General features: G+C 55.6%; 40 protein-coding genes (1 of these 40 running past the window's edge). 5 read left to right on the forward strand and 35 right to left on the reverse strand.

Annotated features, from left to right (window positions below):
* The 6 genes from ICT70_RS10980 to dmeF all read right to left on the reverse strand — a co-directional run.
* Window positions 1-338 carry the 5' portion of a CvfB family protein gene (locus ICT70_RS10980; RefSeq protein ID WP_191156538.1) on the reverse strand. It extends 484 nt beyond the left edge of the window, so the window shows 338 of its 822 coding nt (coding positions 1-338); the start codon lies at window positions 336-338; the stop codon falls past the left edge of the window.
* 3 nt (window positions 339-341) lie between these two features.
* Entirely contained in the window at window positions 342-1523 is a 1182-nt protein-coding gene (locus tag ICT70_RS10985) for an MFS transporter (RefSeq protein WP_191156539.1), read from the reverse strand.
* A gap of 79 nt (window positions 1524-1602) precedes the next feature.
* Entirely contained in the window at window positions 1603-2991 is a 1389-nt protein-coding gene (locus tag ICT70_RS10990; protein ID WP_224746988.1) for an efflux transporter outer membrane subunit, read from the reverse strand.
* A gap of 11 nt (window positions 2992-3002) precedes the next feature.
* Entirely contained in the window at window positions 3003-4943 is a 1941-nt protein-coding gene (locus tag ICT70_RS10995) for a MacB family efflux pump subunit (protein WP_191156542.1), read from the reverse strand.
* On the reverse strand, window positions 4943-6145 hold the full coding sequence (locus ICT70_RS11000; RefSeq protein WP_191156544.1) for an efflux RND transporter periplasmic adaptor subunit: 1203 nt from the start codon (window positions 6143-6145) through the stop codon (window positions 4943-4945). Before ICT70_RS11000 ends, ICT70_RS10995 begins: the two co-directional genes overlap by 1 nt.
* A 75-nt stretch (window positions 6146-6220) precedes the next feature.
* Window positions 6221-7228 carry a CDF family Co(II)/Ni(II) efflux transporter DmeF gene (dmeF, locus tag ICT70_RS11005; RefSeq protein ID WP_191156553.1) on the reverse strand — a complete coding sequence of 336 codons (1008 nt, stop codon included), beginning with the start codon at window positions 7226-7228 and terminating at the stop codon, window positions 6221-6223.
* Window positions 7229-7271: 43 nt separating this feature from the next.
* Between dmeF and ICT70_RS15190 the strand changes: the two genes are divergently transcribed.
* The 3 genes from ICT70_RS15190 to ICT70_RS11020 all read left to right on the forward strand — a co-directional run bounded on the left by ICT70_RS15190 (window position 7272) and on the right by ICT70_RS11020 (window position 8423).
* Window positions 7272-7412 (forward strand): FeoB small GTPase domain-containing protein, encoded by a 141-nt coding sequence (locus ICT70_RS15190; RefSeq protein ID WP_191156555.1) that lies wholly within the window; start codon window positions 7272-7274, stop codon window positions 7410-7412.
* A 287-nt stretch (window positions 7413-7699) separates the two neighbouring features.
* A complete protein-coding gene (locus ICT70_RS11015) occupies window positions 7700-7942 on the forward strand; it encodes a cyclic nucleotide-binding domain-containing protein (RefSeq protein ID WP_191156557.1) in 243 nt (80 codons plus the stop codon).
* The gene (locus ICT70_RS11020) at window positions 7917-8423 is read left to right on the forward strand and encodes a flavodoxin (RefSeq protein ID WP_191156558.1); all 507 of its coding nucleotides are present in this window, start codon (window positions 7917-7919) and stop codon (window positions 8421-8423) included. Before ICT70_RS11015 ends, ICT70_RS11020 begins: the two co-directional genes overlap by 26 nt.
* Before the next feature lie 175 nt (window positions 8424-8598).
* Here ICT70_RS11020 and ICT70_RS11025 read toward each other — a convergent pair whose 3' ends face one another.
* From ICT70_RS11025 to ICT70_RS11065, 9 genes are all read right to left on the reverse strand, one after another.
* The gene (locus tag ICT70_RS11025; protein WP_191156560.1) at window positions 8599-8967 is read right to left on the reverse strand and encodes a PilZ domain-containing protein; all 369 of its coding nucleotides are present in this window, start codon (window positions 8965-8967) and stop codon (window positions 8599-8601) included.
* Window positions 8964-10676: a diguanylate cyclase domain-containing protein gene (locus ICT70_RS11030; RefSeq protein WP_191156568.1), complete on the reverse strand. Its 1713-nt coding sequence runs from the start codon at window positions 10674-10676 to the stop codon at window positions 8964-8966. The genes ICT70_RS11025 and ICT70_RS11030 overlap by 4 nt, the downstream gene beginning before the upstream one ends.
* Window positions 10677-10708: 32 nt before the next feature.
* Window positions 10709-11149, reverse strand: coding sequence for a response regulator (locus ICT70_RS11035; RefSeq protein ID WP_191156570.1), 441 nt, complete (start codon window positions 11147-11149; stop codon window positions 10709-10711).
* Window positions 11146-13176 (reverse strand): PAS domain-containing sensor histidine kinase, encoded by a 2031-nt coding sequence (locus tag ICT70_RS11040; RefSeq protein ID WP_191156572.1) that lies wholly within the window; start codon window positions 13174-13176, stop codon window positions 11146-11148. The genes ICT70_RS11035 and ICT70_RS11040 overlap by 4 nt, the downstream gene beginning before the upstream one ends.
* Complete coding sequence (locus ICT70_RS11045; RefSeq protein WP_191156573.1) at window positions 13173-15461, reverse strand: PAS domain S-box protein; 2289 nt, start codon at window positions 15459-15461, stop codon at window positions 13173-13175. The genes ICT70_RS11040 and ICT70_RS11045 overlap by 4 nt, the downstream gene beginning before the upstream one ends.
* Window positions 15462-15606: 145 nt before the next feature.
* Window positions 15607-16713, reverse strand: coding sequence for an aldo/keto reductase (locus ICT70_RS11050; RefSeq protein WP_191156575.1), 1107 nt, complete (start codon window positions 16711-16713; stop codon window positions 15607-15609).
* A gap of 9 nt (window positions 16714-16722) precedes the next feature.
* The gene (locus ICT70_RS11055) at window positions 16723-17787 is read right to left on the reverse strand and encodes an AI-2E family transporter (RefSeq protein WP_191156577.1); all 1065 of its coding nucleotides are present in this window, start codon (window positions 17785-17787) and stop codon (window positions 16723-16725) included.
* Between the two features lie 2 nt (window positions 17788-17789).
* Entirely contained in the window at window positions 17790-18212 is a 423-nt protein-coding gene (locus ICT70_RS11060) for a hypothetical protein (protein WP_191156579.1), read from the reverse strand.
* Between the two features lie 87 nt (window positions 18213-18299).
* Window positions 18300-19511: an EAL and HDOD domain-containing protein gene (locus ICT70_RS11065; protein WP_191156581.1), complete on the reverse strand. Its 1212-nt coding sequence runs from the start codon at window positions 19509-19511 to the stop codon at window positions 18300-18302.
* Window positions 19512-19719: 208 nt separating this feature from the next.
* On the opposite strand from ICT70_RS11065, the gene ICT70_RS11070 reads away from it, so the two are divergent.
* On the forward strand, window positions 19720-20034 hold the full coding sequence (locus ICT70_RS11070; protein WP_191156583.1) for a cytochrome c3 family protein: 315 nt from the start codon (window positions 19720-19722) through the stop codon (window positions 20032-20034).
* 149 nt (window positions 20035-20183) lie between these two features.
* Here ICT70_RS11070 and ICT70_RS11075 read toward each other — a convergent pair whose 3' ends face one another.
* From ICT70_RS11075 to gltB, 10 genes are all read right to left on the reverse strand, one after another.
* Window positions 20184-21893, reverse strand: a complete 1710-nt coding sequence (locus tag ICT70_RS11075) for a complex I subunit 5 family protein (RefSeq protein ID WP_191156585.1) — start codon at window positions 21891-21893, stop codon at window positions 20184-20186.
* Window positions 21890-23380: a proton-conducting transporter transmembrane domain-containing protein gene (locus tag ICT70_RS11080; protein ID WP_191156587.1), complete on the reverse strand. Its 1491-nt coding sequence runs from the start codon at window positions 23378-23380 to the stop codon at window positions 21890-21892. The genes ICT70_RS11075 and ICT70_RS11080 overlap by 4 nt, the downstream gene beginning before the upstream one ends.
* On the reverse strand, window positions 23377-24864 hold the full coding sequence (locus ICT70_RS11085; protein ID WP_224746989.1) for a complex I subunit 5 family protein: 1488 nt from the start codon (window positions 24862-24864) through the stop codon (window positions 23377-23379). The genes ICT70_RS11080 and ICT70_RS11085 overlap by 4 nt, the downstream gene beginning before the upstream one ends.
* Window positions 24857-25174 carry an NADH-quinone oxidoreductase subunit K gene (locus ICT70_RS11090; RefSeq protein ID WP_191156589.1) on the reverse strand — a complete coding sequence of 106 codons (318 nt, stop codon included), beginning with the start codon at window positions 25172-25174 and terminating at the stop codon, window positions 24857-24859. The genes ICT70_RS11085 and ICT70_RS11090 overlap by 8 nt, the downstream gene beginning before the upstream one ends.
* On the reverse strand, window positions 25171-26154 hold the full coding sequence (locus ICT70_RS11095) for a hydrogenase subunit MbhD domain-containing protein (protein WP_191156591.1): 984 nt from the start codon (window positions 26152-26154) through the stop codon (window positions 25171-25173). The genes ICT70_RS11090 and ICT70_RS11095 overlap by 4 nt, the downstream gene beginning before the upstream one ends.
* Before the next feature lie 2 nt (window positions 26155-26156).
* Entirely contained in the window at window positions 26157-26456 is a 300-nt protein-coding gene (gene mnhG / locus ICT70_RS11100) for a monovalent cation/H(+) antiporter subunit G (protein WP_191156593.1), read from the reverse strand.
* A complete protein-coding gene (locus ICT70_RS11105) occupies window positions 26443-26733 on the reverse strand; it encodes an MrpF/PhaF family protein (RefSeq protein ID WP_191156595.1) in 291 nt (96 codons plus the stop codon). The genes mnhG and ICT70_RS11105 overlap by 14 nt, the downstream gene beginning before the upstream one ends.
* Window positions 26730-27224, reverse strand: coding sequence for a Na+/H+ antiporter subunit E (locus ICT70_RS11110; RefSeq protein WP_191156597.1), 495 nt, complete (start codon window positions 27222-27224; stop codon window positions 26730-26732). Before ICT70_RS11110 ends, ICT70_RS11105 begins: the two co-directional genes overlap by 4 nt.
* 192 nt (window positions 27225-27416) lie before the next feature.
* Complete coding sequence (locus ICT70_RS11115; RefSeq protein WP_191156599.1) at window positions 27417-28802, reverse strand: glutamate synthase subunit beta; 1386 nt, start codon at window positions 28800-28802, stop codon at window positions 27417-27419.
* Window positions 28803-28805: 3 nt separating this feature from the next.
* Complete coding sequence (gene gltB, locus ICT70_RS11120; protein ID WP_191156601.1) at window positions 28806-33227, reverse strand: glutamate synthase large subunit; 4422 nt, start codon at window positions 33225-33227, stop codon at window positions 28806-28808.
* A 442-nt stretch (window positions 33228-33669) separates the two neighbouring features.
* Here gltB and ICT70_RS11125 point away from each other — a divergent pair, with 442 nt between their 5' ends.
* Complete coding sequence (locus tag ICT70_RS11125) at window positions 33670-36276, forward strand: PEP/pyruvate-binding domain-containing protein (RefSeq protein WP_224746991.1); 2607 nt, start codon at window positions 33670-33672, stop codon at window positions 36274-36276.
* 113 nt (window positions 36277-36389) lie between these two features.
* Here ICT70_RS11125 and gdhA read toward each other — a convergent pair whose 3' ends face one another.
* The 10 genes from gdhA to ICT70_RS11170 form a co-directional block, all read right to left on the reverse strand.
* Window positions 36390-37739 (reverse strand): NADP-specific glutamate dehydrogenase, encoded by a 1350-nt coding sequence (gene gdhA, locus ICT70_RS11130; protein ID WP_191156603.1) that lies wholly within the window; start codon window positions 37737-37739, stop codon window positions 36390-36392.
* 368 nt (window positions 37740-38107) lie between these two features.
* Complete coding sequence (locus ICT70_RS11135) at window positions 38108-39535, reverse strand: sigma-54-dependent transcriptional regulator (protein ID WP_191156605.1); 1428 nt, start codon at window positions 39533-39535, stop codon at window positions 38108-38110.
* Complete coding sequence (locus ICT70_RS11140) at window positions 39525-41102, reverse strand: hybrid sensor histidine kinase/response regulator (RefSeq protein WP_191156607.1); 1578 nt, start codon at window positions 41100-41102, stop codon at window positions 39525-39527. Before ICT70_RS11140 ends, ICT70_RS11135 begins: the two co-directional genes overlap by 11 nt.
* Window positions 41103-41320: 218 nt before the next feature.
* Window positions 41321-42640, reverse strand: coding sequence for a response regulator c-di-GMP phosphodiesterase, NosR family (gene nosR, locus ICT70_RS11145; protein ID WP_191156609.1), 1320 nt, complete (start codon window positions 42638-42640; stop codon window positions 41321-41323).
* 11 nt (window positions 42641-42651) lie between these two features.
* On the reverse strand, window positions 42652-43530 hold the full coding sequence (locus tag ICT70_RS11150) for a response regulator (RefSeq protein WP_191156611.1): 879 nt from the start codon (window positions 43528-43530) through the stop codon (window positions 42652-42654).
* 14 nt (window positions 43531-43544) lie between these two features.
* Window positions 43545-44384: an HDOD domain-containing protein gene (locus ICT70_RS11155; protein WP_191156613.1), complete on the reverse strand. Its 840-nt coding sequence runs from the start codon at window positions 44382-44384 to the stop codon at window positions 43545-43547.
* A 38-nt stretch (window positions 44385-44422) separates the two neighbouring features.
* A complete protein-coding gene (locus ICT70_RS11160; protein ID WP_191156615.1) occupies window positions 44423-46501 on the reverse strand; it encodes an ATP-binding protein in 2079 nt (692 codons plus the stop codon).
* A gap of 132 nt (window positions 46502-46633) precedes the next feature.
* Window positions 46634-46756, reverse strand: a complete 123-nt coding sequence (locus ICT70_RS15115; RefSeq protein WP_272977239.1) for a hypothetical protein — start codon at window positions 46754-46756, stop codon at window positions 46634-46636.
* Between the two features lie 18 nt (window positions 46757-46774).
* Window positions 46775-48886, reverse strand: coding sequence for an EAL domain-containing protein (locus ICT70_RS11165; protein ID WP_191156617.1), 2112 nt, complete (start codon window positions 48884-48886; stop codon window positions 46775-46777).
* Window positions 48886-50394 (reverse strand): sensor histidine kinase, encoded by a 1509-nt coding sequence (locus tag ICT70_RS11170; protein WP_191156619.1) that lies wholly within the window; start codon window positions 50392-50394, stop codon window positions 48886-48888. Before ICT70_RS11170 ends, ICT70_RS11165 begins: the two co-directional genes overlap by 1 nt.
* Between the last annotated feature and the right edge of the window lie 344 nt (window positions 50395-50738).

Here is a 50738-nt window from a genome sequence, read left to right on the forward strand (position 1 = left end):
AGATAGCGTCGGCCGACCTGCATCGGCTCTAGCTGTTCCGCGCAGGGTAGCAGGAGATCTTTGGCGAGACCCCAGTCGAGGAAGGCCCCTTGAAGGGTGGTGTTTTTTACTGTCAACAGGGCAAATTCTCCGACCTGCGCCGACGGTTTGTCCCTTGTGGCACACAGCTTCTGGTGGCGATCCAGATAGAGGAATACGGTCAGCTTCTCACCGTCCCCGATATTCACCGGGCATTCCTTCAGCGGCAGGAGGATTTCTGTTCCTGCGGCATCCAGCCAGGCCCCTTGATGGGTCTTCCGGATAACAGTCAGTTGGTAATAATAGCCGGGTAGCAACATGGGTCACTGATCTCCTGGGTGCGAGGCTGTCGTTGCGGGAAGCGAGATCTGTCGACCACAGCCATAACCGATGAGACAGATCAGTGTCAGCAGCAGCAGAAAAATATTCCAGCCGAATTGTTGGTAAACAATGCCCGGAGCAAAAGATCCGATGCTGCCCCCGGCGTAGTAAAAGGCGACATAGAGCCCGTTGGTGAGGCCCCGATGCTGACTTCCCGCCATCTGATTGACCAGGCCGGAAGCGGTGGTATGCACCAGAAACATGACGCCACAGAAGAGGAACATGGCAGCAAACAGAACGCCGACGTAAGGGGTGGCAAGGGTGACCAGAATGCCGCCCATGACCAGCATCCCGGTGCGGATTGTCCGGACTTCACCACCCAGATGACGGATAAACCAGGGCGCACCTAAAGAGGTGACGATACCCATCATATAGCCGGAATACATCAGGCCGATGCGCATGGAATCAGCCTTTTCGTTGAGTTCCGTCAGGCGGAAAGGGATAAAGTTCATGACTGCCGAAAAGACCAGAAACAGGCAGAAGACTCCCAGATAGAGGGGGAGAAAGTCAGGCTTACGCAGAATCTCCAGCATGGCCTGCGGATGCGGGCGAACAAACCTGGTGCCGCTGGCCGGTCTGAGTCTGGTCAACAGGGCAAAGGCAATAAACAGACTCAAAGCCAGGACCACAAAGCTGAAACGCCAGCCAAAAATATTGGCAATCAATCCCGACATTGCGCGTCCGGCGAAACCACCAAAGATGGTGGCAGCGATATACAGCGCCATGGTGCGCTGCAGGTCTTCGGCGCTGGACCGGGCCGACAACCAGGTCATCAGGGAGGTCAGCAGGGCCGGAATCAGCACGCCTTGAAACAACCGGATAGCAAGCAGTTGGGGGTAGCTGGTGGCAATGGCAAAGAGCAGGGCAGAAAGGGCGAGTAACGGCACCGCCAGCTTGAGAATGCGGATGGGCGAAACGGTTTCCAGCAGATAACCGTAGACCAGAGGTGCCAGAGCCAGGGGAATAAAGGTGACGGTGGTCAGCGCCGCTGCTGCTTCGCGACTGACCCCGAACTCCAGTTGCAGGGCCGGCAGCAGGGGTTGATGGGCATACAGGGCGGATAACGCCAGCACGGAGGTCAGGATAATGGGAACAAGTTCGAGATAACGACGTTGGGGCATCATGTTTCTGCTTCATTGAAGATGGGTTGATCAGTGTCTGCCTCTTGCTCTAGCAGAAAAGGGTGAGGAAAGTACAGGGAATTCAGCGTTCGAGATGCCAGCCGCCGCCCAGGGCTTTATACAGATCGACCGTGGCGTTCAGGCGTGAGAGCTTCTGCTGAATCAGCTGATCTTCAACCGCAAACAAACTGCGCTGGGCATCAAGCAAGGTGGTCAGGCCGTCACTGCCTTCTTTATAGCGCAGCTCCGATAACTCCAGAGAACGGGCAGTTTCGTCCCGGATGGCGCGCTGCGTCTGCTCCTGGATCTGACTGCGGTGGACGAGGGCCAGGGCATCATCAACCTCTTTGAGGGAATTAAGTACTACCTTGCGCCAGTTTTCAACCAGCACCCGTTGTTCTGATTCCCGCGTGGCAACCTGACTACGCAGACGGCCGCCGTCAAACAGGGCGCGGGTCAGGGACACAAGCGCATCCGCTGAATGCAGCGGGCTGCCCAGCCCCATAAAGGCAAATTCGCTGCTCGACAGCAGGCTCGATAAACCAAGGTTGAGCTTGAGGGGGAACAGGGCGGCACGGGCGACATAAATATTGGCACTGGCAGTAACCAGCCGTTCCTCAGCGACGGCAATGTCAGGGCGCCGAACCAACAGTTCAGCGGGCAATGCGCTGGTCACCGTTGGCACCACCACCTCATCAAGGCCGTTGCCTGCTACGTTAAACCCTTGCGGCGTCATCCCCACCAGCAGGGCCAGCGCCCGCAAGCTCTGGCGTTCCTGTATCTCCAATGGTAACAGGGCGTCGCGCTGTACCATCACTGCCGTGCGCTGACGGCTCAGATCGAGAGCGCTGGCAGCACCGTAGCGCCGGCGCGCTTCGACAATGGTAAAAAGACGTTCGGCGATTTCCAGATTCCGGTGGGCGATGGCGAGCCGGTCGCGGATCGCCAGGATCTGCCAATAGGCATTGGCAACGCCGGCAATCAGCGACAGACGGGTCGCTTCATAATCGTGGCGACTGGCGGCATAAGCGGCCTGCCCACCCTGCCAGGTGGCGATGTTGCTGCCCCAGACATCGATTTCATAATTGATCGCCAGTCCGGCGCGGGAGCTTTCCGTGCGTACCGAAGTGTCGCTGGTTTCACTGCGCCCGACCCCTGTTGACGCATTGAAGCCGAGGGTAGGAAACAGCGGTGCCCGACTATTGCGCAGGGCGATTTCTGCCTGTACTACCCGCTCCGTCGCAATGCGGATATCGGGGCTGGCGCTGAGGGTCTCGGTGATCAGTCGTTCCAGTTCGGCCGAGTTAAACCCTTGCCACCAGTCTTTTTCCAGAGGGAGCGTGACGTGCGCGGTGGCTTCGTCCCAAGTCGGTGGCGGGGTAAATTCCGGTGCCTGGTGCTTGACCGGTAGCGCGCAAGCGCTGAGCAGTGTCGCCAGGATGACCATGATCAGGGGAGGTAAGCATTTCATCAACATTTCACCTAGTCCGACGCCAGCGCTACCACCGGGTCGAGACGGGCAGCTTTGCGCGCGGGAAAATAACCGAATACCAGGCCGGTAACAAAAGCGCAGCCAAAAGCCAGAAAGACCGGAGTCGGCGAGTATTGAATCGGTGTGTCAAAAGTCGCAATAACAGCTGCGGTGGCGAGACCGACGATGACGCCGATGGCACCTCCCAGCGCTGTGACGACCAGCGCCTCAATCAGAAACTGTTGTTGAATGTTACGCATCCGGGCACCGGTGGCCATGCGGATGCCGATCTCCCTGGTCCGTTCGGTGACACTGACGAGCATGATATTCATCACCCCGATGCCGCCGACTAAGAGTGAAATGGCAGCAATAGAGCCGAGCAGGATGGTCAGGGTGTTCTGGGTTTCGGTGATGCTGTCGATGATCGAGGCCATGTTGCGGATCTGGAAATCCTCAATGCCCCCATGGCGCAACAGCAGCAGTTGTTGCAGTTGCTCCTGGGTTTCATCGACCCGATTCACATCCTTGACGGCAACCGTGATGTTACGCAGGTGGCGCTGACCGATCAGGCGCAGGCTGCCGGTGGTATAGGGAACAAAGACCACGTCATCCTGATCGCTACCACCCATACCGGCCCCCATGGGAGCCATGGTGCCGATGATCTGAAAAGGGATATTGTTGATCAGCAGGTATTTCCCCAAAGGCTCGCTGTCGGGAAACAGGGCGCGGGCGACGGTCTGGCCGAGTACCGCAACGGTGGCGTAGTTGCGCTCATCCGCTTCAGTAAAAAAGGTGCCGCTGGCCGGCCTCCAGTTACGGGCAATAACGAAATCGCTGGAAGTGCTGTTGAGGCTGGTACGGTGATCAAATTCTCCGGCCCGCACGGTGATGGCGCTGCTTTGCTCCGGAATGGCGGCCAGCACATTGGGGATCTCGCGGACCGCCACAGCATCTTCCGGCACCAGGGTAGCGACGCCGCTGAACCCGCGCAGGTTGGGGGCGCCGGGTCTGACCATCAAAAGATTACTGCCCAGCACGCTGATTCGCTCCACCACCGCCTGTTTGGCCCCGTCACCAATGGCGAGCATGGTGATGACCGAGGCCACGCCGATGACGATGCCGAGCAGAGTCAGAATCGTGCGAAAAATATTGCTGCGTAGTGAACGAACCGCAGTCCGGGTGGCTTCGAACAATTCTGCCGGATAGGAATGAGCCACTGCAGGTCTTTCCAACTCAAGGGACGTGGGGACTGGCGGGGTTGGGTTGTTATCTGCGATGATCAGGCCGTCGCGGATCTCGATAATGCGGTCGGCATGGTTGGCTACCTCCTGCTCATGGGTAATCAGAATCACCGTGTGACCACGTTGCGCCAGATCGCTCAGCAGCTTCATCACTTCGGCCCCACTGTGGCTGTCCAGCGCCCCGGTCGGCTCATCGGCCAGGATGATGCGGCCGCCATTCATCAGCGCCCGGGCGATCGATACCCGCTGTTGCTGTCCGCCCGAGAGCTGGGTCGGTCGGTAGGTGAGGCGCTCCTCTAGTCCCAGTTCAGTCAGCAGCTGGATGGCTCGGCTGCGTCGCTGCGCTCGGGGTACGCCGGCATACACCGAGGGTACCTCGACATTCTCAACAGCGGTAGCGGTCGCAATCAGGTGGTAACTCTGGAACACAAAACCGAATTCTTCACGGCGCAACCGCGCCAGTTCATCCCTGGACAGGGTCGCGACTTTCTTCCCCATGAACAGATAGTCGCCGCTGGTTGGTTGGTCGAGGCAGCCGAGCAGGTTCATCAGGGTGGTTTTACCGGAGCCGGAGGTCCCCATGATGGCGATAAACTCCCCCGGAAAAATTTGCAGATCGATCCCGTGCAGCACCCTGGTTGCCAGATCGCCGCGGTAGTAGGTTTTGGTGACCTGCCGCAGTTCAATCAGGGCTTGAGACATGGTCGTCATCAGCGCATCCGCATGCCCATGGGTGGGCGGGCCGGGTTGGTGCGCTGGCCACTACCATCAGCCATTGAGGTGACGACCTGATCGCCCTCATTGAGCCCTTCTAATATCTGAACCTGGATGCGATTGCTGATGCCGACCCTGATCCGGCGTTCTACCGGATTAGCATTTTGATCAGGTACCATCACTGTTGCCGGCGTGCCGTTGTCGGGTGCGGGAGATTGAGGTGGGCGCTGATCCGTCAGGGCCGATACCGGCAGCAGCAGGGTATCTTCGGCGGCAGCGATGACAAAAAATACCTGGGCGGTCATCTGTGGCAACAGCTTGCGGTCGCGGTTGTCGACGTCAAAGAGGGCGCTGTAAAGGACCACATTATTTTCTACTGTCGGGGTTGGTTCAATCCGGTAAAGGGTGCCGTACCAGCGTTGGTTACGCCCACCCAAGGTGGTGAAATAGGCTTCCATCCCGATTTGCAATCGGCTGATATCGGCCTCGGAGACCCGGGTTTTGACTGTCATGGTTGCCAGATCAGCAATCTGCATCAACACCGGGGCCTGCTGCGTGGCATTGATCGTCTGCCCCTGGCGGGCGCTGATAGAGACCACCGTACCGTCCATCGGCGCATAAATCTGCGCGTAGCTTAAGTTGGCCTCATCAGCCCGCAGGCTGGATTCATTCTGCTCGATCTGGGCCATCAGCATCTCGATTTGGGCTTTAGCCGACTGATAGGCGGCCGCTGTGTTCTGGGCATTTTCTTCGGTCGTGGCTTGCGCGGCGAGGAGGTTCTGCTGGCGCTGGTGCTGAATCCGTGCCAGCTCCAGTTGTGTCTGCCGATCAGCCAGGAGCGCACGCTGATAACGCAACTGGGCGCGGCCGGCATCCACCTTGGCCATGAACAGGGTCGGATCAATCTCGGCCAGCAGATCCCCTCTGTTTATCTGATCACCGACCTCAACGTGGATCCGGTGCAACTGCCCGGACACCTGGGCTCCGACATCGACATAATCCCGTGGCTGGAGGACGCCGGTGGCGGTGACCAGATCTTCGATGGAGCCGCGTTGGACGGTGGCAAAGGTGGGCAGAGCAGGTTTGTCTTTCTGCGTCGCCAGATAGTACCAGCCACCAGCGACGGCGCTGATCAGCAGCAGGACGATGACGACAGGCAGCAGAAATCTGCCGTGCTGATTGGAACCGGGAATGCGCATGAAGGTAAAAAATCCTTGTTGCAGTGAAAAAACTCTACACATTTTTGTCAGCATAGCGCCAATAACAACTTCACACTATAGCGCATTCCCGGGTTGATGTGTGTGCATTTGTGCAGGATCACATTCGCGGCAGAGCAGCACTTCGATGACCGGATGGTGGATCTGGGGCATATCGTCGAGATTGTTCTTATAGTCTTCCGGTGTCGCATCGCCGTGGCAAACCACACCTGCCACCAGAATCCAGCTGTTTTGCCCGACCGACCAGAGATGCAGATCCACGACCCGGCTTGCGGGTACTGATTCCAGCCGCTTACGCACCTGATCGCGCATGGCTTCGGGAGCCTCCGCATCGAGCAGGATCGCTCCGGTCTGGCGCAGCAGTTCAAGCGCCCAGCGTAGAATCACCACCGAGGCAACCAGGGCGATGACCGGATCCAGCCAGTTCCAGCCCCAGGCCCAGGCGGCAATCAGGCCAAGGATGGCAGCGACCGAGGTGACCGCATCGGCAATCACGTGGACCAGTGCGGCGCGCAGATTGTGATCCTGATGGGCGTGGCTGTGACTATCGGCATGATCGTGGTCATGATGATGGTCATGATGATGGTCGCCGCTTCCCGCCAGCAGCCAGGCACAGAGCAGGTTGATGATCAGACCGATGACCGCTACCAACAAGGCTTCGCGGGCATGGAGAACGGTGGGGTTGAGCAGGCGCTGGATCGACTCATACACCAGCCAGATGACCGACAGTCCCAACAGCAGCGCGCTGGTATAGGCTGCCAGGTCGCCGATCTTGCCGCTGCCAAGGCTTAAGCGACGGTTGGTAGCGTGATGACGGGTCAGATAGTACGCTCCTGCCGCCAATCCCAGGGCAACGGTGTGGCCGCCCATGTGCACCCCGTCAGCCAGTAAAGCCATAGAACCTGTCAGCCAGCCGCCGATGATTTCAGCGATCATGGTCGCCAGGGTCAGCACCGTGGCGATCAAGGTGCGGCTCTCCGCTTTACTCTTTTTACCGTGACCAAAATCATGGTGATAGCAGAGTTGCCCGACAATGCAGTTGTTGTTGGTAGGTGGTGCCGTCATGGTCAAGATCTCGCGGGTTAAATGCTGAAATGAGAATCTCAGCGTGGCACATGGGTTTGCTTCTGGTCAACCAGAAAGCCCGTATCACCGCAATTACGCTGCAACTTGCCTGGAACGGCACATCTACCTGGCGGTGCAGTTTCTTGAGATCGGTAAGCCGGTTGTGCTGGCGCTCAATGGTTAAGGAGGTTGTAACATGATAAATGTTGATGCTCTGGTGGTGCTGGGTAGCGTGGCGGGGCTTCCGGCACCGTTTGTAGCAAAGCGATGGACGTTGATTGTCTACCGAAAATCTTTGCAATAATCATCCCTTTGCGGTACTTTTGAAAGTGAAAATCAAAAGTTAATATTGTTGACCGGTTCAAAGGTCAGGCTGGTCCAGTGGGTGGCAAGGGATGAAAACAGGGGTTTCTGTATGGATCCATTGAAAATGAACATCAAAAGCGTTCAAGGGGGTGTTGCCGGTTCTATGTGCCCAGTGTCGGTTTGCAGCACGCAGGCAAGATCGTGCTGCGCCCCATCGGCCTGACCGCCCAGGCGCTGGGGATGGCGCGTGAAACCCTGTCGCGTAGCCTGCAGCGTCTGGTGTGGATGGATGGAATCAGTTACCAGCGTGGTCAGGTGCATATAACCGACCCTGGTTGGTTGGAACAGCTAAAGCAAGACCCTGAAAAAAAGGAGTATAACAATGAAAATAGGCATTTTTTATGGTAGTACCACCGGCAAAACGGCAGCCGTGGCCCGGCAGCTGGGGCAATTGATCAGCACGGCAAAACTGTATCCGGTGGCCGAGGCCACCCGGGCCGACTTTGAAGCTTGTGATCTGTTGATTCTGGGCTCGTCAAGCTGGTGTGATGAGCAGGATCGCCTGCAGGATGACTGGAATGATGCCTTTGAGTGTCTGCGTGAAGCCAATCTTGGCGGCAAAAAGGTGGCCTTGTTCGGTATCGGTGATCAGGTCGGTTATCCTGATGCCTTTGTCGATGCGATCAGGGTCCTGCATGATGCGGCACAAGCTGCCGGGGCCGAGATGATCGGCAAATGGCCCGACGAGGGTTATAACTATCATCAATCAGCAGCTAGCGAAGGGGATTTCTTTCTTGGCTTGCCCCTTGATGTCACCAACCAGCCGAACCTGACGGACTCACGACTGGCAAGCTGGGTAGCGCAATTAGTGCGTGAAACGAACGAATAGGACTATTTTAGGTAACTATTCAGCTCTATCCCGGCGCCGGGTCTTTGGATCCTGTGGCAAGGCTTTTTGTCGCCATGGACGGCGACAAAAAGCGGTCATGGATGACGAAAAGCGTCCCTTGACATAGGATTCAAAGGCCCGGTGCTGAACAGCTACTATTTTAGAAGGTTGCCTGCTAGTGATCGGGGTGTTGGAGCCAATGGACAAACTCACGATCAACCTGCTCGCCATCGCCGAGGTTCAGCTCCAACAGGCGGCGCAGGTGGGCTAATGACTCGTCGTCGGCGTCGATAAAAAGGAAACCGTACTGATTCTGTTCACGGTGAATCAGCTCGACCCCAAAGGTCAGTTTCACTTCCGAGTTGGCTAGATCAATGTCCACCCGGGCGCGGGCGCCAATCTCTATCGGCACCTCATGATGGGTCTGCAGCAGGGCGCCGCGCAGGGCGAGATCAATCAGCTCGCAGGGGACTTGTTCCTGGGCCCAAACGATCGTTGCAGTGGTATGGAACGGAATACGCCGGTAATTGCGTAATTCGGTCATGGGTCCGACTCCTTTACCGGGGGCTGAAGGGGAAGATTCCTGGCGGACGAGTAAAAAGAAAAACAACCTTTTTTCTTTTTGGCCTGATACATGGCGATATCAGCGAAGCGGATGAGGTTGTCGCTGTCGCCGGCGTCCTGTGGACAGAGGCTGATGCCGATACTGGCCGACAGAGAAAGGTCCAGCCCGGCAAGATGGAAGGGGTTGTTCAGACAGGTGAGAATTTTCTCGGCGATCACTGCAACCCATTCAAGGTTGGTAAATTCAGTCAACAGCACAACGAATTCATCTCCACCCAGGCGCGCGACCGTATCTGTTTCGCGCACAGCTTTCGTCAGTCGCGCTGCCGCTTCACAGAGGAGTTCGTCACCGACGCCGTGGCCAAGGGTGTCGTTGATGGCCTTGAATCCATCCAGATCAAGCAGCAGTACTGCCGCCGCTTTGTTGTTGCGCTGCGCCTGATGGGCCGCCTGGGTGATGCGATCCTTAAGCAATGAACGGTTAACCAGGCCGGTCAGGGCATCGTGGGTGGCTTGATGTTGCAGTTGCTGTTCGTACTCCTTGTGCGCGCTGATGTCTTCTCGGATACTGATATAGTTGCAGATGTCTCCCTGTCTGTCGCGCAGGGGGGAGATCAGAACGCGTTCCCAATAGTTGCTGCCATTTTTGCGTTGATTGTGTACTTCTCCGTGCCAGTCTTCTCCCGCTTCAAGCTGTCGCCAGAGTTTTTGGTACTCTTCAGCCGTCATCCCATTAAGCTGAAAGGTTTGAAAAGCGGTGCCGATGACGTCGGCGGCGGCGTAACCGGTTACCTTTGAAAAAAACGGGTTAACATACTCGATCACCCCGTTCAGGTCGGTAATGATGACCATGGTGGGGCTCTGTTCAACCACCTGGCTGAGCTTATTGAGTTGGACCTCGCTTTTTTTACGCTCGGTGATGTCGATGTCGATGCAGTAAAATTCCGCTGCGCGACCCGGTTCAGCAAGAACCGCATGGCTGGTATAAACCATCACCTCAGAGCCGTCCTTGCGTTTGAGTCGGTATTCCTGCGATGGCGCAGGTTCACCGCTTTGACTCATTTCATCAATGTTGCGGAGCACTTCAGTGGTCATTTCGGCGGGAATGATCAGCTCACACAGCTTCCGGCCCAAAGCTTCAGCTGCCGAGTAGCCGTAAAGATCCTCGGAGGCACGATTCCAGTAGTTTACCGTGCCATCGACACTGTAACCCTGAACCGCTACCGAACGAATGTCCTGCAGTAAGGTGCGAAAACGTCGCTCGCTTTCCCGCAGGGCATGAATGGCGTGCTGATGTTCCTGCTGCAGGCGCCACTCGCGCAGGCAGCGTTCGATGGTCCGGGGCATGTCTGCAAAGGCTTGCGAACTTTTTACCAGATAGTCGATGGCACCGGTTTTGAGGGCTTCAACCGCGAGGGTCTCGCTACCGGAGGACGTCATCATTAACACCGGGAAGGTGTTTGTGGTGGCGATCTGTTCAAGAAAGGCCAGCGAGGAGCCATCCGGCAGGTTCAGGTCAAGGAGCACGATATCAGGACGGCGGCGGGCAATTTCTTCACGGCAGGCCTGCAGATTGGTCGCAATCGCTACGCTTACCGCAGCGCAGGTGCCGAGCAGGGATCGTTGGATCAATGCGACATGGGACGGTTCATCATCAACAATCAGGATGTGGGTGGTGTGGTTTACCATAAGCCCCGGAACTTGATGCGATCAGTGCGCTTTTAAGGATTACGGTTCCATATCAGCCAGTAATAGCCGATAGTTTCCATCATGCTGGTGAATTTGTCAAAATCAACCGGCTTGACCAGATAGCTGTTGGCATGGGCATCGTAGGCCTTGGCCATGTCGGTTTCGGCGGCGGAAGTTGTCAGAATGACCGTCGGGATCCGCGCCAGGTCGGGATCGCCTTTGATCCGGCGCAGCACATCAAGGCCATCAATGCGGGGCATGCGCAGATCAAGCAGGATCAATCCCGGCCGTGGGGCAATATCAGGGTCGGTGAAAGGCTCACGGCGGTAGAGATAATCCAGCGCCTGCTGGCCATCAACAACATGCTCCATGCGATTGGCAATGCGCGAGGACTTGAGGGTGCGGCGGATGATCTCGGCGTGGGCCGGATCGTCCTCGGCCAGCAGAATAACGATCGGTTCACCTTTATTCATGGTTTTTCCTCGTGGGGTTTGAGGGCCTTCGGGAGGGTGAAATAAAAGCAACTGCCTTGATCTTTTCCCTCTGACTCAAACCATACCCTACCCTGATAGAGTTCAACAATCTTTTTTACCATCGGCAGTCCAATGCCAGAGCCTGGACTTTGGGGATCGAGTTGGGCAAACAAGGCAAAGATCCGCTGTGCATGCTGTTGATCAATGCCGATTCCGTTGTCACGGATAAAAAAGGTGGTCACCCCGTTCTTTTCTTCCACCCCGATGTCGATCTGCGGTTGCGGCTGATCCCCGACATATTTGCCGGCATTCTCGATCAGGTTCTGCCAGATCTGTCCGAGCCGCATCGGGTCACCATAGAGCTGGTGAGGGATGTCATCGACCCGCACCTTGATCTCTTTTTCCTGCAGTAGACCGGACAGGGAAACCAGTGTCTCTGCGACCAGCCTGGCCACATCGACAGCGTGCGGCTGCCCCTCGAGCCGGCCGATACGGGACAGTTGGAGCAACCCGGCCAGGAGATTATCCATCCGCTCGGCGGCCCCGTTGATATAGCGCAGATCCTCATCAATCTGCTCCTGATTCTGCTCCTGAAGGTCCTGCTGCAGCATTCTCAGAAACGACTTGATGGTCACCAGCGGGCTTTTCAGATCATGGGAAACACTGTAGACAAAATTCTCCATCTCCTGATTTTTGCTCTGTAGCGCTGCTTGTTGGGCTTTGCGCTCACTGATATCCAGAAAGGTGACAACCGCGCCGATCGTATCACCGTTGCGGCGCATCGGATATGACCAGAATTCCGTTGGGATGATGCTGCCATCGGCACACCAGAGCAGTTCTTCCTCCCGATGAAGCTGTTCATCGATACGTACCAACAGGGTGCATTCCTCTGCTGGGAACCGGGTGCCATCGGCATGGCTGTGGTGGATCCTGTCATGGATATTATGACCGACCAGCTCCTCCCGGTGCCGATAGCCCAGCAGTTTCAATGCGGCGCTGTTGCAGAAGGTGCAGATCCCGCGGCGGTCGATCCCGTAAATCCCCTCCGCGGTGGAATCAAGGAGGAGCTCGGTCATTTCAAAGTTTTCCTGCAGCTTGGCCTTGCTCGTTTTCAGGGCGGCTTCGGCATCTTTACTGCGCCGTACAGCATAATAAAGCAGGGCAACAATACCGAGCAGAACAATAACGATGGCGACCGCAAGGCGATTGAAAAAGGCTGTACGGGAGGATAGCCTGCGCATGGCTTCCTGGGTATCGGTGATGTCATGAAGAATCCCGAAAACCTGATTTTCCCGGGCATTGTAAACCCCCTGGGAGTTCAGATCGATGATCAGGCCATCGGGGCGCTCAAAACGGAAGTGAACATTATAGGGGATGCCTTGCCGTACCAGACGCTCGTGGGCGGCGATCATATGGGCCCGTTGATCCGGTAGAATCATCTGCCGCAGGGATGGCACCGGTTGAACCGGATGATCAAGCCCCAGCAATTCCATCGCCCCTTCGGAGAACCGGTAGCTGTTGTGCTCCAGATCAAGGGTCCAGTGTCCCAGTCCGGCGACCTGTTCGGCATAACGCAAACGGGATTCGCTTTGAACGATGTTTTCTTGAAGGTTTTCCCGATCCGAAGCATCATGAATGATGGATGCCAGCAGCCTGTGCCCATCGATATCCAGAGGAGAAGAATAGACTTCAACCGGCCGGATATCGCCATTGGCGAGGCGGTGGTGAAACGCAAAATAAGCGCGCTGTTCCCGGTCGGCCCGGCGAATTTCCTGCTCTGTTGCCACCGGTCCCAAGCTGTTGATCTGCTGGATATTCAGCTCCAGCAACTGCTCATAAGGATAGCCGTAATAGGCGACAGCCGCCTCGTTGGCATCAATAATCTGTCCTGAGCCGGGGTCAATCAGCAGAATCATGGCACGGTGTTGGCGGAATAGCTCAAGCGCGCTGAGCGGTTCAGTATGGCCCGGCAACGGGAGAATAAACAGGCTGACTGTCAGGAGCCCTGCGATGGTGGTGAGCCTCATGGTTTGTTACCTCCGACCGGGGCTGCGGTCGGCAAGGTGAAGTAGAAACAGCAGCCGGTGCCGGCACCTGCCGATTCGAGCCAGATCCGCCCACGATGTTGTTCGACAATATGTTTGACCAGGGTCAGACCAAGGCCATTGCCGGGGGCATTTTTGTTCAGTTGATTAAAGAGCCCGAAGATGGTGTCGGCGTATTCCGGAGGAATACCGATACCATTATCACGCACGTAGAAAATGGTCTCCGGGTCGGTAGCGGTAAAGCCCAGTTCAATAGATGGCTGATCTTGCTCCCCCATGTACTTGACCGCATTGTCAATCAGGTTCTGCCAGAGCTCGATCGCGCGGGGGGGATCAACATAGACAACAGTGTCGCCAGGGGCGACCTTGATGCTGATAGCGCGTTGATCGATGGCCGGGGCGGTCAGGATCAGGGCTTTTTTGATAAGTTTGGTAAAACTGCATGGTTTTACCACCGGGGCGTGATGGCTGATGTGGGACAGGCGCAGCAGACTGTCGAGGAGTTGTCCCATCTGTTTAGTCGCAGTGCGAATGTGGTGGACATCATTGTCAATGGCAGGCTGGTCGCGTTTGTCCAGATCTTCCTTGAGAAAGCCGAGGAAGGTTTCAATGGTGACCAAAGGTGTTTTTAGATCATGGGAGACGGTGTAGTTAAAGCGCTCAAGTTCAGTATTGCGTTTTTGTAGTTCCTGTTGTTGGTTCTCCAATAATTCTTCCGCTGCTTTGCGGGCACTGATATCCTGGGCATAGCCATGCCAAAGGGTGCTGCCATCAACCAGCCGTTCCGGTGTTGCAATTGCTTCTGCCCATAAATATCCAGCGGAGGGCCGTTGGATCCGGAATTGATGATGCCAGACTGCTAACTCCTGGGCGGACTGGCGGATGGAACTTGCAAAGGTGTCGAGGTCTTCTGGATGGATCCTGGCGAAAATCGCCGAAGTATCAGCTGTTACTATTTCCGGTTCAATATGGAAAAGGGACCTGATCCCATTGCTTGAATAGGGCAGGCAGCTGCTGCCATCCGGGTTGAGGCGGTATTGGTAAATCATGCCGGGGATCTGGGCCGCCAACTTGGACAGGCGTTGCATATAATTGTGGGCCTGTTGTTCCGCAACCTTTCGTTCGTCGATGTTGCGCACGGTTGTCAGCAGAACCTGATGCTCAGGGAGATCAGCCTTGCGCATGTTGACTTCGACCCAGAACAGATGTCCGTCCTGGTGGCGAGCCCGCCATTCGAAGGTCGGGCTTTCGCCCCGGCAGGCTTTTGCCCTCCACTCAGCTGCCGCCCGGGCGGTAAAGGGCTCTTCATCGGCACTGATGTCCGTAACGGACAATTGTTTCATTTCCTCCTTGCTATAGCCGTATTCCCGTTCCGCGCCGGCGTTGGCATCAAGGATTGCACCGCTATCGAGGTCGTGCAGCAAGATTGCATCGTTAACGCCATCGAAAATTTCCTGAAAATGGCGCAGGCTTTCTTTCTGCTGTTCTTCGAGTTGCAAGCGCAAGAGGAGAAAATCGTTAAATTTACGCCGATGGAGGCCAATGAACATCAAACCGGCTAGCCAGATCCCACTGTAGCCGAGGGCAAATTTTGAAAAGGCTGATACCAGGGCTTGCTGGTAGGGAGCCCAGGGGATGGAAACACTGATGCCGCCGCGGACATCACCGACCTTGTAGCCCTGATGGGCGTGGCATTTAAGACACCCCTCTTCGGTGATAAAGGGTTGCATCAGGCGCAGATAGCGATCGTTGCCTGCCTGGCTAAAAGAAGATCGCTCTGCTGTGCCTTGGGCAAAGGCCTCCAGCGTTTCCCGTTCCCAGGGATCGGGGGAGTTGTCAGGACGCAACGGATCAAGGCTGGTCAGCTTTCCTTTGCTGCCAAAGGTTAGATCAGCAATTTCATGGACCTGACGGGTCATGTAGGCTGGATTGAGCAAGGTCAATTGACGTCCTGACGGGGTCACCAGGTCACGTTCCGGCAGGTGTGCCAGATAGGGACTCGCCGGTGTCTGTTCCGTCATCGGCACATAGACTCCACCGTGCCTGGTTGCCCACTGGCGGTAGGTGATGTCCTTGTGAATGCTGTAGCGAGCTGCGGTGCGGGCGTTTTCGGTAATGGCAGTACGGGTCGAATGATAGTGCCAGAACGCCATGCCGACAATGGCAAGGGTCCAGATCAGGGCACTGAAAAGAAACAGAAAGCGCGGAGGTGAATACCGATTCAGGTTGGGATGTGTTGAATTGCTTTTGTCGCCAAACCCGGTCATCTGCACATACCCGTCAACCTCGCTTCATATCAAATGCGCAAGGGAGTCAAATGTGAACAATATTTGTAATAATTAATGCACGGTTACTCATTGTTTCCCGTTGGATCTTGTCTTGTCAATCAAAGAATAACCAGAGCGTGTGTTTTTATTTGTTCTGATCCGTCGCTTGGGTCGAATCACCGGCCAGTTCAGTTAACCGCTGGATGACCGGCAGATGCTGGGTGCAGCGCTCTTCACAGGCACCACAGCGGATACACTCGGCAGCCAGCCGGCGGTCGATGTTCCAGTGGAGGCGAAAACGATCACTGACTGTTTTGCTGTCGCCCTCACTGAGGATCAGTTGGTTGTAGGCGTCAAGAAACTTGGGGATGGGAATGTTGACCGGGCAGGGCAGGCAGTAGCCGCAACCGGTACAGAGATCATTAAAGGTTTCATTAAGGTGTTTTTCGATACCTGAACGCTCCGCCGCTGAATAGGGAGCAAAGTTGTCAACCGCCGCTACGGCTTCATCAATTTCCCCGGCCGAGGTAAAGCCGACCAGGGCTGAGGTGATGCTCGGATGGGAAAGATTAAAACGCAAGGCCGCACTGACCACGCTTTGATCCTGATGACCTTGGAGAAAAGAAAAACGCTGCGGATTGCGTGGAATCAACCCACCCCCCAGAGGGTTCATGGTGATGACTCCCAGGCCCTGCTTGCCGGCATGTTCTACCGCCGCCTGACGATAGGGGAAATTGATGGCATTGTAGCCTAACAGCACCCCGGAAAAATAACCGCCGGCCAGAACCTCGGCCAGGTCGTCACCGTTCATGTGTGATGAACAAACGAGATTTTTGATCAGACCTTCCTCTTTCGCTTGGAGTGCCGCTGCTACCGCTCCCTGATCAAGGCGTCGGTGCCAGTCATCGCGATCGAGCAGATACCAGATGTAGAAGAAGTCGATCGTGTCCAGTTGCAGTAATTCAAGGCTCTGCTCGAGGCTGCGACGTAGCTCACTGCCGGAAGCGTGGAAACATTTGGTGCCGACATGAAAGTCGGCGCGCGGAAGACCTTTTAGGGCATGGCCAAGAATTGTTTCACTGCGCTGGTCACAGTAGAGCGGGGCGGTATCAAAATAGTTGATGCCACGATCCCAGGCGTAGCGTACCAGCTCGGCACTTGCTTCCAGCTTGTCCGGCTCGGGGAAGCGCATGCCTCCGAAGCTGACAATGGAGAGTTCTGTGCCGGTCCGGCCAAAGGGGCGATAAATCATAGCGAAAGGTCAAGCCGGATCGGCTTCGGAAGTGTTTGCCGCGGCCGCGGCCGAGACATCGGAACCGAGCATGATGGCCAGCCAGCGGGTCGACGGGTTGACCTCCAGCGCAATCTTCATAATCATCGTCAGCGGTACCGACAGCAGCATCCCGACCGGGCCTAATACCCATCCCCATAAGACCAATGACAGAAACACCACCAGGGTTGATAAACCCAGGCTCTTACCCATCAGGCGCGGTTCGACGGCATTGCCCATGACCACATTAATGAGCAGATAGAGCCCGGCGACCATAACCGCATGGATCGGGCCGAGCTGAACCAGCGCCAGCAGTACGGCCGGAATGGCAGCGATAATAGAGCCGATATTGGGAACATAATTAAGCAGAAAAGCAATCAATCCCCAGAGCAGGGCATAATCGACTCCTATGAGCATCAGTCCGCCGGTCACCACCAGTCCGGTCACCAGACTGATCAGGGTTTTGATGACCAGATAGGTGCGAACGCCGGTAACAAAGCGCTCATAAGAGGCCAGGGAGGTGTCGGCATCAGGCAGGGCCGCGCGCAACTTATTCGGCATCCCCGCGGCTTCGAACAGGATAAAAATAACCGTCAGCAGAATCAGGAAGGAGTTGGTCAGGACTCCCCCGGCGGCGGATATCATGCGTCCGGCGTATTGCATAATGGAGCCGGGATCGAAATGGTCGAACAGCAGCTGGCGCGATATTGTGATACCGAAACGGTCAAACCAGTCGATCAGGGTCAGGGTCTGGGAACGCAATTTCTGTTCGTAGAGCGGCAGCTGGCTGGTAAAATCATTGACTGATGTGCCAATGATGGTTAATACCGCCAGACCGCCCAACATGACCACAGCAATAACGACCAGCAACGCCAGTGATGCCGGAACCCGATGGTGACGCAGCCAGTAAAAGGGGCCGGCACAGATAATCGAGATGAAAAAAGCCAGCAGAAAAGGCACCAGGATGGCCTGGGCAGTTTTCAGCCCGGCGATAATCACCACCAGAGCGGCCAGAGATACAAGAATGCCGGTGACTTTATGCGGTGAGCTGGTCATGATCAGTCAGCAACGTTACAGAGCAGCAGCTTGACCCCCTGCTCAAAAATGATTTCCATTTTGTTGGGGCGGGTGGTGGAGAGGATCTGCCCCATGCCGAAACTGGGGTGATTGATTAAGTCTCCCGTTCTAACCCGGGTTTTGATGTTGTAGGGGATGGCTTTGGTTTGGTCAGCTGCAGCTATCATGTCCGCCCATTGGGCCTGAGCACGGGTTTTGCGCGGCTGAGCCGAAGTGCGTGGGGATGCGCTGCGGGGTTTTGGGGCCGCTGTGCCGCGGTGGTTATGGACACTGCCGCAGACGTTGCACTCAACCCGGGCGACGCGGTCGCCGACCATGGCAACAATGGTATGGTTGGAGGTTTCTTTGCATTTGCTGCAGCGAGAAAGGGTATGGTCACCAGCGGTTGGTACCTTCTTGATCATGTGTACTCCCTGAAAAACTTTCCTTTTACCGCGTCCGCTTCAATCTGTCAATCAGAGTTGTGCAAACCCTTGCAATCTAACCGAAAGTTAGAGGCTGTAAATATCCTGTGCCCAGCTAACCGCCTCCAGGTAGGCCTTCGGCAGTACTTTTTCATCAATCTGGGTTTTTTTTGTCATTTGTGAGACCGTTTCCCAGTCCCCTTGTTCCATCGCGATGACCAGCAGGAGGATCGATCTTAGTGGGTTGTCGGTACCGGTCAGCGCAGCAAAAACATCATCCTCTACGGTGATTTCGTGGAGAATTTCATCAAGGGGGCGCGACATAATGACGTCGAGCAGAGAGAACAGACCGGTCAAAAACAGGTCCGACTTGCGATCCCCCATGCGACTGGGTAGCGCCAATTGTTCACACAGACGGGCCCGGATCAATGAACTGACGACCAGTTCCGCTGGTTTATCGTTCGCCATCGAGGAAATGGACAATAGCGAGACCCACGAGCGGATTTCCCGCAGACCCAGCAGGGACAGGGCTTGCAGCACCGAGGTAACACGGTTGCGCAGGGCAAAGGCGGCTGAGTTGATCAGTTTGAGCAGCTTGTAGGTCAGGGAGACTTCACTCTGAATGGTGGTCGCAAGCTTTTTGAAATCAACATTTTCAGCGTGAACGTCTTTCAGAATGCGCAGGAACTGAATTTTGTTGGTCGGAATATCCTTGCGCGAAATAATCACCGGCTTGGCAAAAAAGTAGCCCTGGAAAAGTTGATACCCCATGGTTTTGGCATGCTCAAACACCTCGTGGGTTTCCACCTTCTCAGCGAGCATCTTGATGCCGCGGGGGATCAGTTGCCGGGCGAGTTCTTGCTGTTGCTGAACATCACTTAAGAGGAAGTCGACCTTGACAATATCCGCTAGATCGAGCAGCGGCTCAAAGTTACGATGATAGACAAAATCATCGAGGGCAAGGGTATACCCGAGTTCTTTCAGGCGCTTGCAGGCGTCAATAATCTCGGGGGTGGGCTCGACATTTTCAAGGATTTCAACCACCGCCTGCTGGCGCGGCAGGGTCGTTATCAGGTCCTGAAGGAGGACATTTTCCGTGCAGTTGAGAAAAGCCCTGGTATTGCCGGTCATCTCCCCCAGGCTGAACAGCAGGTTGCTGTTGGCAATCACACTGGCTGAAGCCTGATCAACGTTGTCGCTGTCAAAGTAGTTGTGCATGCCGGAGCGGAACAGCAATTCGTAAGCGAAGACCTGCCCACGGGTATCAAAAATTGGTTGTCTTGCAATGAAATGTTCCAATGTGTACCTCCCCCTCGGGCAGACCTGGTTGCCATCATGAGACAGATAGAACAGTGTATCTGCTTTTCCCCTGAAAATAAAATGACAAATGCTGTTTACGACAGTTGACCTGAATATTGAGCTTGTATAGACTCACCACAATTTGTAGTTCGTAGTAGTATACCTGTGTACCATATTGATCACATTTATTGCCAAAGGATAAACGCTTATGAAAAAGATCGTGCTGTTGCTTTGTGTTGTCACCCTGTGTGCTGTCACCGCAGCTATCGCTGTTCCCGCCAATCGTTCCTTGAATTACGATAAGAGTGCCATGGGGCCGGTGGAGTTTTCCGGAAAAATCCATGCCGAGGCTGGTTATAAGTGTGGTGACTGCCATAACCCTAACCTGTTTGCTAAAATGAAGCAGGGTTCAGTGGAAATCACCATGGAAAAAATCTACGCCGGTGAGCAGTGTGGTTTCTGTCACAATGGTGAAACCGCCTTTGCCGCAAAGACAAGCTGTAATCGCTGTCACGTTAAATAGCTTTTACCCTATCGGCAGATAACCAAACGGTCGGCTCTGATGGAAGAGTTCGACCGTTTTTTTTGTTCTTTGTCCTTTGTCCTTTGTTCTTTGTCATTTGTCATTTGTCATTTGTCATTTGTCCTTCCCCACTCCCTACTCCCCACTCCCTACAAAAGCAGCAGCGCCAACAACAACAGAATAAACATCACCCCGGCGACACTGAGCTGACGCAACTGCTGCTCTGAGTCCTGCAGTAACAACAGCAGAGGCAGGTTCTGCCAGCGGGCGCCGCGCGGCAGTCGTGGCGGTGGCGGCAGCTTTAGTGCAGCAGCCAGGTTTGCCAGACGTCGCAGTAGAGCGTCAAGCAGTACATCCAGATCTTTAGCACCCAGATGGGCACCGCGCTTACGCGTGCTGTACCAGCCCAGCAGGGTGATTATCGCACCACCGGCAACCGGCCAGAGGGCATCGATCCACTTCAAGTCGGCCCCGGCAGCTGATGACGTCAGAACTCCCGGATAGCTACTCACCAGGACCACCGCCAGGAGCAGCAGGCTCCAGCCCCCCCACATCCCACTGGTGGCGGCCTTCACCGCCGCCCTCGCCGGTGACCACAGTATGAGCAGCAGTCGCCCCATCAGCAACGTCGTGCCGACCGCTGCTCCTCCGAGCAGGAGGGTCAGCAGGGATTCATCAAGTAGCGGTGATAGCATCAGAAACGGCTTGAGTCCAGCTTTGGCGAGGGCACCGCTGGTGAAAGGGGCACCGGCAAGTGCCAGGGCCGGCAGCATCAGTCCGGCGAGGGTGACATGGCGCATCAGGCCGGGGCTGTTGAGATGACCGGTCATGCCGACACCCAGGAACAGCGCCCCTTTGGCCAGCCCATGATGCAAGGCGTAAAATCCCACCACCGGCGCCAGTAACGGCCATTGCTGCGGCGCGGCCAGTCCGAGACCGATAGCCATCAGAGGAAAGCCGATCTGGCTGATACTCGAGTAGGCCAGCAGGGTTTTCGGTTGCTTTTGTAAAAGCCCCATCAGCACCCCGAAAAACGCCATCAACAGACCCAGGCTGAGCAGGGTCGCCGACCAACCGGGAAGGGTCGCGAAACCGAGCGGAAAGAGGCGCAACAGGCCAAGCAGACCGGCCTTGATCATGGCCCCACTGAGTACGGCACTGGCCGGAATCGGCGCTGCCGGATGGGCCAGGGGTAACCAGAAATGTAAGGGTACCGCTCCCATCTTGATTCCCAGGGCGACGAGGAGCAGAGCGAGAATCAGGTTCATGCCTTCAGCATTGGCAAGGGTTGCGGCGACATCCCTCAGCAGCAGGGAATCTGCCGCCCGGGCTGCCGGCAGCAAGGCGGCAAACAGCAGCACCTCACCCAGGATCACCAACCACAGGTAGATCCTGCCGGCGCGCAGGGCAAAGGGGGTGTTGTCATGGATAATCAGGCCGTAGGCGGCAAAGCTCATCAGGGTAAAAAAGAGATAAAAACTGATCATGTCCAGGGCCAGGGTCAGCCCTAAATTACCGCTCATACAGAGTAGAAAAAAGATCCAGAAACGCAGTCGCTGCGGCGAATTTCTGGTGTAACTGCGTGCATAGATGCCGGCTGCCAGCCACAACAGCGCGGTCAATAGCAGAAAAATCTGTCCGGTATGATCCATCCCCCAATGGCTCCCGACCAGCAGCCAGGGCATGGCCACTGACACGTTCGCCGCCGGAAACAGCGCCAGGACCAGGCCAGGAAGGGGCGCCAAGGGGCACATAGCCAAGGCCATGTGCCGTACCCGCGTCACCGTCAGAGCGCCGATCAGCAGCAGGGGGAACACTGGCACCAGCAGCAGCATGGCTGTGCTGACAGTCGCACTCATAGGCCATACTCCCGGGCAGCAATCAGTTCAACCCAATACAGGGCGCTGCCAACGCTGCCGGCCAGGATCCCCAGCAAAATAACCAGCAGCGCAGTCATCAGTGGCGGTGCAAGCAGCGCCCAGGTGGTTTCACGACCGCCGCGCAGGGACGAGGAGGGCCAGTCCTGACGAGGCTCAATAAACCAGATGCGGTGCACAACCGGCAGGAAATAAGCAGCATTGAGCAAGGTGCTGGCGATCAGGACGAGGATAATCCAGGGTTGCCCTGCTGCCAGACTTCCCAGCCCCAGGTACCATTTGCTGATAAAGCCGGCCAACGGTGGCAGGCCGATCATCCCCAGGGCACCGACGGTAAAGGCCGCCATGGTCCAGGGCATGCGGCGACCGACTCCGTCCATTTCATCAACCTTGTGGATCCCGAGGGTTTCTGCCAGGTTGCCGGCACAGAAAAACAGGGTGATTTTCATCAACCCCTGATGTACCAGGTGGACCAGTCCGCCGATCGTGCCTAAGGGGGTCGCCATGGCGACCCCGAGGAGGATATAGGACACCTGGCTGACGGTGGAAAAAGCCAGGCGGCGTTTCAGATCATTCTGACTCAAGGCCCGGATGGAGCCGTAGATAATAGTAAAGGCGGCCAGCAGCGCCAGGGGGAAGAGCAGGTTCTGTGCGGCGCTGAAGTCGAGTCCGTAGATATCATGAACAACCCGGATAATGCCGAAAGCACCGGCTTTGACGACCGCGACAGCGTGGAGCAGGGCACTGACCGGTGCCGGTGCCACCATGGCGCTGGGGAGCCAGATGTGTAGCGGTACCAGTGCTGCCTTGACCCCGAGGGATAACATCAGCAGGGCAAAAATGATGGCAAGGCTGCCATAGAGAGCCGGATCGAGATCAGCAACAACACCACCGGGACTGAAATCCAGTGGCCCGGCAATGGAGCGCAGCCAGACCGTCGCAAAAAACAGCACCAGGCCGCCGCAGATGGTGTAGGCCAGATAGATGCGCCCGGCTGCCAGGGCTTTCGGGGTACCGCGATGCACCACCAGTGGATAGGTAGAAATGGTCAGCATTTCGTAAAAAATCACAAAAGTAACCAGGTCGCCGGACAAGGCAATGCCGGTGGTGGCGCTGACACAGAGGCTGAAAAAACCAAAAAAACGGCTGCGGTTGGGGGAGCCTTCAAGGTAGCCGATGGCATAGATGGTGGTCAGCAGCCAGAGCAACGCTGAAAGGGTTAAAAATAGCAGGGACAGGGCGTCAGCCCGCAGCACCAGCTCAATATCCGGGAGCAACGGCAGGCGCAACTCCGCGTACTGGCGCTCAGCAACCCGAACAAACAACAGGGCGACAAGCATCAGTTTGAACAAGGCCCCGGCCAGATTAAGAGCGGTACGCAGGGTCACCTGCTGTTCCGGCAGGGTAAAAATGATCAGGCCGGGGAGCAGTGAGCTTAAAAGGATAGCCGGTAGAATCAGATCACTCATGGGGTCATCTCCACCATGATCGATCCGTGCACCGGAGCTCCAATCAGCGCGATCTGAATCGGCTCATACGCGATCAGACCGAAGAGCAGGGCAATCACCGAGAGTACCAGCGGCGGCCACTTCATCACCCAGGGGATAACCGGATAACTGCTGCGTTTGACATCAAGGAAGGCCCATCCCAGCACCCGGGCGATGTAGGCCGCCGCCAGCAGGGTGCCACTCAGGATAATCGGCAGATACCACCATTGGCCGGTAACCAGGGCCGCGTTGATGAAAATCCATTTGGCAAAAAAACCGCCGCTTGGCGGCAGGCCGATAATCGTTGTGGCCGCCAGGGTGAACACCACCGCCAGGACTCCAACCGGGCCACCGGCACCGGCCAGGCGTGACAGACGATCCGAACCGGCGGTGTGATGAATGGTGCCGGCAACCATGAACATGGCGGATTTGCCGCAGGCGTGAGTCATCATCAGCAGGACACCACCGGTCCAGGCGGCAGCCATGGTTTCCGGCTGAGCGAGAGGGAAAACCAGATACAGATAACCGATCTGGGCGACAGTAGAATAAGCAATCAGCAGTTTCAGCCGTTCCTGGCGCAGCGCCATGAGCGAGCCCCAGACAATGGCGATGGAGCCTAACAGACCTAGCAGATGTCCCACAGCAAAGGTGTCCAGAGCTGGGAAGACCTCAAACCACAGGCGCAGCAGAATGACATAGGCCGCTTTGACCACCAGGGCAGAGAGGGCAGCGCTGACCGGTGCCGGGGCCATGGTATGAGCCTGGGGGAGCCAGAAATGCAGAGGGAACAGAGCACTTTTGAGCACCAGGCCGGCCACCATCAGGGCCATGGCGGCGTGGTTGAGGCGGGTCGCGCTGATCATCTCGCCGAGCAGGGCAATATCTACGGTGGCGTAACTACCGTAGAGCAGGCCAACCCCCAGCAGGTAGGAAAGCGACCCGAGCAGACCGATAAAAAGATAACGCAGCGCCGCTGCAAGAGCCTGTTTGCCCCCTTCAAGGGCAATCAGGGCGACGGAAGAAAGGGTGACCAGCTCGAGGGTAACATAGAGGTTAAACAGATCGCCGGACACAAACAGGGCATTGCAGCTGCCCCACAAAAAAAGCCACAAGGGCCAGAAATACCTGACTTTATCATAATGCCGGTCGTGTACTGGAAAATAACCCAGGGCATAGCAGCTGATAATGAAACCGACCAGGGCGGTGACCGCGAGCATGACCAGCGCCAGGCCATCGCGGCGCAATTCAATTCCCAGCGGGGTTGGCCAGCCACCGGCGGTGATCGGATCGGCGTGGGTCAGGGTGACGGACAATATCCCGGCAAGGGCGCAAACCGGCAGCAGCAGAGCCGTTGCCAGACCAATCCAGCGCGCTTGCTGCGGCGCCAGAAAAGCGGCCACGGCTGCCCCCAGGGGGAGCAAGGTCAGCCATATCAACCATTGCTGATGCAGGAACAGTTCAGTCAAGGGACGATTCCTCATCCGTGGCAAAGGTGGTGCAGTTGGTCAGGTTGTGCATCCTGATCGTCAGGGCGATGGCGACAGCGGTAAAACACAGGGACACCACAATTCCGGTCAGTACCATCACCTGGGTGACCGGGTCACCAACAGCGTCGGTACCGCGAGCGCCGATGGCAATAAAGACCATAAAGACGCCACTGCCCATGATGTTAATCGCAAGGATTTTACGTAACAGGTGGCGCCGGATCAGCAGAGCGTGCAGGCCGATAGAGAACAGCAAAATGCCGCCACCGGCGTAGAGCAGCGGTGTTGTCATGATTTATCCTCAATTTTGGTGGTTGGGGTTGCCGCCGGCGGAAGATTGGTGACCGGGTGACCACCGGCCAGCGCCGCACTGAGAATGGCAGCAACCGACAGGGTTGCGACAATTTCAATCAACAGGATAAGACCTCCTGCCAGTCGTTGCGGATAGTGCAATGGTTCACCCCGCAGCAGCAGGGTGATGGCCGCTACCGCCAGAAAAACCAGAAACCCGGCGACCAGAACCAGGCGCAGCGCCACCCCGGTCCAACGCGAGGGCAGGGCGTACCCACTCAGGGTTGCAAGCAACATGGCAGCAGTAAGCAGGGCCCCGGCCTGAAAGGCTCCTCCGGGAACATACCCTCCCTGCCACAACAGCACCCCGGCAAAAAGAATCAGCAGGGGCAACAATAATTGTCCAAACCCGCTCAGTAGCGGTGGAATGTCGGTGTTTTCGAATCGCGGCCGGGCCTGATCAAGAGACCAGATGGTGATTAACGCCAGCAGCAGCACGCCCTTTTCCAGCAGGGTGTCCCAGGCTCGGAAGTTCAGGAGTACGGCGGTAACCGGGTGGTCACTGCCGCTGATGCTGAGCAGGTTTTGCACCAGTCCTTGCTGGCCGGAAGTTACGACCTGGAGCTGACGCAGTTCGAGCAGGAGAATCACCGTGACCGAAGGGATGATGACACCAATCAGAACCGGGGCGGAGAGGTGTTGGAGAAAGGTCAGGGGACGAACCGGGCAGCGATCGCGTTCACTTGAGCCCAGTTGTCCCAGTCCGATCAGCAGCAGGGCCCCACTGATGCCGGCACCGATGGCGGCTTCGGCCAGGGCTACGTCGGGAGCGCCCAGTCGTACCCAGGCCAGGGCCAGCAGCAGGCCGAAGGCGATGAACAGTACGACGGCGCGAAACAGATCAGTACTGGCGAGCAGCAGCCAGGCCAGACTGATCAGGGTGAGCAGCAGGATCAGGTCAAAGATCAGCGCCGGTTCCATGGTCAGCGCCGCCAGGGTTGATGCCCGTCCTGCTGCGCTTGATGGGCGATCAGGTGAGCGACAGTGGCACCGGCAACCAGTACCAGCAGCCAGGTCAGCAGCAAGCGGATGACAACCTGGAAACTGTCGGCTTGAATCATCAGGGCCAGCACTACCAGGCCCAGGCCCAGGTTGTCGGCTTTGGTCAGGGCATGCAGGCGGCAGTACAGATCGGGAAAGCGCAGCAGGCCAAGGGTGCCGGCGAGGAAAAAAGGCAGGGAGCAGAGCAGCAGCGAAGCGCTGATCAGGTCAATGATGCCCACGGTTACCCTCCTGGTGGGAATCAGTATCGATATTCCTGCGGCGTACAAATGTGACGGCTGCTACTGCTGCCAGCAGGGCAAAGATCAGGGCAACATCCCAGATTGCCGTGCTGTTGCCGGCCTGACCAAGCAGCAGCAGAATAGCGACTGCTGTGGTACCAAAAAGTTGCGCGGCCAGCATTCGGTCGGTAGCAGTAGGACCGCGCAATACCCGCACCAGGCCGACGGCGATGGTCAGTAACAGAATCAGGGCGAGGCCGATATAAAGACCAGTCATTTTTCGCTCCCGAGGGGACATTTAAACAACTGGGCAACGCGGTTTTCAAGTTGGCCCAGTTGTGGATCGACCTTGCGGTCAAGAACATGCACCTTGAGAGTGGTGCCATTTAAATCGGCGGACAGGGTGCCGGGGAGCAGGCTGACACTGTTGAGAAAGAACATCTGCGGTCGTCCGGCAGGAAGCGTTAAGGGGAACTCGATGATCTCCGGATCAAGGGGCAGTGTCGGGGAATAAGCGCGACGGGCGACATCGACGCCGCCCCTCACCGATTGCAGAAGAAAATAGGGGATAAACCGGAGTAATCCGGCAACGGATATAGGCCAGAAGGGAGCCTGTGGGAACCGGTTCATCACCCACAGAGCCAGCGCGATGGTCGGTAGCCCGATAAGCCAGGAGGACGCCCGCCCACCGGTCAGTACCCACCAGAGAAACAGACAACCGCCAAGGCGCAGGATAAAACGAGACCAACGAAATGTTACTACAGACATCGGAATACCTATAAAATAATGGCACCAATCATATGCAGGCCACCAAGGCACCAAGATCTCCAAGAAAACCAAAAAATCGGTTTATTGTTTTAACTCAAAAGCAGCCGTTGCCTCTCTTGGTGTCCTTAGAGTCTTGGTGGCTGGTTACTGTTGCCTGAAAGCATATAGCAGTCAGATGCCGGAATCCAGCTCTCAGCCGAGAAAACGGCGCATCATTGCCAGGGCCGCACGGCGGCCATCGGCGGCTGCAGTGACCACCAGATCGGCACCCCGGAAGCAGTCACCGCCGGCATAGACCTTGGGGTGGCTGGTCAATCCACTGGCCGGATCAATCTCCATCTGGTCCCAGCGATTACACTTGACTCCCAGCTCCGCCAGTTCTGCCACCGGGGTGACATCAAAGCCGAGGGCCAGGATAACCATGTCCGCCGAGATGCAATGAGCGGTATCGGGGATGATTTCGACGCGTTGACGGCCATCGGCATCCTTCTCGGTCAGCCGGGTCTGTTCAACCTCGATGCAGCGTTTGCCATTTTTTTCGCGCCGGATTTCCCTTGGACTGACGTTGAAGTCAAAAATCGCTCCTTCCTCGACGGCATTCTGGACCTCCTTGTGGCTGCCCGGCATGTTGGCCTCGTCGCGGCGATAGAGGCAGGTGACCTCTTCGGCCCCGTCGCGCAGGGCGGTACGCAGGCAGTCCATGGCAGTATCTCCGCCACCGATGACCACGACCCGCTTGCCTTGCATGGTAAAATGCGGGTCGGCGGGTTTGCCGAATAACTGCTTTTGCTTTTCAATCAGGTAGTCCATGGCCAACATGACTTCCGGCAGGTCTTCCCCGGCAATCCCGGCTCTGCGTCCCTGGGTGGCACCGATACCGACGAATACCGCAGCGTAATCATCGATCAGCTGGGCGTAAGAGATCTGGTCCCCAATTCGCCGGCCCAGGTGCAGTTCGAGACCGGCCTCTTGCAGCAGATCAAAGCGTCGGGTGACGATCTGTTTATCGAGCTTGAAGCCGGGGATCCCATAGGTCAAGAGGCCGCCGGCATGTTCTGCGCTTTCGTACATGGTCACCCCGATACCGGCCCGCAACAGAAAATGGGCGCAGGAAATACCGGCCGGGCCGGAGCCGACAATAGCGACGCGGGTATTGTGGCGCACCCCCGGGAAAGGGAGTTGCATCCCGGCGGCAAAGGCCAGGTCGGTGATGGTTGCTTCAATGGCACCAATGGTGATGGCACCGTAGCCGTCATCCAGAGTGCAGGCGCCTTCGCACAGGTGCCCCTGGGGACAGATGCGTCCGAGAATTTCAGGAAAGGGTGAACTCTCATTGGAAAGACGAAAGGCGCGTTCCAGGTCACGGTCGGCGATGGCCTCGAGCCATTGCGGGATGTAGTTCTGCAATGGACAACCGATGGTGGCACAAAATGGGTCGCCACACTGAACGCAGCGCTCCGACTGCTTGCGCACCATGCGACTGGAAAAAAAGCGGTAAATCTCGTCAAAATTCTGCAGTCGCTGGGTGGCATCAAATTTTTCCGGCTCCTGGCGGCCGGTTTCGGTAAAGCTCTGCATAGATCAATCCCCTTCTTTCGGGTTAAGCGGTGCTTTCATATCCTTGGGGGTGACCATCCAGAAATAGGCCAGCTCCTCGCGGAAATCATCGAGTATCGCTTTGGCAACCGGGCTTGCCGTGCGGTTGAAATAACTGATCAGGATGCTCTTTAAGTAGAGTCGTCCCTCGTTGTCTTCATCAACGTCGATGCGGCGCGCGACCACCAGCTGCTGATTGAGACGATCGATAAAGTTCTTGTTGCGGTCGTAGACAAAAGCGGCGCCGCCGGTCATGCCGGCACCAAAATTAATGCCGGTTTCTCCCAGTACGACAACGGTTCCGCCGGTCATATATTCGCAGGCGTGATCACCGGTCCCTTCAACCACCGCCAGAGCGCCGGAATTGCGTACGGCGAAGCGTTCACCGGCGGTCCCGGCAACAAAGAGTTTGCCACCGGTCGCCCCGTAGAGGCAGGTGTTACCGACCGCAGAAGCCCCCGGCTGGTAGACCTGGGGGGTGATGATAATGCGTCCGCCGTGCATTCCTTTGCCGACGTAGTCGTTGCCGACCCCGTGCAGCAAAAGCGACATCCCTTCAGACAAAAAGGCGCCGAGGGACTGACCGGCAACCCCGCGTAACTTGATGGTCAGGGCTTCCTTGGGTAGACCGGTGTCACCGTAAAAACGGGCAATCTCGCCACTGATCAGGGTGCCGAAGCTGCGGTTGATATTGCTGATCTCGCGCTGCGCGACCATGTCGGTCTGGGGATTTTTGATCACCGGATAGATTTCCTTGAGCAGCTCCTTTTCAAAGGCGTTGTCATCAAAGGGAAGGTTCTCGCGGGTTTTTACATTGACACCCTCAACCTGGTGTAAAATTTCGGAAAAATCAAAGTGGCTCAATAAGGGGGTGTCGAGTTTGTCGAGTAGATCACAGCGCCCGATAACCTCTTCAAGAGTGCGGAAGCCCAGGGCGGCAAGGATCTCACGGACATCTTCAGCGACATTTTCCAGGTAGCTGATGACCTTCTCAACGGTGCCGATGTAGTGGGCGCGCAGATTTTCATCCTGGGTGGCAATGCCGACGGTGCAGCGGTTGAGGTGGCAGACGCGCAGCAGTTTGCACCCTAGCAGCACTAATAGCGGGGTGCCGAAGCCGAAACTTTCGGCGCCGAGCATGGCAGCCTTGACCACATCGCGACCGATTTTCATGCCACCATCGGTCTGCAGGGAGACAAACTCACGCAGGTTGTTGGCTTTTAAGCTGATATGGGCTTCGCTTAAGCCGAACTCCCAGGGATTGCCGGCATGCTTGAGAGAGCTCAGGGGTGCCGCGCCGGTGCCGCCATCGTGACCGGAAATGACGATCTTGTCAGCGTTGGCCTTGGCGACGCCGGCGGCGATGGTGCCAACCCCTTCAGTGGAGACCAGCTTGACGCTGATTTTTGCCTTGGTATTGATCTGCTTAAGGTCAAAGATCAGCTGGGCCAGATCTTCAATCGAGTAAATATCATGGTGCGGCGGTGGGGAAATCAAGGTCACTCCGGGAATGGTGAAGCGCAGGCGCGCAATCAGCGGGCTGACCTTTTCGCCGGGTAATTGCCCCCCCTCTCCGGGTTTGGCGCCCTGGGCGAGTTTGATCTGAATCTCTTCAGCGCTGCGCAGATAACCGGGAGTGACGCCAAAACGTCCTGACGCAATCTGCTTGATGCGGCTGTTGCGGACGGTGTCGAAGCGCGCCGCGTCTTCCCCCCCCTCACCGCTGTTGGAATGGCCCCCCAGGCGGTTCATCGCTTCGGCCAGGGCTTCGTGGGCTTCCGGCGATAGCGCACCTAGCGACATGGCAGCCGAATCAAAACGGCGGGTGATCGCCTCAACCGGCTCGACCTGCTCAATCGGCAGAGGGGAGTGAGGGCTTTTGAACCCGAGGGCATCGCGCACATACCTGATGCCACGGTTGTCGATCATCGAACGGAACTTCAGATATTCTTCACGGGTACGGTTTTCAGCAAAGCGATGCAGCTGGGTCACATGCCAGGAGTTAAAATCGTGGTATTCAAATCCGGGGTTGTCGCGATAAAACCCACCGATCTCGAGGGGGTAGATGGGGGTCATGTAGCTTTCGGCAAAGACCTTGCGGTGGACCCGGTGGATGCGCTCCTCAATCTCCTGGAAGCCCAGGCCCGGCATCAGCAGCGAAGAACCTTTGAAGCAGGCATCAACAAGCTCATGGGAAAGGCCGATAATGTCGAACAGGGCGGCGTTGCGGTAGCTCGAAACGGTGCTGATCCCCATTTTTGACATAATTTTGAGCAGCCCCTTGTTGAGTGCCGCGTAGATATTCTGCAACGCTTTGCGCAGTTCCCGTGGTGGTTGGTTGCGTTTTTCTCCGATTTCGAGGGCGCTGGCATAGAGCAGCCAGGGGTAGATGGCAATAGCACCATAGCCGATCAGCACGGCCGCGGCATGGGGGTCGACGGTTTCACCGGTCACCACCACCAGGCTGACATGCTGACGCAGCCGGGTTTTGAGCAACTGGCGGTTGATATAGCCAACGGCCATGGCCATCGGGATCAGCTTGTTCTCCTTGTCAAGGACCCGGTCGTCGAGGATAACGATGCGGACCCCGTCGTTGCTCACCGCATCCAGTACCTGTTCAGCGAGCTGCTGCAGGGCTTTTTGCAGATCAGTGCGGAAGTCGGTATGGAAAATCCGGTACTTGTAGCAGGCTTCAAAGCGCGGCAGTTGCGGGTCACCAAAGGTCAGCAGAGAGTGGTAGATCTCATAGGACAGAAAAGGCGAAACGCTTTTTAAGCGCATCGCGCGACTCTTGGTTTCGATCAGCGGGTTGCCGATACCGCCGAAGCCGATAGTGGTCGACATGACCGCTTTTTCCCGCAGGGGATCGATGGGCGGATTGGTAACCTGAGCAAATTTCTGTTTGAAAAAGTCGCTGAAGTTACGCTGTTGATCGGAAAAGGCCGCCAGGGGCGTATCGTCCCCCATGGAGCCGACCGGCTCCTTGCCGTCAGCCATCATGGGGCGGATGATCAGATCTACAACTTCCGAGGTGATGTTGTGATAACGCTGGGCCGTCTCCAGATCGGGGTAGCGGTAGTCCTTGTCTTCGCAGAACTGGCGACCGATAAATTCCTGCAGGTAGTAGGTATGCTCGGTCAGCCATTGATTGTAGGGCTGGGACTCCATCAGGTACCGGTCGATATCGCGGGTGTAGAAGATCTGCCCGGAGCTCAGGTCGGCGGCGATCATCTGACCACTCTGCAGGCGACCACGCTCGCGGATCATGTTTGCCGGTGTGTCGATGACCCCGTACTCGCTGCTGATCAGTAGCCGATTATCTGTAGTGATGATGTATTTTGCCGGACGCAGACCGTTGCGATCGAGGATACAGCCGATGTAGCGGCCATCGGTCAGGCTGATGGCGGCCGGGCCGTCCCAGGGTTCATAGGCGCCGGAGGTATATTCATAAAAAGCGCGCAGTTTGGCCGGCATGTTGGCGACATTGTGACGTGCCGGTGGTACCAGGCCGCGGATCGCTTTGAAAAAATCGACACCGTTAGCCAGTTTAAACTCAATCATGTTGTCGAGACCGGCGCTGTCACTGACCCCCTCTTCGAGCAGTGGCATGATTCTCGCGATTTCATCCTCGGTAAAAACCGGACTGCGGGCATCGGTGAACTTGTAGCGGGCTTTGAAGCGGTTGCCCTGGATGGAATTGATCTCACCATTGTGGGCAATCACCCGTAAGGGTTGAGCAAGCTTCCACTGGGGCAGGGTGTTGGTGGAAAAGCGCTGGTGAAACAGGGCAAAGGAGATTTCGAAGTCAGGATCCTGCAGATCGGGAAACAGGGTTTCAATGTAAGTCGGCATCACCAGCCCCTTGTAGCTGATCAGGGTGCGGGAAAAACTGGGGATGTAGAAGTGCGGATCGGTGCGGAACTGTTTTTCCACCTCCTTGCGCGTCAGATAGAGCAGGGCATCGAAGCGGCGGGTGGCAATCAGCGCTGCCGGGACGACAAAAACCTGGAAGATCTGCGGCAGCCGGTTTAACGCGTACTCGCCAAGGGCATCGGTATTGACCGGGACCTCGCGGGTAAAGAGGATCTGCAGGTCATTTTTGCCGCACATTTTTTCAAGCGCCGGCAGCTGCTTCTTTGCATCACGGGTGAATACCACCGCCACCGCAAACTGCTCCGGCAGGGAGAGGTCATGCTCTTCAGCGACCTTGCTCAAGAAACCGACGGGCATAGAGCAGAGCAGGCCGGAGCCATCGCCGGTTTTCCCGTCAGCGGCGATGGCGCCGCGATGCATCATGCGGGTGAGGGCCTTGATCGAGTCTTTCAGGAGTTGATGGCTGGGCCGGTTGTCGATCTGGGCCAGCAGGCCGAAGCCACAGTTGTCACGAAATTTTTCTGCTGGATTCATAAAAAGCTTATCCTTTACTGAGGTGGTGCAAGTCGCATCGGGTGCGATGACTGATCGTTGCTTTAAATGTGGACGTAAGGAGTAAACCAATGCAAAAAGCGTGCACAAAGCCTGGAAAGATGAAGAAGTCAGCAGTCTCCGCCACGGAGTCTGATCAGCGCCATCGCTCCGGCAGTGATGCTGCCGAAATATTACGCAGTTTACTGCAGTGTGTGCTATAAAAACAGCAATTTGAAAATTATCACATGACGATGCGTTCGCAAAAAGTATCAAGTTAGCTGGCTAAGCAAAAAGCGCCAAAGGCAAGGCGCGCGATGATTGAGCCATGAGGCGTGCTTAGGTACGTCGAAGCCGTGACACAAGCGCGACTGTTTGTCCTCGGGCGCAACCGTTGGTGAGCTTTTTGCGACGCCATTATCTGATTACCACAAGAGGAGCCGCAATGATGAGTAAGTCTCAGCGGGTATCGACGGGTTATGCCGAACTGGATGCTATTCTCGATGGTTTGCGCATCGGCGACAATGTTGTGCTTAAGGTCGAGTCGATTGAGGATTACCGCTATTTTGTTCAACCTTTTGTTGAGCAGGCCCTGCGCGATGGCCGTACCATCAACTATATGCGTTTTGGTGATCATCTGCCGTTGCTGGCCGAAGCGCCCCAGATCAAAATTCATCAGATCGATCCGAAAGAGGGTTTCGAACCCTTTGCCGGCCAGGTTTATCAGATCGTTACTGACCAGGGGGAGGGGGCTTTCTATGTTTTCGATTGCCTCTCCGAACTGCTCTCGGCCTGGGCCACCGATCATATGATCGGCAATTTTTTCCGTATCACCTGCCCCTATCTGTTTGATCTTGATACCGTTGCCTATTTTGCCCTGATCCGCAGCCGGCATGCCTTCCGCACGGTTGAGCAGATCCGCAATACCACCCAGGTGTTGATCGATGTTTTCAGCCACGAAGATCACTTTCACCTTCAGCCTCTCAAGGTCTGGCAGCGGCGCTCACCGACCATGTTTCTGCCCCACCACAAGATTGGCGAACGCTTTATCCCCTTGACCAACAGCTTTGAATCGACCCGGCTCTACAAGTCATTGGCGGAGCGCACCGCCAACGGCGGACGGCGCCAGATTGATCACTGGCACCGGTTATTTATGGATGCGGAAGACCTCTGTCGTGAGAATGGTTCCGGTTATGATCGTGACAGCATGGTGCGCCATCTTTGCCGCCACGTTCTTGCCCGTGAGGAGCGGATGCTGGTGTTGGCGCGCGAATATTTCAGTCTGCCCGATCTGCTCGATATCAAGTCACGCATCATCGGCACCGGCTTTATCGGCGGCAAGGCCGTCGGCATGCTCCTGGCTCATCATATCCTCCGCCGCGATCCAAGCTTTGACTGGAATCATCATCTGGAAAAACACGATTCCTACTATGTCGGTTCCAACGTTTATTATTCCTACATCGTACACAATAATCTCTGGCCCCTGTTTATGCAGCAGAAAGCCGAAGCCGGTTATTTCAGCGTTGCTGCCGAACTGCGCGAGAAGATGCTCGCGGGCAGTTTCCCGGACGAAATCCGCGAGGAATTTCAGCAGATGCTCGAATATTACGGCCAGTATCCGATCATTGTGCGTTCCAGTTCATTGCTCGAAGACGGTTTCGGCAATGCCTTTGCGGGTAAATATGACAGCTTTTTCTGCGTCAACCAGGGCAGCCCGGAAGAGCGTCTGGAGGCGCTGGAAAATGCTATCCGCAAGGTCTTTGCCAGTGCCATGAGTGAAGACGCCTTGACCTACCGTTTGCAGCGGGGCCTTGATAAAAAAGACGAGCAGATGGCACTGTTGATCCAGCGCGTTTCCGGATCCTATCGCAAACACTACTACCTGCCGGAATTGGCGGGTGTTGGCGTGTCGTACAATACCTTTGTCTGGGATAAAGAGATGGACCCCCAGGCCGGTATGTTGCGTCTGGTGGTGGGGATGGGAACCCGGGCCGTTGACCGCTCCGAGGTTGATTACCCGCGCGTGGTCGCCCTTGACGCGCCGACCCGACGGCAGCATAAAGGCTTTGAGGATGTGCGCAAGTTCTCTCAGCATGACATCGACCTGCTCAACATCAACGACAACAGTTTGCAGACCCTGTCCCTGTATAATCTTGCGCAAGAGGATCTTGGTCTCCCCTGGGACATTTATGCCGTCCGCGACGAAGACACCATCCGGTTGCTGCAGGAACGTGGCCGCAAGGTTGCCAACGTCTGGATGCTGACCTTTGACGATTTCCTTGAGCAGAGCGATTTTGCCCCGTTGATGCAGCGTCTGCTCAAGACCATCGAAAAGGCGTACGGTTATCCGGTGGATGTGGAGTTTACCGCCAACTTCACCGCCGATCGCACGGTCAAGATCGATGTGGTGCAGTGTCGTCCCCTACAGACCCGCGGGGCGGAATCGACCCTCGAAATTCCTCAGGACATTGCGGATGATAAGTTGCTGTTCCGCTCTACCGGCAATTTTATGGGGGGGAATGTCTCCCACGCGCTGGACTGGATTATCTGGATTGAGCCGGCGGAATATCTGCGCCTGCCCCCGTCGGAAAAATACGAGGTGGCGCGCCTGATCGGGCGCCTCAACCGACGTATTGCGGGGCGCGAAGAGGAGGGACGTACCATGCTCATCGGTCCCGGGCGCTGGGGGACGACGACCCCATCCCTGGGTGTGCCGGTGTCCTTTTCGGAGATCAGTAACCTCACTGCCCTGGTCGAGGTGGCCTTTCCGTCCGGTGGTCTGATGCCGGAATTATCCTTCGGTTCTCACTTTTTTCAGGATCTGGTTGAAGCCGACATCTTCTACCTGGCCCTCTTCCCTGAGCACAAAGGCTGCACCTTCAATCGCGCCTGGTTGCAGGATCGTCCCAACGCGCTGGACGGTCTGATTCCCTCCAGCGGTCACTACAAGTCGGTGGTCAAGGTCTGCCGTGTGCCGGATACCGGCATACGCCTGATGGCCGACGTGGTGGCGCAGGAACTGGTGTGTTTTGAGGGGCCGCAGGAGGGGTAGTGGGGAGTGGGGAGTGGGGAGTGGGGAGTGGGGAGTGGGGAGTGGGGAGTGGGGAGATACGCAAAAAGCCCGGCCATAGAGCCGGGCTTTTTGCGTATTCTGTATTCTAAATTCTAAACCAGTCCCATGGCCAGCATGGCGCGGGCGACCTTGGTGAAGCCGGCAATGTTGGCACCGATCACATAGTTGCCTGGAGCACCATACTCCTCGGCGGTTTCAAAACAATCGTTGTGAATGTTCTGCATGATGTCCTGTAGCCGATCCTCGGTGTGCTCGAAGGTCCAGGAGTCACGACAGGCATTCTGCTGCATTTCCAGCGCGCTGGTGGCAACACCGCCGGCATTGGCGGCCTTGCCGGGGCCGTAAGCGGTGCCGGCATCCTTGAAAACCTTGATGCCTTCCGGTGTGGTCGGCATGTTGGCCCCCTCGCCTACGGCGATACAGCCATTTTTTACCAGGGTCTTGGCATCCTTGCCGTTAAGCTCGTTTTCGGTGGCGCAGGGCAAGGCAACCTGGCAAGGGATATCCCAGATGCTCCCTTTCTCAATGTGGCGTGCGTGCTTGTGGTAGTTGGTGTAGTCCTTGATGCGGCGGCGTTCGATTTCCTTGAGCTGCTGAACCAATTCGAGGTCGATTCCATTTTCATCAACTATGTAGCCGTTGGAATCGGAGCAGGCAATCACCTTGCCGCCCAGTTGATGGACTTTTTCGATGGCATAGATAGCGACGTTGCCGCTGCCGGAGACGACACAGGTTTTGCCGTCGAAGCTGTCCTTGCGCACCTTAAGCATTTCATCAACAAAGAAAACCACACCGTAGCCGGTGGCTTCGGTGCGGACCAGGGAACCACCCCAGTTGAGCCCTTTGCCGGTCAGCACACCGGCTTCCCAGCGGTTGTTGAGGCGCTTGTACTGGCCGAACATATAACCGACTTCACGGCCACCGACACCGATATCACCAGCAGGAATATCAGTGTGCTCACCAATGTGACGCTGCAGCTCAGTCATAAAGCTCTGGCAAAAACGCATGATCTCGCCGTCGGTTTTACCCTTGGGGTCAAAGTCGGAACCACCTTTGCCGCCGCCAATCGGCATGCCGGTCAGGGCGTTTTTGAAAATCTGCTCAAAACCGAGGAACTTGATGATTCCCAGATAGACGGAAGGGTGAAAGCGCAGGCCGCCCTTGTAGGGGCCTAAGGCGCTGTTGAACTGAACGCGGAAGCCGCGGTTGATCTGGACACGACCGTGGGTGTCCATCCAGGGTACGCGGAAGATAATCTGCCGCTCCGGTTCGCAGATCCGCTCGATAATCTTGTGGTGGGCAAAGGCGGGATTTTTGACCAGTACCGGCCCTAACGACTCAAGAACTTCGCGCACGGCCTGGTGGAATTCCACTTCGCCGGGGTTACGAGACAATACTTCTTGATAGATAGGTTCAATTTTTTCGTCGAGTTGTACCATCATTATCTGTACCTCCTTGTATGCAATGATGACAGTAGCGACAGGTTAGCATCATTGGTGCTGCCGCCTGAGAAACAATGGTGGTTAAAAAATAGCCCTTGAGGTTAAGCAAAAAATATGCCTAATAGTCAAGCGGGGCGATAGATTCGTTTGTGCCGGTGGCCGTGCAGCGAGGCGACAGGGCTGTCTGTGGCGGTTTTGCGGTCAGGGGCGCGTGGTTGTGGCAGCTGTTGCCAGTGATTGAGGTGGGCTGAAATTCGATATGTTGGTGAGCTATCCCGGCTAATAGAGTTGATTCTAGCTCAATATGTGTCTATCTTTGCTCTTTACTTGCCTGATCCTACCGCAGATCGGCGAAAGAAATGATGTCACTATTCAGTTGTTTTTAGCCGTTTGTTAAGCGCCTGGGGGGTGATGCCGAGGGCCTTTGCTGCCTTTGACTGGTTGCCGGCTGTTCGCTGCAACGCTTCATTGACAAGCGCCTGGGTGGCTTGTTTGATGGTCGGCAGTTCGGGCCCGAAGCGGATGGTTGCAGTCCCTCGCGCCATTGTGGCGTCGAGATCACAACTGGCCGGGGTCACGTCCTGTGCCGGCAAGATGACCTCCTCAAAGCGTGCACAAGAGAGTTCCCCGTCCTGGTGCCGCCCCACAGCATCGAACACCATGGCGCGTAGCTCGCGGACATTGCCGGGGAAATCATAGCTAGTCAGGAGGTCAAGCAGGGGTTGCTGGATCAGCGGCGGGGCGCAGGAAAAACTTTCTGCAGCTTCTGCTACCAGGGCGGTCATCAGCACAGGCAGATCCTCTTTGCGCTCACGCAGCGGCGGGATGTCGATCAGGTGGGCGCAGAGGCGGTAGTAGAGATCTTTGCGGAAGGCTCCCTGGTCTACCTTGTCTTTGAGCTTCTGATTGGTCGCAAATAGTATTCGCGCCCGGACCCGGCGGGGTTTATCGCTGCCAAGGGGGTAATATTCTCCTTCCTGCAACAAGCGCAGCAGTTTGACCTGGGATGCCGGTGCCAGATCGCCGATTTCATCAAGAAAGAGGATGCCGTCCGCAGCCTCTTCAATCATCCCTTTGCGAGCTTGGTCAGCACTGGTAAAGGCCCCCTTGACATGACCGAAAAGGGTATCGCTGAAGACCATATCATCCAGCCCGGCAACGTTGACGGCGATCCAGGGTTTCTCCGGGCAGCGCAGTTGATGAAGGGAACGAGCAACCAATTCCTTACCGGTGCCGCTTTCTCCGGTAATCAGTACCGGTTCATAGCCGCGGGCAATAGCGCGTAGATAAGAGAAGATCCTGTGCATTTTTCCGCTGCAGGTGTGAAAGCGGGCAAAGGCCGGATGTTCGACCTCTTCCCGCTGCAGCAGTCGTTCAGCAAGTTCGCGGTTCTGGCGCTGTAGTTCAATTTGTTTCAGGGTGCGCATAATCCCGGAGACCACGCGCTCGCGCTCGTCGGTTTTGATGTAAAAATCTTCAGCTCCGGCCTTTACACAGCGGATGGCGGTTTCAATCTGATTCATGCCGCTGATGATAATCACCGCAATGTCCGGATAACTTTCCCTGATCTGGGTCAGAAGTTGTTCTCCATTGACGTATGGCATGTTGAGGTCGATCAGCGCCAGACAACAGGATTGCTGTTGTAGTAGCCTCATCGCCTCACGACTGTCACTGCAGCGGATGACATTATTGATGCCCGCCGACACTTTAAGGGAAAGGGCCATGCTGTGTAGCCAGGCCGGCTCATCGTCAACCATTAAAAGGGGCAATTCGGGATACAGTTGCTTATTCGTCATGGGTCGCATCCTGTGCTGCCGGGAGCACCAGGGTCGCTATTGTTCCCTCTCCCGGTGAAGAAGAAAAGCGCAAGGAACCCCGATGTTCCTTGACAATCCGGGCAGAAACCGACAGTCCCAGACCGGTTCCCCCTTCCTGTCTTTTGGTGGTGACAAAGGGCTCGACAATATGCTCAAGAATATCGGCGGGAATGCCTCTGCCCTCATCGGTTACCGTAAGAAAAAGATGCTCACGTTTTTCACAGCAGGAGGTCGCCAGGGTGATTTTTTGTGAGCGGTCGGTCAACGCCTGACAGGCGTTGATGAGCAGATTGATGACCACTTGCTCAAGGCGTCCCTGAACCCCGCTTAGCACCGGTAGATCCTTGCCCAGATCAACAATAAAGTGATCAGTGGAGCGGCCGGCGACGTTGCTGACCAGGCGCGCTGAAGATTGGGCGATCTGGTTCAGATCAATAAATGAATCCTCATTGAGCGGGTCGCGCCGGGCAAAGTCGCGCAGATCGTTGACGATCTGTTTGATGCGTCGGGCTGAGTCCTTGATCGAGGTGAGCATTTGCGGCATCTCGTCGATCAGATCACTGCAGCTAAGGCCGCCAAACAGATGTTCTGACTCAGTCGTCATCGACTCCCGCAGGTAGGGTAGAAGATCGTTCAAAAAGCCGCCAAGCATCTCACTGTTGTACAGAATCAGGGCATTGGGATTATTGATCTCGTGGGCAATGCCGGCCGACAGCTCCCCCAATACCGCCAGCCGTGACGCTCGGGCAGCCTCATCCTGCAGACGCTTCTGTTCGCTGACATTGCGCTTCATGATAATAATCTTGGAGATCTCACCCGCTTCACCAAGGAGCGGAAAGGCGCGACTGTCCCATATCTCGCCATTGTCGAGGGTTTCCATGCTGCTCTGGCTGAGTCCGGTGGTGATGGTCCGGGCAGCAGCGCAGGCGTCGCACTGCTGATTTTTCTTTTTCATCAGGGAGTAGCAGTGTTGGCCAATCATCTCTTCCGGTTTGATCCCCACAATGTCGGCTGCTGACTGGTTGCTCCAGAGAATGTTCATGTCGGGATCAACCAGCATCAGACTGTCGGAGACCGCATTGAGGAGGCCGTTGAATTCCTGAAACAGGTGACGATATTTCTCTTCACTGGCGCGCAGAGCCTTAACGGCCCGGCGATGATCATTGCGGGCCTGGCGTTCCCGCAGGGCGCGTTTGATAATGCGCCCCATGTCGGCGAAGATTTCAGGTGATTTGATAATATAATCGAGAGCCCCGGATTTCAGCGCCTCAACTGCCAGCGTCTCACTGCCGCCGGCAGTCATGACCAGAATCGGGTAGGGGGTTTCACTGCCCAGTTCCTTGAGCAAGTCCAGGGCGCTGCCGTCCGGCAGATTCAGGTCAAGCAGCAGAATAGCCGGTGGGTGCCGGTCCAGTTCGTGGCGACAGGAACGCAGATCGGTAGCGACACGGAAATGAAAAGGCTGCGAATCGTTGCACAGGGAACGTCGGATGAACGAGACATGGGCCTGTTCGTCTTCGGCAATCAGGATATCAATCGGGGTCATAGCAGCATCGAGGGATCAGGGTTAATTCCGAACGCGCAGTTGTCCACGAAAGACACGGAATGAATGAAAAAGAGATAGAACGTCATGGAGTAACCTGTTCAGTAAATGATTGTTCTTCGGTAACGGGCTAACTTTCCTTGTTTTTTACCGTTCTGCCTGGACCCGAGAGCGGTTTTTAGGTTAATCGCATCAGTATGTTGATGTGGCTGGAGGCTATGCTATTTTTCTCTTGGCTCTACCAGTACCGGAATATCCATATCAAAAGGGTCAATCTGATAGCGCCTTTTGACCAGGGCGATGGCGGTTTCATCAAAAATCGTTCCTTTATTCAGCAGCATGACGCCGGTGCCGCTGTATAAATCACGAAGCAGCTGCATTCCCGCTTTCAAATCCCTGGGCTTTACCTGAAGTTTGGCCACTTCAGCGGATATATCGAGATGATTGAACACGATTGGCGCCGCCGTCTCAAGGATAATCCGTAAATCGGTGTCGAGTTTTTTACCCCACAAGGGACTGATCTCCCGCAAGGCCGATTCCAGGGCTGTTCTTTCCGGATAATGCACAAGCGCCCGCTCAAAGGTATCGGCCACACAGATGATGCGCGAACCGAAGGGGATTCTGCGACCACGCAGTTCATCGGGAAAGCCGCTGCCGTCAACGTGTTCATGATGATGGCGAATGATGACGCCAACATCGCGCAAAGCCGGTACCATGTCAATCGCCGCCTGGCCGCGAATGGGGTGCAGGCGATATTCGCCCAGATCCTTTTCGGTCATCTGTAGCGGCGGTACTCCGAGCAGGTGTTCGGGTAATCCGATTTTTCCAATATCATGCAACAGGGCCGCTGAGCGAACTTTTTCTGTTTCGCTATCATCGAGTTGCAGCTCGGCGGCCATAGCGGTGGCTAGTTTGGTCACATTGTGGCTGTGGCCAGACGTGCGCCGATCGCGGATTTCGATCAAGTTGGACAGGGCTTCGATGGTTTCCCGGAAGCTGCTGCGCAACTGTTGATGTGATTCCGCCAGGGCATCGCCCTTGGCTCTGATGTGCGCTGTCTGATCCAGTACCCGTTGTTTCAGGCGGCTGTTCCATTGCTGCAACGCGAGGTTCTGTTTGGCGACCAGTTTGTTCAGCCGCTCATTTTCAGCAATCAACTGAAAACTGCGGACCGCCTCGGCGACAACCTCCAGCAGATCCTGATCGTTCCAGGGTTTGGTCAGATAACGAAAAACCGCCCCCTTGTTGATGGCATTGATGGAGGCTTCAATATCCGCGTAGCCGGTCAACAGAATGCGCACGGCATCAGGGGTCAGCTTCCGCGCCTGCGCCAAAAACTCAACCCCGGTCATCTGCGGCATCCGTTGGTCGGAAATAACGACCCCGATATCAAGATTATTTTCGAGTATCTGCAGCCCATCAGCGCCCGATGCCGCCGTCAGAATATCATACTGGTCAACCTGCATGAACAATCGTCTGAGAGCTTTGGTGATGTTGGGCTCATCGTCAACCAGCAGAATCTTTATTTGTGGGGCGGTCATGGGGACATCCTTTATGGTATCTCGGAAAAACACTCATCGGATGCTGCGGTTGCAATCGGTGGAACCAACACCAGGACAATGCCTTCGGAGATCTTGTCAAGGCGGCAGACCCGACAGCAGTAGGGTTTTCCAGCGACCTTTATTACCCCTGTCCGGGGTTTTTCCGACGTGATCAGTTGGTCGATCAGGGTATTGATGTCTGCTGGAAAAACCCCCTCTCGGTGAAGGCCCAGAGGCGTGGTGTCAACGCTTGAAAACAGCTTACATCCGATGTCATTACCTTGAACGATAAAGTTTTCCGTATCAATGCCGAAAACCGGGAAGGGAAGTTTATCCAGAATGGCCTGGGACAGCTGCAGCACCCGGTTGCGGAGTTCAATTTGCTGGGTTCGCTGAGCAACCAGCTCTTCAAGGTGATGGTTGAAGGTGTGTAATTCTATGTTTTTTTTCTCAAGCTCTTGGTTTTTCTCCTTCAGTTTAATATTCAGTGAGGTGTTCTCCTGGCGGATCCTCTGATATTCAAGGGCAGCGGAAATGTTGATCAGCAGGTCATCGTCATCCCAGGGTTTGGGCATAAACTTATAGATATGCCCCTGATTGACAGCTTCTACTACAACTGCCGTATCAGCGTAGCCGGACAGGACAATGCGTATTGTGCTAGGCCAGCGCTCATTGACCTGACGCAAAAACTCAACGCCGTTCATGCCCGGCATCCGGTAATCGGAGATGACCAGTTGGATACCATTTACCGATTCCAGTGTTGTTAACCCTTCAGCTCCGGATTCTGCCAGATAAATAGAGAAGTTCTCATGCTCCATAAAGGTTCGGCGCAGGGCTTTGAGAACATTTTTCTCATCATCGACGCAGAGAATTTTTACCTGATTGGGCATCGGTTCTCCTTTTCTCAGGCCAGAAACTGGTGCCGGTTTTTTTGAAAGATGATGCGAAATTCCTCAATTAACGGACTCAACCCCTCTGCGTCCAGTTGCAGCAATTCAGCGCCGGGTAATGAGGAAAAGTCGACCTGCCAGGGTGTTCCGAACAGGCCAAAGTAGCCGGGCAGATAACCGGCAATATTGACAACGGCGGTTATGCTGATCAGGGTAGCATCAACCGCCCGATCGGGCTGGGGTGTTGCGTGGTGGCGGGCAACATAGCAGAGCTGTTCTGATAAATTCCAATGTTCAAGAACTGTTGCCCCAATGTCACTGTGGGTGGCACCGAATTCGGTCTGTTCGTAGTCAGAGTGGTCACTACCCTGGCGCAATGCCTGGATAATAAAATCGGTATTGCGTTCGGGTTGGTTATTCATGACGATCAGTCCGATATGACGAAACAGACCGGCAACAAAAACATCTTCCGGATTTCCTACCGCCAGAGCCTGCGCCAGATATCGCGCTGCCAGCGCACAGACCATGGAATCTTCCCAGAGCATTTTTTCCTTGGGTCCAAACTCCCGGTTGAGACCACGCAGGCTGGCCGCCAGCACCAGATTTTTCAACGTACGTTCCCCCAATACAACAATCGCCATCGACAGGTTGGTGACCTGCCTTGACATGCTGTAGAAGGAGGAATTGGCAATACGCAATACCCGCGCAGCCACCGCCGGATCTGAAGCAATGATATCGGCAAGACGCTCAGCCGAAGATTGTGGTGAATTCAATTGGGTCATGATTTCGGCAGCGACCCGCGGCATGGGTGGGATGCTGTCCAGATCAAAAGGTGTACTGTTCTTCTCGACCATTAGGTCCTCATTTCTGGTGGCTAGAGGCTGCTATCCCGTTAGGTTGATTCCACCCTTTGCGCCGGTAGCTTGATGGTAAAACGGGTGCCTTCACCTTCCCGGCTGGTGACATGGATCTCGCCCTGATGTTTTTTGATAATATCGTAGGTGATGCTCAACCCCAGACCGGTACCTTTGCCGACTTCCTTGGTGGTGAAAAAGGGATCAAAAATCCGTTTGCAGTTCTCTTCAGAAATACCGCAGCCGCTGTCGGTGATCCGGATCAAAACATGATCACCCTCTTGCCAGGTTGCCACATCGATGGTGCCCTGGTCATCAATCGCCTGGGCGGCATTGACCAGCATGTTGACAAATACCTGGTTCAATTGACCGGGATAGCAGAGGATTGCCGGTAACTCAGCAAAATCACGGGTTAGGGTGGCCTTGTATTTGATTTCGTTCCAGGCAATGTTGATGGCGCTTTCCAGGCACTCCTCAACATGGGCCATCTTGTGCTCTGCCTCATCGACGCGAGAGAAGCCTTTTAAATCGCGGACAATTTTCCCGACCCGTTCAACCCCGTCGCGCGACTCGGCGAGCAGGTCATTGATATCTTCGAGGACCAGATCGATTTTAAGCTGTTTGCGCCGCAGGGCAACCTGTTCCCGTTGTTCAGGATCCAGATTGTCCATAAAATCACTACTCAAAAAGGTGATGAACTCATTGAGCTTGGCAACATATTTTTCCAGACTGCCCAGATTGCTGGTCACAAAGCCAATGGGGTTGTTGATTTCGTGGGCGACCCCGGCGGCCAGTTGACCGATGGAGGCCATTTTCTCTGATTGCAGTTGCTGAACATGGGCCTGTTTTAACTCACGATTGGCTTGCTCCAGCTTGGCTGTCATCTGTTTGATCTCGGTGCGATCATTTAAGGTAATAACCTGACCGGCGGTACCTTTTGACTCCAATTCTGTGACGGGGTACATGCTGAGCAGAAACCAGCGCCGGGTCGGCTGATGAAAAAACTCCTGGGAACGGACCTGTGCCAAGTCTTCCGCTCCCTGGGGGATCGCCAGCAGCTCATGCCAGGGATGACCATGAATGTCAGTAAAAGGGGCGTTGACCAGCTCATCAAGGGCCCGATTGGAACGCATGACCATGCCTTTTTTGTCGACTAGAATGATGATATCACTCATGCAGTCAAGGGTCGCTTCCCATTCCTGTTTGGCCTGTTCCACCTGTTTGAACAAGTGATCGAGTTTTTCATGCTGCCGGGTGAGGGCTTCCCTGCTGGCGACCAGGTCATCTTCCATCTTTTTACGTGCGGTAATGTCCTGCAGTGTTTCAATTGCCGCAATCACGGTGCCGTCGGTATCGCGTACCAGGGCGGCGTTAAAGGTCAGATAAACGGGTTCTCCAGCACGTCCGGTTCGCCATCCTTCGGCCTGTAAACTTTCCTCCAGTGACTCGGAGCGGGAGTGGTGTGGATACCATTCTGTGAGGAGCTCCGGCGGGCTTCCTTCAAGGACCACATCAATCAGGCAAGGACGTTTCTGAGCGTAAAAGGCGCTCCAGTGGCGGTCGGTGCCGACGACATCTGCCGCTTTGACCCCGGTCAGTTCTGTGCAGGCCTTGTTCCAGATCAGGACCCGATGCTGCGGGTCAACAACAAAAATCGGGGTCGCAGTGTTCTGCAGCAGTGCCTCCACCAGAGATTTCTGCGCGCGAACTTTTTCATTGGCTTGCTCAATGTCCCGTTGCAGTTGCCATTCGCGCACTGCCCGTTCAACAGTGCGCGGCATGGCGGCAAAGGTTTCCGGCGATTTGGTCAGATAGTCCTGAGCCCCAGACTTGAGAACCTCAACCGCCTGTTCTTCGCTGCCGCGCGAGGTCATGGTGATAATCGGAACCTTACCGTCAATTTTGGACAAGAGCTCAATCGCACCACCATCGGGCAGATGCAGATCAACCAGAATGATATCGGGGGGGGATGAGGCGATTGCTTCAAGGCAATTTTCCATATTTGCTGCCAGCTGAATATCCATGTTGCCGGCCCGTTCAAGATGAAGACAGATCATCTCCACGTGAGCCGGTTCATCTTCAACGATCAGGATCCGGATGCTGGGTTTCTCGCTCATGGTGTGTTTTCCTCTGTTATTTCAGTTTTTCTCAATGCCCCCCCCCCGGTAGGGTAAAGCGAAAACAGCTCATTTTGCCGGGTCCTGCCGATTCCACCCGGATGCGCCTTTGGTAGCGTTCACCAATCTTTTTCACCAAAGCCCGTCCCAGACCACAGCCGTCACTGTCCGGATGAAGCCGACCACATCCTCAGCTGCAAGGGAAGCCGTGAACACCATCAGCAAGACAATCATCTCACCAAAAGCAGTTTTCATGCACTTTTCTGCCCGGCATCAACGATTAATGCGGATACTCCCCAGGTTAACACCGGTGCGCAAAAGCTCGGCGTACTGCTCTGCCGGCAAGGGTTTACTGAACAGGAAACCCTGCACTATGTCGCAGTTAGAATGGATCAGAGAATTGAGTTGTTCCTGTGATTCAACCCCTTCTGCCACTGTTTCGAGATGGAGGTTGTGCGCGATACTGATGATACCGTTCATCAAGGCTGCTGCTGCCGCGTCCGTGGTGATATCGGCGACAAAACCACGGTCAATTTTAAGCTGGTCGAAGGGAAAGCTGCGCAGATAAAGCATACTTGAATACCCGGTACCGAAATCATCGAGACTCAAATGAACACCCAGTTTTTTAAGTTCCTTAAGCGCTATTTGAGCCATCTCAGGATCATCCATCACCAGACTTTCGGTCAGTTCCAGTTCCAGCAGATCAGCGGGCATGCCGCTGTTGTCAAGGGCGCCCTGAACGATGGTTGTCAGGTCGTTTTGCTCAAACTGACGCGCCGAGAGATTGACCGAGATGCGTATTGGCTCCAGCCCCTCAGCCTGCCAGGCCATATTCTGCCGACAGGCTTCTTCCAACACCCAGGTGCCGATGGGTACGATCAGGCCGGTTTCTTCCGCCAGGGGAATAAATTGCCCGGGGGGAATGATGCCGCGGCTGGTGTGCCAGCGGATCAAAGCCTCACAGCCACAGATCCGACCGGTTTTAAGGTCGATCTGGGGTTGATAGTGGAGGATAAATTCGTTGTTGAGGATGGCCTGGCGCAGGGCGTTTTCCAGTTCCATCAGCTCCAGCAGATGGGCGTTCATGCTGTCGGTAAAAAAAGTATATTCACCTCGACGGCGCTTCGACTGGTACATGGCCACATCGGCATTGCGGATCAGGGTGTCACTGTTGTCGCCATCCTGCGGAAACAGACTCAAGCCGAGGCTGGCGGTCAGGGTGAATGAACGCCCGGCCAGTTCGTAGGGCTGACTTAAGGCCCGCAATATCTTGGCGGCGACCTGAGCCGCTGTTTCAGGGCTGCGGATGTCTTCGAGCAGCACAACAAACTCATCGCCGCCAAAGCGGGCCACCGTGTCGACCTGGCGAACCGCATCACGCAGCCTCTTGCCCACCAGCTTTAACAGTTTGTCCCCTTGGGCATGACCGACGTTGTCGTTAATGATTTTGAACCGATCAAGGTCAAGCATAATGACCGCTACCTGGGTTTTTGACCGTCTGGCGTGGCCGATGGCCTGATCCAGCCGATCCTTCAGCAGGGCGCGGTTGCTCAAGCCCGTCAGTTCGTCGTGGGTGGCGCGGTATTCGAGCTCCTTCTCGTAATTTTTCTGGGTGGTAATGTCTTCTTTTACCGCGATGTAGTGGGTTATTTCCCCACCCTTATCCCGCATGGGTGAAATGTGCGCCCGTTCCCAGAACAGATGGCCTTTTTTGTGCTTGTTGATAAAATCGCCTTGCCATTCTTCCCCGGCCAACAGGTGTGCCCACAATTGCCGGTAAAGTTCACGATCGACCAGTCCCGATTGCAGCATGCGCGGGTTTTCCCCCAGGGCCTCTGATAGGCTGTAGCCGGTGATGTCGGTAAATTTCGGGTTCACATACTCGATAGCGCCATCAAGGTCAGTGATGATAACGGCTGCCGGACTTTGTTCGACGGCCTGACTGAGTTTGCGCAATCGGCTTTCGCTTTTTCGTAACGCCTCAATCGCATCTTCCCGTTCCTGTTTGAGCCGCCACTCCCGTAATGATTGTTCAACGATCCGGGGCATCTGCCTGAAGGTGTCGGCGGACTTGACCAGATAGTCCTGGGCTCCGGCTTTCAGTGTTTCAACCGCCTTTTCTTCGCTGCCCTGGGAGGTCATGACCAGGACTGGAAATGACATTTCAGTGGTGGACAACAGCTCAATAGCATCGCCGTCAGGCAGATTGAGATCAATAAGGAGGATGTCGGGTGGGGATAAACGAATAGCCCGGTGACACTCTTCCAGAGTGATCACGGTGTTTATAGTGAAGCGCCCTGATTCGTCGAGATGAGGGCAAATCATCTCGGCATGTGCCGGATCATCCTCGACAATCAATACGGAAATTTTTTTATCTGTATTCACTACTGCGGATCCCTTGTTTTTATTGCTCCCGGCAAGGTAAAGCGAAAACAACTCCCCTTGCCGAGTCCTGCCGATTCGACCCGGATGGTGCCGCCATAATACTCAACAGCCCGTTGCACCAGCGTTAGCCCCAACCCAGTGCCATCGCTGGTTTTGTCGAATTTATTGAACAAGCCGAAGATTTTACCCTGGTACGCCCTCTCAATGCCCTTGCCATTGTCGCGAACGAAAAATTGAATATTATGATCGATTTGCTCAGCCCCGATATCAATGGCCGGGTGTTGTTGATCTCCCTTGTATTTGGCAGCGTTGCCGATCAGGTGCAGCCAGATCTGTCCCAGCTTGTTCAGGTCACCGCATAATTCCGGGCCCTCTTCGGCAATGGTCAGCCTGATACCCTCTAGCTTGTTTTCCCTGGCTAGTTGATCGACAGCATCCTGTACCAGTACGCGAAATGGGGCGGCCTCTGAGCCACTGTTCACCGTATCATTTTGGGACATCAGCAGCAGACTGTCGAGCAGGTCATTCAGCTGCCGTGCGGCGGTACGGGCATAGCCGAACACTCTGGTCAAGTTGGGGTCCATGGTTGCCGGCAGGGAGCTTTGAATCAGGCCCAGGGAGGATTCGATCGTCACCAGAGGTGTTTTTAACTCATGGGAAACGGCGTAGTTAAACTGCTCAAGAATTCTGTTGCCTCTTTGCAGTTCGATATTGCGATCGGACAGAGCTTTTTCCGCTTTTAGACGATCACTGATATCGTGTGCTAGAACAATTTCAGCCCGGTGTCCATCAAAGGTCATGGTGTGGGAAATAATCTCAACGGCTAACAGTCTGCCGTCTTTGGTGAGGTGCCGCCAAACACCGGCACGGTCGAGACCGCTGGTCCTGTTGATAATATTTTTTTGTAGTCTGCTGACGTCTTCAGGTGGGCGAATATCCTTGATGGTCATGGCTAGAAATTCTTCACGGCTGTAGCCGTAATGAGCTACGGCCGCATCATTTACAGCTAAAAAGGCAAGGTTGTCGCGATCGTATGCCCACATTGGGTGGGGATTGGCTTCAAACAGCAGTCTATATTTAGCTTCCCCGGCCCGTAATTCTTCCAGGGCGAGCTTTTTTTCCCATTTCTGCCGGGCTTTCTCGATGACATTCGGCACGGTTGCTACCAGTCGCGGCAGATTGCTCTTCAGCACATAGTCATCGACCCCCCGCTTGATCGTTTCAATCGCCAGTTCTTCACCCAGCGCGCCGGTGACCAGCACAAAGGGCGTATTAGGCGCTTTATGCTGTGCGAGCTTGAACGCCTGCAACCCGTTGCCATCGGGAAGGTTATAATCGGAGATAATCAGGTCATAAGTGTCGTCTGAAATAGCGGCGCTAAAATCAGAAAGGCAGGTCACTAAACTAACCTCGCACATCAAATGACCTGATTTCAAGGCGCGGTGCACCAGCTCTGCGTCCAGAAGATCGTCCTCCAGATGCAGGAGGGATAGCGTCGTTGGAATCATCAATGCATTTCCTTTGCGTCACACAGGTAGTGCCAATTGGAAAGAGGGACCTTGGTAAAAAAGGTCCCTCCCGGTTTTGTCAGGGGATCATAAAAGTTTTGACAACTCCGAGGGTAATTGGAAGCCTCCTCCTGTGAACCGCTCAATATTTTCAGAGAAGCAGGCTTCCATTGAACAACGTCCAAAGTTTATGTCATTCAGTATGGGACTGCAAGTACCCAAATCCACCACCTGAAAAAGCATAGATGGTCGCGACGTCTTTTTTAAGATATTTTTTCCTGCCTATACCCTGTTTTTACGTTACGTCAGGGTGAAAAATGTCGGATTTAGAAAAAATCGGCCTT

The organism is Pelovirga terrestris (assembly GCF_014773365.1).
Lineage (GTDB): Bacteria > Desulfobacterota > Desulfuromonadia > Desulfuromonadales > Geopsychrobacteraceae > Pelovirga > Pelovirga terrestris.

What these genes read in the sequence shown, in the direction of transcription:
- ICT70_RS11150 (WP_191156611.1), bottom strand. Translation starts at nt 43,530, where the DNA reads ATGCCCAATCAGGTAAAAATTCTCTGCGTCGATGATGAGAAAAATGTT.
- ICT70_RS11055 (WP_191156577.1), bottom strand. Translation starts at nt 17,787, where the DNA reads ATGACCAGCTCACCGCATAAAGTCACCGGCATTCTTGTATCTCTGGCC.
- ICT70_RS11090 (WP_191156589.1), bottom strand. Translation starts at nt 25,174, where the DNA reads ATGACAACACCGCTGCTCTACGCCGGTGGCGGCATTTTGCTGTTCTCT.
- ICT70_RS11035 (WP_191156570.1), bottom strand. Translation starts at nt 11,149, where the DNA reads ATGAATAAAGGTGAACCGATCGTTATTCTGCTGGCCGAGGACGATCCG.
- ICT70_RS11135 (WP_191156605.1), bottom strand. Translation starts at nt 39,535, where the DNA reads ATGACGAATAAGCAACTGTATCCCGAATTGCCCCTTTTAATGGTTGAC.
- ICT70_RS10990 (WP_224746988.1), bottom strand. Translation starts at nt 2,991, where the DNA reads ATGAAATGCTTACCTCCCCTGATCATGGTCATCCTGGCGACACTGCTC.
- ICT70_RS11160 (WP_191156615.1), bottom strand. Translation starts at nt 46,501, where the DNA reads ATGAGCGAGAAACCCAGCATCCGGATCCTGATCGTTGAAGATGAACCG.
- ICT70_RS11030 (WP_191156568.1), bottom strand. Translation starts at nt 10,676, where the DNA reads ATGGTAAACCACACCACCCACATCCTGATTGTTGATGATGAACCGTCC.
- ICT70_RS11155 (WP_191156613.1), bottom strand. Translation starts at nt 44,384, where the DNA reads ATGGTCGAGAAGAACAGTACACCTTTTGATCTGGACAGCATCCCACCC.
- ICT70_RS11040 (WP_191156572.1), bottom strand. Translation starts at nt 13,176, where the DNA reads ATGAGGCTCACCACCATCGCAGGGCTCCTGACAGTCAGCCTGTTTATT.
- ICT70_RS11000 (WP_191156544.1), bottom strand. Translation starts at nt 6,145, where the DNA reads ATGCGCATTCCCGGTTCCAATCAGCACGGCAGATTTCTGCTGCCTGTC.
- gdhA (WP_191156603.1), bottom strand. Translation starts at nt 37,739, where the DNA reads ATGATGGTACAACTCGACGAAAAAATTGAACCTATCTATCAAGAAGTA.
- ICT70_RS11140 (WP_191156607.1), bottom strand. Translation starts at nt 41,102, where the DNA reads ATGACCCCGATTGATATCCTGATTGCCGAAGACGAACAGGCCCATGTC.
- ICT70_RS11110 (WP_191156597.1), bottom strand. Translation starts at nt 27,224, where the DNA reads ATGTCTGTAGTAACATTTCGTTGGTCTCGTTTTATCCTGCGCCTTGGC.
- ICT70_RS10985 (WP_191156539.1), bottom strand. Translation starts at nt 1,523, where the DNA reads ATGATGCCCCAACGTCGTTATCTCGAACTTGTTCCCATTATCCTGACC.
- ICT70_RS11170 (WP_191156619.1), bottom strand. Translation starts at nt 50,394, where the DNA reads ATGATTCCAACGACGCTATCCCTCCTGCATCTGGAGGACGATCTTCTG.
- gltB (WP_191156601.1), bottom strand. Translation starts at nt 33,227, where the DNA reads ATGAATCCAGCAGAAAAATTTCGTGACAACTGTGGCTTCGGCCTGCTG.
- ICT70_RS11125 (WP_224746991.1), top strand. Translation starts at nt 33,670, where the DNA reads ATGATGAGTAAGTCTCAGCGGGTATCGACGGGTTATGCCGAACTGGAT.
- ICT70_RS11070 (WP_191156583.1), top strand. Translation starts at nt 19,720, where the DNA reads ATGAAAAAGATCGTGCTGTTGCTTTGTGTTGTCACCCTGTGTGCTGTC.
- ICT70_RS15115 (WP_272977239.1), bottom strand. Translation starts at nt 46,756, where the DNA reads ATGAAAACTGCTTTTGGTGAGATGATTGTCTTGCTGATGGTGTTCACG.
- ICT70_RS11060 (WP_191156579.1), bottom strand. Translation starts at nt 18,212, where the DNA reads ATGATCAAGAAGGTACCAACCGCTGGTGACCATACCCTTTCTCGCTGC.
- ICT70_RS11025 (WP_191156560.1), bottom strand. Translation starts at nt 8,967, where the DNA reads ATGACCGAATTACGCAATTACCGGCGTATTCCGTTCCATACCACTGCA.
- ICT70_RS11045 (WP_191156573.1), bottom strand. Translation starts at nt 15,461, where the DNA reads ATGACCGGGTTTGGCGACAAAAGCAATTCAACACATCCCAACCTGAAT.
- dmeF (WP_191156553.1), bottom strand. Translation starts at nt 7,228, where the DNA reads ATGACGGCACCACCTACCAACAACAACTGCATTGTCGGGCAACTCTGC.
- ICT70_RS10995 (WP_191156542.1), bottom strand. Translation starts at nt 4,943, where the DNA reads ATGACGACCATGTCTCAAGCCCTGATTGAACTGCGGCAGGTCACCAAA.
- ICT70_RS11075 (WP_191156585.1), bottom strand. Translation starts at nt 21,893, where the DNA reads ATGAGTGCGACTGTCAGCACAGCCATGCTGCTGCTGGTGCCAGTGTTC.
- ICT70_RS11095 (WP_191156591.1), bottom strand. Translation starts at nt 26,154, where the DNA reads ATGGAACCGGCGCTGATCTTTGACCTGATCCTGCTGCTCACCCTGATC.
- nosR (WP_191156609.1), bottom strand. Translation starts at nt 42,640, where the DNA reads ATGACCGCCCCACAAATAAAGATTCTGCTGGTTGACGATGAGCCCAAC.
- ICT70_RS11115 (WP_191156599.1), bottom strand. Translation starts at nt 28,802, where the DNA reads ATGCAGAGCTTTACCGAAACCGGCCGCCAGGAGCCGGAAAAATTTGAT.
- ICT70_RS11105 (WP_191156595.1), bottom strand. Translation starts at nt 26,733, where the DNA reads ATGACTGGTCTTTATATCGGCCTCGCCCTGATTCTGTTACTGACCATC.
- ICT70_RS11020 (WP_191156558.1), top strand. Translation starts at nt 7,917, where the DNA reads ATGAAAATAGGCATTTTTTATGGTAGTACCACCGGCAAAACGGCAGCC.
- ICT70_RS11050 (WP_191156575.1), bottom strand. Translation starts at nt 16,713, where the DNA reads ATGATTTATCGCCCCTTTGGCCGGACCGGCACAGAACTCTCCATTGTC.
- ICT70_RS11080 (WP_191156587.1), bottom strand. Translation starts at nt 23,380, where the DNA reads ATGAGTGATCTGATTCTACCGGCTATCCTTTTAAGCTCACTGCTCCCC.